Source organism: Roseburia sp. AF22-2LB, assembly GCF_003461125.1.
GTDB classification, from domain to species: Bacteria; Bacillota; Clostridia; order Lachnospirales; family Lachnospiraceae; genus Roseburia_C; species Roseburia_C amylophila.
The window spans coordinates 114,525-172,195 of sequence record NZ_QTWM01000005.1; the positions used below are offsets into that span (position 1 = coordinate 114,525).

57 protein-coding genes and 3 pseudogenes (2 of these 60 cut by a window edge) are annotated in these 57,671 nt (G+C 37.4%); 57 read left to right on the forward strand and 3 right to left on the reverse strand.

Annotated features, from left to right (window positions below):
* Together DWX96_RS09125 and DWX96_RS09130 are read left to right on the forward strand one after the other, a co-directional pair.
* Positions 1-979, forward strand: the 3' portion of a protein-coding gene (locus tag DWX96_RS09125; RefSeq protein WP_118057294.1) for a PTS transporter subunit IIC. The gene continues 83 nt to the left of window position 1, outside the view; the window shows 979 of its 1,062 coding nt (coding positions 84-1,062); its start codon lies off the left edge, out of view; it ends in the stop codon at positions 977-979.
* A 228-nt stretch (positions 980-1,207) separates the two neighbouring features.
* Positions 1,208-1,894: a GTP pyrophosphokinase gene (locus tag DWX96_RS09130; protein WP_118057295.1), complete on the forward strand. Its 687-nt coding sequence runs from the start codon at positions 1,208-1,210 to the stop codon at positions 1,892-1,894.
* 143 nt (positions 1,895-2,037) lie between these two features.
* Here DWX96_RS09130 and DWX96_RS09135 read toward each other — a convergent pair whose 3' ends face one another.
* Positions 2,038-2,622: a hypothetical protein gene (locus DWX96_RS09135; RefSeq protein ID WP_022243716.1), complete on the reverse strand. Its 585-nt coding sequence runs from the start codon at positions 2,620-2,622 to the stop codon at positions 2,038-2,040.
* A 166-nt stretch (positions 2,623-2,788) separates the two neighbouring features.
* Between DWX96_RS09135 and ispE the strand changes: the two genes are divergently transcribed.
* The 7 genes from ispE (at position 2,789) to DWX96_RS09170 (ending at position 10,232) form a co-directional block, all read left to right on the forward strand.
* Positions 2,789-3,658, forward strand: coding sequence for a 4-(cytidine 5'-diphospho)-2-C-methyl-D-erythritol kinase (gene ispE, locus DWX96_RS09140; protein ID WP_022243715.1), 870 nt, complete (start codon positions 2,789-2,791; stop codon positions 3,656-3,658).
* A gap of 39 nt (positions 3,659-3,697) precedes the next feature.
* Positions 3,698-4,381, forward strand: coding sequence for a GntR family transcriptional regulator (locus DWX96_RS09145; RefSeq protein WP_118057296.1), 684 nt, complete (start codon positions 3,698-3,700; stop codon positions 4,379-4,381).
* Positions 4,382-4,543: 162 nt separating this feature from the next.
* Positions 4,544-6,118 carry a spore germination protein gene (locus tag DWX96_RS09150; RefSeq protein ID WP_118057297.1) on the forward strand — a complete coding sequence of 525 codons (1,575 nt, stop codon included), beginning with the start codon at positions 4,544-4,546 and terminating at the stop codon, positions 6,116-6,118.
* A gap of 2 nt (positions 6,119-6,120) precedes the next feature.
* Positions 6,121-7,317 carry a GerAB/ArcD/ProY family transporter gene (locus tag DWX96_RS09155; protein ID WP_118057298.1) on the forward strand — a complete coding sequence of 399 codons (1,197 nt, stop codon included), beginning with the start codon at positions 6,121-6,123 and terminating at the stop codon, positions 7,315-7,317.
* 55 nt (positions 7,318-7,372) lie between these two features.
* Positions 7,373-8,512, forward strand: a complete 1,140-nt coding sequence (locus DWX96_RS09160) for a Ger(x)C family spore germination protein (RefSeq protein WP_158561837.1) — start codon at positions 7,373-7,375, stop codon at positions 8,510-8,512.
* Positions 8,513-9,103: 591 nt separating this feature from the next.
* Positions 9,104-9,745 (forward strand): stage II sporulation protein R, encoded by a 642-nt coding sequence (spoIIR, locus tag DWX96_RS09165; protein ID WP_158561838.1) that lies wholly within the window; start codon positions 9,104-9,106, stop codon positions 9,743-9,745.
* Positions 9,746-9,785: 40 nt separating this feature from the next.
* On the forward strand, positions 9,786-10,232 hold the full coding sequence (locus DWX96_RS09170; protein WP_118057301.1) for a DUF1934 domain-containing protein: 447 nt from the start codon (positions 9,786-9,788) through the stop codon (positions 10,230-10,232).
* 47 nt (positions 10,233-10,279) lie between these two features.
* Here the strand turns inward: DWX96_RS09170 and DWX96_RS09175 are convergent, their stop codons facing one another.
* Positions 10,280-10,690 (reverse strand): hypothetical protein, encoded by a 411-nt coding sequence (locus DWX96_RS09175; protein ID WP_117698024.1) that lies wholly within the window; start codon positions 10,688-10,690, stop codon positions 10,280-10,282.
* Positions 10,691-10,914: 224 nt separating this feature from the next.
* Between DWX96_RS09175 and tig the strand changes: the two genes are divergently transcribed.
* Entirely contained in the window at positions 10,915-12,108 is a 1,194-nt protein-coding gene (gene tig / locus DWX96_RS09180; RefSeq protein WP_158561839.1) for a trigger factor, read from the forward strand.
* Between the two features lie 39 nt (positions 12,109-12,147).
* Positions 12,148-13,539 (forward strand): asparagine--tRNA ligase, encoded by a 1,392-nt coding sequence (gene asnS / locus DWX96_RS09185; protein WP_117697991.1) that lies wholly within the window; start codon positions 12,148-12,150, stop codon positions 13,537-13,539.
* 125 nt (positions 13,540-13,664) lie between these two features.
* Here the strand turns inward: asnS and DWX96_RS09190 are convergent, their stop codons facing one another.
* Positions 13,665-16,109 carry a GH36-type glycosyl hydrolase domain-containing protein gene (locus DWX96_RS09190; RefSeq protein ID WP_117697992.1) on the reverse strand — a complete coding sequence of 815 codons (2,445 nt, stop codon included), beginning with the start codon at positions 16,107-16,109 and terminating at the stop codon, positions 13,665-13,667.
* Positions 16,110-16,493: 384 nt separating this feature from the next.
* Between DWX96_RS09190 and DWX96_RS09195 the strand changes: the two genes are divergently transcribed.
* The 46 genes and pseudogenes from DWX96_RS09195 to DWX96_RS09410 all read left to right on the forward strand — a co-directional run.
* The gene (locus DWX96_RS09195) at positions 16,494-17,534 is read left to right on the forward strand and encodes a LacI family DNA-binding transcriptional regulator (protein WP_117697993.1); all 1,041 of its coding nucleotides are present in this window, start codon (positions 16,494-16,496) and stop codon (positions 17,532-17,534) included.
* A 16-nt stretch (positions 17,535-17,550) separates the two neighbouring features.
* A complete protein-coding gene (locus DWX96_RS09200) occupies positions 17,551-18,984 on the forward strand; it encodes a hypothetical protein (protein WP_147337977.1) in 1,434 nt (477 codons plus the stop codon).
* A gap of 127 nt (positions 18,985-19,111) precedes the next feature.
* Complete coding sequence (locus DWX96_RS09205; RefSeq protein ID WP_117697995.1) at positions 19,112-20,071, forward strand: carbohydrate ABC transporter permease; 960 nt, start codon at positions 19,112-19,114, stop codon at positions 20,069-20,071.
* Positions 20,071-20,973, forward strand: coding sequence for a carbohydrate ABC transporter permease (locus DWX96_RS09210; RefSeq protein ID WP_242986114.1), 903 nt, complete (start codon positions 20,071-20,073; stop codon positions 20,971-20,973). Before DWX96_RS09205 ends, DWX96_RS09210 begins: the two co-directional genes overlap by 1 nt.
* 251 nt (positions 20,974-21,224) lie before the next feature.
* Positions 21,225-21,734 (forward strand): QueT transporter family protein, encoded by a 510-nt coding sequence (locus DWX96_RS09215; RefSeq protein ID WP_022243700.1) that lies wholly within the window; start codon positions 21,225-21,227, stop codon positions 21,732-21,734.
* Positions 21,735-21,856: 122 nt separating this feature from the next.
* Entirely contained in the window at positions 21,857-22,603 is a 747-nt protein-coding gene (locus DWX96_RS09220) for a helix-turn-helix domain-containing protein (RefSeq protein ID WP_118057304.1), read from the forward strand.
* A 401-nt stretch (positions 22,604-23,004) separates the two neighbouring features.
* The gene (locus DWX96_RS09225) at positions 23,005-23,892 is read left to right on the forward strand and encodes a DUF2156 domain-containing protein (protein ID WP_117697998.1); all 888 of its coding nucleotides are present in this window, start codon (positions 23,005-23,007) and stop codon (positions 23,890-23,892) included.
* Position 23,893: 1 nt separating this feature from the next.
* On the forward strand, positions 23,894-24,766 hold the full coding sequence (locus DWX96_RS09230) for a GNAT family N-acetyltransferase (RefSeq protein ID WP_117841743.1): 873 nt from the start codon (positions 23,894-23,896) through the stop codon (positions 24,764-24,766).
* Between the two features lie 94 nt (positions 24,767-24,860).
* Positions 24,861-25,634 (forward strand): ZIP family metal transporter, encoded by a 774-nt coding sequence (locus DWX96_RS09235; RefSeq protein ID WP_117841744.1) that lies wholly within the window; start codon positions 24,861-24,863, stop codon positions 25,632-25,634.
* Positions 25,635-25,655: 21 nt separating this feature from the next.
* Positions 25,656-25,871 carry a hypothetical protein gene (locus DWX96_RS09240; protein WP_147337978.1) on the forward strand — a complete coding sequence of 72 codons (216 nt, stop codon included), beginning with the start codon at positions 25,656-25,658 and terminating at the stop codon, positions 25,869-25,871.
* A gap of 27 nt (positions 25,872-25,898) precedes the next feature.
* Entirely contained in the window at positions 25,899-26,891 is a 993-nt protein-coding gene (locus DWX96_RS09245) for a helix-turn-helix transcriptional regulator (protein WP_118057306.1), read from the forward strand.
* 228 nt (positions 26,892-27,119) lie between these two features.
* Entirely contained in the window at positions 27,120-28,409 is a 1,290-nt protein-coding gene (locus tag DWX96_RS14600) for a hypothetical protein (RefSeq protein ID WP_242988771.1), read from the forward strand.
* A gap of 20 nt (positions 28,410-28,429) precedes the next feature.
* On the forward strand, positions 28,430-28,696 hold the full coding sequence (locus DWX96_RS09255) for a hypothetical protein (protein WP_118057307.1): 267 nt from the start codon (positions 28,430-28,432) through the stop codon (positions 28,694-28,696).
* Between the two features lie 118 nt (positions 28,697-28,814).
* Positions 28,815-29,084: a hypothetical protein gene (locus DWX96_RS09260; protein ID WP_118057308.1), complete on the forward strand. Its 270-nt coding sequence runs from the start codon at positions 28,815-28,817 to the stop codon at positions 29,082-29,084.
* A 26-nt stretch (positions 29,085-29,110) separates the two neighbouring features.
* Positions 29,111-29,590, forward strand: a complete 480-nt coding sequence (locus tag DWX96_RS09265) for a hypothetical protein (protein WP_242988772.1) — start codon at positions 29,111-29,113, stop codon at positions 29,588-29,590.
* Positions 29,591-29,621: 31 nt separating this feature from the next.
* A complete protein-coding gene (locus DWX96_RS09270) occupies positions 29,622-29,963 on the forward strand; it encodes an HIRAN domain-containing protein (RefSeq protein ID WP_118057309.1) in 342 nt (113 codons plus the stop codon).
* Positions 29,964-30,184: 221 nt separating this feature from the next.
* On the forward strand, positions 30,185-30,409 hold the full coding sequence (locus DWX96_RS09275; protein ID WP_118057310.1) for a helix-turn-helix domain-containing protein: 225 nt from the start codon (positions 30,185-30,187) through the stop codon (positions 30,407-30,409).
* Positions 30,396-31,280 (forward strand): DUF4007 family protein, encoded by an 885-nt coding sequence (locus DWX96_RS09280; RefSeq protein WP_158561840.1) that lies wholly within the window; start codon positions 30,396-30,398, stop codon positions 31,278-31,280. The genes DWX96_RS09275 and DWX96_RS09280 overlap by 14 nt, the downstream gene beginning before the upstream one ends.
* 3 nt (positions 31,281-31,283) lie before the next feature.
* Complete coding sequence (locus DWX96_RS09285) at positions 31,284-34,820, forward strand: hypothetical protein (RefSeq protein WP_118057312.1); 3,537 nt, start codon at positions 31,284-31,286, stop codon at positions 34,818-34,820.
* 15 nt (positions 34,821-34,835) lie between these two features.
* Positions 34,836-36,449, forward strand: a complete 1,614-nt coding sequence (locus DWX96_RS09290) for a phosphoadenosine phosphosulfate reductase domain-containing protein (protein ID WP_118057313.1) — start codon at positions 34,836-34,838, stop codon at positions 36,447-36,449.
* Positions 36,450-37,571 (forward strand): aminotransferase class V-fold PLP-dependent enzyme, encoded by a 1,122-nt coding sequence (locus DWX96_RS09295; RefSeq protein WP_118057314.1) that lies wholly within the window; start codon positions 36,450-36,452, stop codon positions 37,569-37,571.
* Between the two features lie 6 nt (positions 37,572-37,577).
* A complete protein-coding gene (locus tag DWX96_RS09300; RefSeq protein ID WP_118057315.1) occupies positions 37,578-37,766 on the forward strand; it encodes a DUF3343 domain-containing protein in 189 nt (62 codons plus the stop codon).
* Positions 37,767-37,779: 13 nt separating this feature from the next.
* Entirely contained in the window at positions 37,780-39,936 is a 2,157-nt protein-coding gene (locus DWX96_RS09305) for a DEAD/DEAH box helicase family protein (RefSeq protein ID WP_118057316.1), read from the forward strand.
* Positions 39,926-40,093, forward strand: a complete 168-nt coding sequence (locus tag DWX96_RS14280) for a hypothetical protein (RefSeq protein ID WP_158561841.1) — start codon at positions 39,926-39,928, stop codon at positions 40,091-40,093. Before DWX96_RS09305 ends, DWX96_RS14280 begins: the two co-directional genes overlap by 11 nt.
* Positions 40,090-41,202 (forward strand): AAA family ATPase, encoded by a 1,113-nt coding sequence (locus tag DWX96_RS09310; protein WP_118057317.1) that lies wholly within the window; start codon positions 40,090-40,092, stop codon positions 41,200-41,202. Before DWX96_RS14280 ends, DWX96_RS09310 begins: the two co-directional genes overlap by 4 nt.
* Positions 41,147-42,106, forward strand: coding sequence for a hypothetical protein (locus tag DWX96_RS09315; RefSeq protein WP_147337979.1), 960 nt, complete (start codon positions 41,147-41,149; stop codon positions 42,104-42,106). Before DWX96_RS09310 ends, DWX96_RS09315 begins: the two co-directional genes overlap by 56 nt.
* A gap of 1 nt (position 42,107) precedes the next feature.
* Positions 42,108-42,671, forward strand: coding sequence for a hypothetical protein (locus tag DWX96_RS09320; protein ID WP_118057319.1), 564 nt, complete (start codon positions 42,108-42,110; stop codon positions 42,669-42,671).
* Between the two features lie 13 nt (positions 42,672-42,684).
* Positions 42,685-43,494: a hypothetical protein gene (locus DWX96_RS09325; protein ID WP_118057320.1), complete on the forward strand. Its 810-nt coding sequence runs from the start codon at positions 42,685-42,687 to the stop codon at positions 43,492-43,494.
* Positions 43,495-43,515: 21 nt separating this feature from the next.
* Complete coding sequence (locus DWX96_RS09330; RefSeq protein ID WP_158561842.1) at positions 43,516-46,290, forward strand: hypothetical protein; 2,775 nt, start codon at positions 43,516-43,518, stop codon at positions 46,288-46,290.
* Between the two features lie 124 nt (positions 46,291-46,414).
* Positions 46,415-47,443 (forward strand): HNH endonuclease signature motif containing protein, encoded by a 1,029-nt coding sequence (locus tag DWX96_RS09335; RefSeq protein ID WP_118057322.1) that lies wholly within the window; start codon positions 46,415-46,417, stop codon positions 47,441-47,443.
* The gene (locus tag DWX96_RS09340) at positions 47,415-47,774 is read left to right on the forward strand and encodes a hypothetical protein (protein WP_118057323.1); all 360 of its coding nucleotides are present in this window, start codon (positions 47,415-47,417) and stop codon (positions 47,772-47,774) included. The genes DWX96_RS09335 and DWX96_RS09340 overlap by 29 nt, the downstream gene beginning before the upstream one ends.
* Positions 47,755-48,381 carry a class I SAM-dependent methyltransferase gene (locus DWX96_RS09345; RefSeq protein WP_118057324.1) on the forward strand — a complete coding sequence of 209 codons (627 nt, stop codon included), beginning with the start codon at positions 47,755-47,757 and terminating at the stop codon, positions 48,379-48,381. The genes DWX96_RS09340 and DWX96_RS09345 overlap by 20 nt, the downstream gene beginning before the upstream one ends.
* A gap of 265 nt (positions 48,382-48,646) precedes the next feature.
* Positions 48,647-48,887, forward strand: a pseudogene (locus DWX96_RS14885) (macro domain-containing protein); the annotation flags it as partial.
* A gap of 34 nt (positions 48,888-48,921) precedes the next feature.
* A complete protein-coding gene (locus tag DWX96_RS09355; RefSeq protein ID WP_118057325.1) occupies positions 48,922-49,725 on the forward strand; it encodes a DUF2971 domain-containing protein in 804 nt (267 codons plus the stop codon).
* Positions 49,726-51,498: an ATP-binding protein gene (locus DWX96_RS09360; protein WP_242988773.1), complete on the forward strand. Its 1,773-nt coding sequence runs from the start codon at positions 49,726-49,728 to the stop codon at positions 51,496-51,498.
* A 290-nt stretch (positions 51,499-51,788) separates the two neighbouring features.
* Positions 51,789-52,028 (forward strand): annotated as a pseudogene (locus DWX96_RS14965) (GNAT family N-acetyltransferase); the annotation flags it as partial.
* 6 nt (positions 52,029-52,034) lie between these two features.
* Positions 52,035-52,400 (forward strand): annotated as a pseudogene (locus DWX96_RS14970) (hypothetical protein); the annotation flags it as partial.
* Positions 52,401-52,733: 333 nt separating this feature from the next.
* On the forward strand, positions 52,734-54,485 hold the full coding sequence (locus DWX96_RS09370) for an ATP-binding protein (protein ID WP_158561843.1): 1,752 nt from the start codon (positions 52,734-52,736) through the stop codon (positions 54,483-54,485).
* 18 nt (positions 54,486-54,503) lie between these two features.
* Entirely contained in the window at positions 54,504-54,701 is a 198-nt protein-coding gene (locus DWX96_RS09375; RefSeq protein ID WP_118057328.1) for a hypothetical protein, read from the forward strand.
* Positions 54,702-55,240: 539 nt separating this feature from the next.
* The gene (locus tag DWX96_RS09380) at positions 55,241-55,579 is read left to right on the forward strand and encodes a helix-turn-helix domain-containing protein (protein ID WP_118057329.1); all 339 of its coding nucleotides are present in this window, start codon (positions 55,241-55,243) and stop codon (positions 55,577-55,579) included.
* Positions 55,580-55,748: 169 nt separating this feature from the next.
* Entirely contained in the window at positions 55,749-56,156 is a 408-nt protein-coding gene (locus DWX96_RS09385) for a recombinase family protein (protein WP_118057330.1), read from the forward strand.
* A gap of 62 nt (positions 56,157-56,218) precedes the next feature.
* Positions 56,219-56,371, forward strand: a complete 153-nt coding sequence (locus DWX96_RS09390; RefSeq protein WP_242988774.1) for a hypothetical protein — start codon at positions 56,219-56,221, stop codon at positions 56,369-56,371.
* Entirely contained in the window at positions 56,361-56,681 is a 321-nt protein-coding gene (locus DWX96_RS09395; protein WP_118057332.1) for a helix-turn-helix domain-containing protein, read from the forward strand. Before DWX96_RS09390 ends, DWX96_RS09395 begins: the two co-directional genes overlap by 11 nt.
* 10 nt (positions 56,682-56,691) lie before the next feature.
* Positions 56,692-57,063 (forward strand): recombinase family protein, encoded by a 372-nt coding sequence (locus tag DWX96_RS09400; RefSeq protein ID WP_118057333.1) that lies wholly within the window; start codon positions 56,692-56,694, stop codon positions 57,061-57,063.
* A 2-nt stretch (positions 57,064-57,065) separates the two neighbouring features.
* Positions 57,066-57,509 carry a type II toxin-antitoxin system PemK/MazF family toxin gene (locus tag DWX96_RS09405; RefSeq protein ID WP_242988775.1) on the forward strand — a complete coding sequence of 148 codons (444 nt, stop codon included), beginning with the start codon at positions 57,066-57,068 and terminating at the stop codon, positions 57,507-57,509.
* Positions 57,493-57,671 carry the 5' portion of a DUF6462 family protein gene (locus DWX96_RS09410; RefSeq protein WP_118057334.1) on the forward strand. 34 nt of this gene lie beyond the right edge of the window, so the window shows 179 of its 213 coding nt (coding positions 1-179); the start codon lies at positions 57,493-57,495; its stop codon lies off the right edge, out of view. Before DWX96_RS09405 ends, DWX96_RS09410 begins: the two co-directional genes overlap by 17 nt.

The window sequence follows — 57,671 nt, forward strand, 5'->3', positions numbered from 1 at the left end:
GGCACAAGGTCTTTTTGCTTCTCTTTTAATTGGAACAATTATCAGTACAATTGGTGAGCAGGCTGGCATCCAGCTTCTGGTGGACATCGGTGGATATGCCAAAGCAGCAACCGGCCCGGCAATGGCAATCTCCATTGGTTTTGCTTTGCAGTGTCCGCCACTGGTGCTTTTTTCACTGGCAGCCGTCGGTGTGGCCGCAAATACCCTGGGTGGAGCAGGCGGACCGCTGGCAGTATTGATTGTCACCATCTTTGCAGCCGAATTCGGTAAAGCAGTATCCAAAGAAACCAAAATTGATATTATCGTCACTCCGTTTGTAACCATTTTCATCGGAGCAGGCTTATCCATCTGGTGGGCACCGGCAATCGGAGCCGCAGCTAGTGCAGTAGGAAATGCCATTATGTGGGCAACTGAATTGCAGCCGTTCTTTATGGGAATTTTAGTCTCTGTAATTGTAGGTATCGCACTGACGCTGCCAATCAGCAGTGCTGCAATCTGTGCAGCTTTGGGACTGACCGGACTGGCAGGAGGAGCTGCAGTAGCAGGATGCTGTGCCAACATGATAGGTTTTGCAGTACTGAGCTTCCGGGAAAATAAATGGGGCGGACTTTTCGCACAGGGAATCGGAACTTCCATGTTACAGATGGGAAATATCGTGCGGAATCCAAGAATCTGGCTTCCGGCAATTTTAAGCTCCGCCATAACAGGTCCAATAGCAACCTGCGTCTTCCATCTTCAGATGAACGGTGCAGCCGTAGCATCCGGAATGGGAACCTGTGGACTGGTTGGTCAGATTGGTATTTATACCGGCTGGATTAATGATATTGCATCCGGCACCAAGGCAGCCATTACACCAATGGACTGGATTGGAATGCTGTTAGTATGCTTTATCTTACCGGGTGTTTTAACCTGGGCATTCGGTCTGTTCTTCCGTAAGATTGGCTGGATCAAAGAAAATGATTTGAAGCTCGATTTATAAGAATAATTTAAGAAAATATAGATAAAAGTTATACCATAAGAAAACAAAAACAATACTTCTTGTGCATAATTATTAAAAATTGATAAAAATTTAACTAATAACAAACATATTATACAAAGATGTGCTATACTAAAGTTAGATTATTATTGCATATATTATAACTTACGAGGAAAATTCCGGAAATATAAAAAGGTTATTTTCCGCAGTAGATGCATGGAGGAGTAGAAAATGGAATCACCAATTGAAGTGACAGAAGGTGTAGATGGTTGGAATACCATAATCTTTCTTTATAATTCTGCATTAAAAGAAGTTGGAACCAAGCTTGAAATATTAAATGATGAATTTCAGCATGTACATCAGTACAATCCGATAGAATATATAAAGCGGCGGATTAAGACGCCGGAGAGTATCGTAAAGAAGCTGAAACGATATGGTTACGAGAGTACCATTGATAATATGGTCAATTATGTAAATGACATTGCAGGAATCCGTATTGTATGTTCCTTTACCTCTGATATTTATCGTATGGCAGAGATGATTGGAAAACAGAATGACCTTACCGTGGTATCGGTAAAGGATTATATCAGGCATCCGAAGGAAAGCGGCTATAAGAGTTATCATATGTTGGTTACGGTGCCGATTTTTTTATCAGACCGCGTAGTGGATACAAAGGTTGAGATTCAGATACGGACCATTGCCATGGACTTCTGGGCGAGTCTTGAACATAAGATTTATTACAAATTCGAAGGAAATGCACCGGAATATATCAGTAAAGATTTACGGGAGTGTGCAGAAATTGTTTCTATGCTGGATGCAAAGATGTTATCCTTGAACGAAGCAATTCTAGAGGCAAAGGCAGCACAGGAAGCGGAGCTTTTGCGGGAAGAAAAAGATAGAGCGGATAAAGAAAAATAAAAGAAGCTGCCGGTTTGGCAGCTTCTTTTTTACGCGAGTAGCGAGAAAAATCGCATGCTTGCGTGCAGATTTGGCGAGCACCGCGATAACTCGAGAAACTCGCAAAGCGTGTTTCTCGTAGTTGCAAGTGGCTTAAAAATGATTTAATCGTCTTCACCATTCATCCAGCTATCGAATTTTTCTAATACTTTATCATAGGTCTGCTGGGAAATATCAGGAAGCTTTCCACCCCAGGCTTTGGTAGCCTGATCAAAGCCCTTTTTAAAAGCATCTGCTAATTCCTGGGCTTTGGACTTATCATTACCGGATAATGCTTTTGCAAAATCTAAAATACGGTCAGAGGTCTGGTTTACACCCCAGTATCCGTCTTCTGCAATATCAGCCTGTGCCTGAGCCTTTACATCAGCAGAAACGGTGAAGTTACCGCCTGCAAGGAAAGACCACATATCATCGGCTTTGCCAATGGCTGCGCCCTGTTTGCTCATCATCTGTTCTACAATTCCGCGAAGCTGTGAAATACGGCTGTCAGAATCAGCTTTCATCTTTGCAATGAGAGCAGAGTTCTGTGTCTTTTGGGAAGAACTGCTCTTGTCGCTGGAGCCTTTTTCATAGATAACACCGGTAGAGGTGTCATTCTTCGAAGATTCGGTCTTCTTAGAAGAAACTTTGGAATCTGTGGCAACAGTGGATGCAGCAGATACATAATTGTTAATAGAATTAATTGCCATAATCTTAACCCTCCTTGGTCAAATGCTTACTAAGTATCCATTCTTAGTCTTATTCATATATTTTATCGGTAAGAATGGGACAAAATATAAGAGGAAGAATTGACCTTTTTTAGAAAAAATGATAACATAAATTTGTATCATGTATACAAAATACAGGAGAAAAACAATGGACGAACTTGCAGTAAAAGCACTGGCAAAAATAAATCTTGGATTGGACGTATTACGTCGGAGAGAAGATGGGTATCATGAAGTAAAGATGGTTATGCAGACCATTCATTTATATGACCAGCTTCATCTTAAGAAAATAGAGTCTGGCATACATTTAGAGACAAATCTTGGATTTCTTCCGGTAGATGAAAGTAATCTGGCTTACCGGGCAGCGAGACTTATGAAAGAAAAATATCAGATTGAAGAAGGCATTGATATCCGGCTGAATAAGCGGATTCCTGTTGCTGCCGGGATGGCAGGTGGAAGCACGGATGCCGCAGGTGTGCTTTATGGAATCAATGAATTATTCAATCTTGGAATAAAGCGGAAAGAACTGATGGAGCTGGGCGTTCAGATTGGGGCTGACGTACCGTATTGCATCATGCGTGGTACAGCTTTGGCAGAAGGCATTGGAGAAAAATTAACTTCACTGCCACCGATGGTGAAGTGTCCGGTAGTGATTGCCAAACCGCAGGTCAGTGTATCTACTAAATATGTCTATGAGAATCTGAAGCTGGATGAGCATACACAGCATCCTGACATTGATGCCTTAATACAGAATATCCGCACAAAGGATTTGCCGGCAATTGCAGGTAGTATGGGAAATCTTTTAGAAACGGTTACTGCAAAAAAGTATCCGGAGATAGAGAAGATAAAAGAACTGATGCGGGAAAATGGTGCATTGAATGCCATGATGAGTGGAAGTGGCCCGACAGTATTTGGACTTTTTGATGAATTGGAAACGGCAAAAATGGCAGCAGCGATTGTACGTCAGAGCGGGCTCGCAAGGCAGGTCTTTGTAACAGATATTTATAATAATAGAAGATAAGAACATGCCCTTTATAAAAAAGGGTTGGAGGGTTAATATATGACAGATAATCTGGAATTAAATATGAATGCATATCTTCCTTTGCGAGATGTTGTATTTAATACACTTCGTGAGGCAATATTAAAAGGAGAATTAAAACCGGGTGAAAGACTGATGGAGCTGCAGCTGGCATCTAAGCTTGGAGTCAGCCGGACTCCGATTCGTGAGGCCATCCGGATGTTAGAGCAGGAGGGGCTTGCTGTAACCATACCGAGAAGAGGAGCCGAGGTTGCCCGCATGACAGAAAAGGACATGGAAGATGTGTTACAGATCCGGGCAGCTTTAGATGAACTGGCAGTGCAGCTTGCAACAGAACAGATTACAGATGAACAGTTTGATGCATTAGAACAGGCAAGACAGAATTTTGAAAATTCTTTAAAAAGTGATGATGTAAAAGAAATTGCACAGGCAGATGTGGCATTTCATGATGCAATTTATAATGCTACCGGAAATGCAAAACTGGTATCCATGCTGAACAATCTGCGGGAGCAGATGTATCGTTATCGTGTAGAATATTTAAAGGACGAGACGATTTATCCGAGATTATTAAAGGAACATAAGGATATTGCAGAGAGTCTTCGCAGGAAGGACAAGTTTCGTGCTTCAGAAACCATGCGGGAGCATGTGAAGAATCAGGCAGAAGCAGTCAAAGATATGATCCGTCAGCAGGAACAAGACCAATAGCATAAAGAAACAGGAATAAAAAAGCAAAATACGGAAACACTAAGGACAGACCGCACAGGGTCTGTCCTTTTTGCATATGCACAGGTGACTGGAAAATCGCATGCTTATATGCAGAGCTGGCGGACATCCGATACTATAAAAATTATGCCAAGGAGTTGATTTATGCAGCAGAAAGAAGAGAAAATCGCAGGGCACACTGCAAAGCATATCGCAGGACACACCGCAGAACATACAACAGAACGTAATGCAGAATACAATGATGAAATTACAACCAGTTTGCAGGAAAATGCTGCACGTTTTCAGAAGATATTTTCCGGGTGTGCGGATATTAAAATGCGAAACATGAAGATTGGACAGAAGCAGCAGATTGCGTGTATGGCAGCATACATAGAGGTAACCGGTGGTGGAGCAATTTTTGAGAAATCTCTCGTTGGCAGGCTTTTAAACGAATTGTGTCATTATAATGAAAAAGAAGTCTATGAGCGGCTGTCGCAGAATGCCCTTGGCTTATCGGATGTTACGCCCTTTGATACTTTTTCGGATGCAGCAGCAGGTCTTTTGACCGGAGATACCATTCTATTTATAGATGGCTATGATAAAGCGTTAAAGATTCCGGATAAGGGATACCCTTCTATGGGAATTTCAGAAGTAAATTCAGAAAAGGTAATCAGGGGCTCTAATGAAGGATTTACCGAGTCCGTAAAAGCGAATACGGCATTAGTACGTAAAAGGATTCGTTCTCCGAAAGTGAAGGTAAAAGAGAAAAAGATAGGGCTGCGCAGTAAGACCAATGTGGATTTGATGTATATGGAGGATTTGATTTATCCAGGAGTTTTAGAGGAGGTAGAAAAGCGGCTTGACGGATTTGAAATTGACGGAGTCTTAGACAGTGGAATCATTGAACAGCTTACAGAAGAAAAATGGTATTCTCCATTTCCGCAGTTTCAGACCACACAGCGGCCGGACCGGGCAGCTATGGCAATTTTAGAGGGAAGGGTAGTGCTGATTGCGGATAATTCACCAATTGCACTGATTCTGCCGACGGATTATAACTCCTTCATACAGACCAGTGATGACTATTACAACCGCTGGGAAATTGCATCATTGGGAAGAATTTTACGTTTTCTGGCTTCTTTTTTTGCCATGACATTACCGGGACTGTATCTTGCGGTCTGTAATTTTCATACACAGATACTGCCGACGAAATTGCTGTTATCCTTTGCAGCAGCAAGACAGGGAGTGCCGTTTCCCGGGGTGGTGGAGGTACTTTTGATGGAGTTATCCTTTGAACTGTTGCGGGAAGCAGGCGTGCGCCTTCCGGGAGCTATGGGGAATACCATAGGAATTGTCGGTGGGCTGATTATCGGACAGGCGGCGGTGGAAGCAAATCTGGTCAGTCCTATCGTGGTAATTGTGGTGGCATTTACAGCACTGTGTTCCTTTGCGGTACCCAATGAAGAATTTGCAACAGCATTTCGCATCTTGAAATTTTTCTTTATTGCCATGTGTGCGTGGCTGGGCTTTTTCGGCTTTTTGATGGCTTTACTTGCGGTACTCATTCATCTGTCGCATCTTCAGAGTTTTGGCATTCCATATCTGATGCCCTTTGTAGGCGCAGATGTAACGGATTATCAGGATGAGCGGGACAGTCTGCTGCGTCTGCCATTATATCAATTGCGGCACAGACCGGTTTTTGCGAGACGCCACAATCGTCTGCGGCTTAGGAGGAAAAAGTAATTATGTTTTCAGAAAATCAGAAAATATCAGAGAGGCAGATGGCAAGGCTCCTGATTTTTGATATGTGCGGAATCAGTACGTTGCTGCTTCCCGGACTGTTAGGAAAAATGCTTGGGACAGACGGCGTATTTGCCATATTGCTGGGAGCAGTGCCGGTGTATCTATTTACCTTTCTTCCAGAGCTGCTACAGGAAAAGCGGAAAAACAGTAATACCAGAAATGGCAGTAACACCAGCAATATCAGTAATATCGGGAAAAGTTATCCGGAGATTTTAAAGAAGCAAGGAAATGGTTTTATTCGCATTTTTGTACTGGTAGTCTATACAGTCGAGGGGATTCTGCTGGCGGGCTATGGCTTATTTCTTTTAAGTGACCTGATGGTGAGTGAATTGTTAAAGGATAGTTCATTTGTGCTGGCAGCAGTTTTACTAATGCTTTTATGTGGCTATGGAATCTGGCAGGGCATCGAAGGGCGTGCCCGGGTGTATGAAATCCTGTTCTGGTTTGTATTTCTTCCACTTATTTTAATGCTGCTTCTGGCAACAAAGGATGTCAATACGATTTACTGGACTCCGGTAATGGTACATTCCTGGGGAAACTTTGTTAAAGGGACAGCGGCAGTTGTGCTTCTGTATGGCACAATGGCATTTGTTTTGTTTTTACAGCCCTATCTTGCAGAAAATGTCCGTGTAGGACGAACATGCCGGAAAAGCCTTTGTGTTACAGTGATTTTTAATGCTGCAATCTATCTGATTACGCTTGGCATCTTTGGCAGTGGCATGCTGCCGAAAATGAAATATCCGGCAATTACATTAATGAGCATGATAAAACTGCCAGGCGGTTTCTTCGAACGGCAGGATGCCTTTATGGTAGCAATCTGGTTCTTTACAATTTACGCATTTATCAATACCGGAATGTTTTATGCCTCGGATTTGCTGAAAGCTGTATGGCAAAAGGAAGGGCGCCAAAAAGCGGATGGGAAAAATGAAGCGATTCCGGGAAAAGCCGATGCGAAAAGTATAGAAAAATTGATAATACCAAGTGTAATGGTTCTTACATTTGCAGTCACATTACTTTTTTACCGGCTACCGGAGTGGAAAATAATGTTTATATGGATTCAGGCAATTGCATTTCTTCCGTTGACGGTAATTCTTCCGCTGTGCATTGGAGAGATAAGTAAATGCCGGGAAAAGGGATAGTGAAAAGGGATAGTGAAAAAGGATAGTGGAAAAAATGGTGGAAAGGAGCAGCAGTATGAAAAATAGGATCGTGACAATTGTTTCCATGATATTTTTGGCAGTCTTATGCTTTGGCGGCTGTGGAAATACAGAGTTGGAAGAACGGAATTTTCCATTGGCAGCAGCAGTGACTTTGACAAAGGAGAACTATCAGATGGCATTTGGCTTTGAGCAGCTTAAGGATGTGGCAGATGAGAAAAGCGAAAAAGAGAATACATCGGTACTTCTGGCGGAAGGAAAAGACTGCATGGAGCTGTTTTTGCATGCAGATGGGGAAAATCCTGGAGAGATGGATTATAACCATTTAAAGGCATTGATTCTAAACCGGTCGCTTTTAGAGGATGAAAAGCGGCTGGGGGCATTTCTTGGGTATCTGGAAGAGGAAAATCTTTTTTCGAGGAATACGCTGCTTTTTGTTACGGAGGATGAACCGGATCAGGTGATGGAGATGGATACAGTTTTAAAAGAGCCGGTAGGAACTTATCTGAATGAAAGAATTGCCTCGGATGAACGTTTTAAGGACAGTGAGGCAGTTACCCTGGGCAGCCTGTTCCGGATATGGGAAAATGAGAACGAAAATCTGTGGATTCCCTATATTAACTGTGCAGAAGATAAAATGATACTGGAAAAATACTATCTGATGCAGGGCAGGATGGCAGCAGGCAAAGTGGACCGGGAAACGGGAGAACTGGCTTTGCTCTCAGAGCAGAAGATGAAAAGCTACAGCATTTCACTTGAAGATGCAGAAAGTGTAACACTTAGTAATTTATGCTGCAGCTATGCTTTTACGGAGCAGAATGGCCAGGTGACGGAAACCGTTACAATAAAGGCGGATGGAAAGTATCAGGGCAACAGGGAACTGCTGCAGAAAACAAAGCACAGGGATGAAAAATTGGAAGACCTTCATACAGACAGTCAGGATGAAAATGCACTGCTGGAAGTGGAAGCAGAAATAGAGCAGACTTTGGAAGAAAAGATGGATGCCATGACAGAAAAATTGCAACAGAATCAGAATGCAGATGGAACAAACAGTTATTATAAATTAGGGGCATATGCAAGGGATATTTATTTGCAGTTTCAGAAGGATTGGAGCGGTTACCGGAAAAACCTGACAGTGGAATATCATTGGGATGTCACGCTGGTGACATCTCCGTAGGATGCTGGACACCCGGTTACACTGGTAACATTGGAAACATCTTTGTAAGATGTCTGGTTCTGGTGATGCGGATGGCAGCCGATTATTTCTTAAGTTAATTTATTAATTTGACTTAGATTGGGCAAAAACAGAAAGATTACATTACTTTTTGCCCAAAATGAGTTGCAGAAGGAAGCATAGTCTTTGTTATTTACTTCTGATTGGGTAAAAAGACTTCATTTTTCTAGAATCTTACCCAAACCGAGAGAACTTCGGAGATAACAGCAGAGGAGATTGGGCAAAAAAGAGTCATTTTTCTTAAATTATACCCAAATCAACTTCACCAGCGACTTTTGAGAGAAAAGTCGCAAACTCAACCGTGTCCCCAAAAAGAAAAGTTACAAGCTCAGCCGCATCCCACCAAGAAAAATTTACAACCCCACCCCATTTCTACATAAAATTTTCTCCCCAAAAAAGTTATCAAAATGTATAGAAAAAATTTTTTCGGTTATATTCCAGATAGAAAGTCAGAATGGTATGGCTAAAGAAAGCGTAGCAAGGAAAAGCAGAAATAAGAAATCAGAAATCAGAAACATGAAAAGGAGTTTTACCATGAAAGAATATAACCGAAAAAAATTATATTTAAAAAGGGCGTTGTTCTATGGCATGCTGTTATTACTGTTGGTATTTACGGCAGGCAGTGCGAAAAAGGCTTATGAGGGGCGAAGAATGCAGGAGGACATTGCAGAAAAGATTCTGCGTTTCCATGTCAGGGCAAACAGTGATGGGGAAGCAGATCAGGCACTAAAACTTAAGGTGCGGGATGCGGTTGGAAAAGAAATGGGAGAACTTTTGCAGGATGCTAAGACAGCCGAAGAAAGCAGCCGGATTGCAAGAGAACATTTCCCGGAAATCATACATATTGCAAAAGAAGTCATCCGGCAGGAGGGTTATGATTATCCGGTAGAGGTGAAATTATCTTCCGTGGAATTCCCGGTAAAGACCTATGGCAGTTATACGTTCCCGGCGGGAACTTATCAGGCACTGGAAGTGATTATCGGAGCAGGCATGGGACATAACTGGTGGTGTGTTATGTATCCGAATATGTGCTTTGAAGGAAGTGTCTATGAGGTTGTGGATGGTAAATCAGAAAAGGTATTGAAGGATACCTTAAGTGAGACGGAATATCAGTCCCTGATGGAAGAGAAGAATTATAAGATTTCATGGAAATGGCTGGATTTCTGGGATAAATAGTGCTATACTGACCTGGATTTCTATAGAAGGAGCGGATTAGATGACAAAAGATGTAATTGTATCAATCAGCGGATTACAGATGCCGGCAGAAGGAGAAGCAGAGCCGGTTGAAGTGATTACAGTAGGGGATTATTACCAGAAAAACGGAAAACATTATGTGCTGTATGAAGAAGTAAATGAAGGTTTTGAAGGAAGCACAAAGAATATAATCAAGATGCAGGAAAACTGTATTGATATTACAAAAAAAGGAGTTTCCAATGTACACATGGTCTTTGAAAAGAACCGGAAAAATATGTCTTATTATGGAACGCCATTTGGAAATCTTCTGGTTGGAATTGATGCAAAGGATATTAAAGTGGAAGAGACAGAACATTGTATTGATGTGCAGATAGATTATGCATTGGAGGTAAACTATGAGCATCTGGCAGACTGTACCATTAAGATGAAGATTGCATCAAAAGAAAAAGGCGAATTCAGTCTTGCGTAGCTGGATGTATAAAAATAGAGCTGGGTGAAAACCCAGCTCAAGTTATTTTATTTACCAGCTTTTTCTTTTAACTTTGCCATAAAGCCTTTTTTCTTTTTGGCAGGCGCTTCAATAGGACCACGCATTCCTTTTACTGCAGTAATGTAAAGCCCGCTGACAGTAGCTTTTACTTCCTTCTTAACCGGAACAGAATCAAAAATCTGTCCGTCACAGATTAAAGTCATAACCTTTGGACCAACCTTTGCTTTGACGATTGGAAGTTTGGAACGGCGGAGCATTTTCGGGGTCTGGGCAATGACATTTGCCGGAAGACCGGAATCTTTAAGCCGCATCTTCTTCTTATCGATAATCAGCATGGAAATGGTCTGTGCTGCTGCTGCAATCTGGGCATCCTGTTCTTCTTTCTTTTTCTGAGCTCGTTTGCCCACAAAATAAAGAACAATCAGGGCAATAATCATAATAATCAGTATTGTTAATAATACAATCGCAAATTTTGGCACGATGAAAACCTCCTTAAGTAAAATCCAAATATGATTGTATCATTGATTGGCAGGATTGACAACCTGAAAAAGCGAAAAATTCTATGAAATGCTTTTATTTTCGGTGAAAATGTGGTATCTTTAGAAAGTATGACTGACTGGAAAAATCCAGCCTTTGAATGAAAGACAGAAGGGAAATAAACATGAAGAAGAAATTAGTAGCAGTATTGTTATGCCTGACACTGGCATTTTCAGTAACTGGCTGTGGAAAAGACAAGAAAAGTGAATCGGTAGAGAATACAGAGAGCACAGAAGTGGTATCCAGTGCGGCAATTGATTTTGACCCGCTTGATTATGTGGAACTGGGCGATTATATGGGATTATCAGTAGCTTTGACAGACGATTATTCCGTAAGTGATGATGATGTGAAGACTTTTATTGAGAATAGCGTAATTACCAACTATCCGTACTATGCAGATACGGATAAAACAGTGGTAGAGGATGGAGATGCTGTAAATATCGATTATGAAGGATTAAAAGATGGCGTGGCATTCAGTGGTGGAACTGCAACAGATACGGTCTTAGAGATTGGAAGCAATACGTTTATTGACGGCTTCGAAGAAGGACTGATTGGTGCAAAAGTAGGGGATAAAGTAACCTTGAATCTTACATTTCCGGAAAGCTATAAAAATACAGACCTGGCAGGACAGGCGGTTGTGTTTAATGTAACCATCAATAAAATTGTTGAGAAGCAGGATATTACTTATGACAATATGACAGATGAATATGTGGCATATGTCAATGCTAAGGCCAGCCTTGGCTATGATACGGTAGATGAGATGAAGGCAGATGCACGCAATTATCTGGAATCTTCTAAGGAATCCTCTAAGAAATCTGCAATCCGTTCTGCAGTAATGGACAAGTTAGGAGAGGTATGTACCGTAAAGGAACTTCCGGATGGACTTCTGGATGCCCGTATGGAAGAAGTAATGGCACAGTATGAATCCTATTACTGCAGCGATGGAAGCAGCCTTAAGGATTATGTGGAAAATACAGCAAATCAGGATTATGATGAATTTGTAAGCAATGTAACTGACGAAGTGACATCAGATCTTAAGACACAGATGATTTTAGAGGCAATTGCAGAAAAGGAAGGCATTGAGTTTGACCAGGATGGCTTTGACAGCTACGTTGGAAATCTTATGAGCAATTACAGCTACAGCGATGAATCCACATTATACAAATCATATGGATTGAGCGCAGACAGCGGAAAAGAATATTTAAAGAAAGTATATGTATGCAATCTGGCACTTCAGAAAGTAGTTGACAGTGCAACTGTTGAAGATGAGGCAGGAACAGAAAATGTTACAGATACTGAATTAAATACAGAAAACTAAAAAGGATTAGAAAATTTTTTATCTAAGGGGGATAGAAAAATGGAACTTGTTGACATCAGAGATTTATTTCACCATCAGGAAGATTATGTAGGTAAGAAGATTACCGTCGGAGGCTGGGTAAGAAGTAACCGTAATTCTAAAAACTTCGGATTTATCGTAGTAAATGACGGAACTTTCTTTGAGCCACTGCAGGTAGTATATGCAGACGGACTGGAGAATTTTCAGGAGCTTACCAAAATTAATGTTGGTGCAGCTATTGTTGTTACCGGAGTGCTGGAAGCTACACCGGAAGCAAAACAGCCATTTGAAATTCAGGCAGAGGAAATCGTAATTGAAGGCGCATCTGCACCGGATTATCCGTTACAGAAGAAACGTCACAGCTTCGAATATTTAAGAACTATTTCACATTTAAGACCACGTACCAATACCTTTGAGGCAGTATTCCGTGTACGTTCCCTGATTGCATATGCAATTCATAAGTTCTTCCAGGAGAGGGACTTTGTCTATGTACACACTCCGCTGATTACCGGAAGTGACTGTGAGGGTGCGGGAGAAATGTTCCAGGTTACTACCATGGACTTAAATAACATTCCACACAAGGAAGATGGAAGCATTGATTATACACAGGATTTCTTTGGAAAACCAACCAATCTTACCGTAAGTGGACAGTTAAACGGAGAGACCTTTGCACTGGCGTTCAAAAATATTTATACCTTTGGACCAACCTTCAGGGCAGAGAATTCCAATACTACAAGACATGCTGCAGAGTTCTGGATGATTGAGCCGGAAATTGCATTTGCAGATCTGGAAGATGACATGGTACTGGCAGAGAGTATGCTGAAATATATTATTTCCTATGTTATGGAACATGCACCGGAAGAAATGCAGTTCTTTAATTCCTTCGTAGACAAGGGACTGATTGAACGGCTGAATAATGTATTACATTCCGATTTCGCAAGAGTGACTTATACAGAAGCCATTGAACTTCTGGAGAAGAATAATGATAAATTTGATTATAAGGTATCCTGGGGCTGTGACCTTCAGACCGAGCATGAGCGTTTCTTAACAGAGCAGGTTTTCAAGAGACCGGTATTTGTAACAGATTATCCAAAGGAAATCAAAGCCTTCTATATGAAACTCAATGAGGATGGCAAGACAGTTGCAGCAGTTGACTGTCTGGTGCCAGGAATCGGAGAAATTATCGGAGGAAGCCAGAGAGAGGATGACTACGATAAATTATTAGAAAGAATCCATGAACTTGGATTAAAAGAGGAAGATTACAGCTTCTATCTTGATTTACGTAAATATGGTTCTGCAAGACATGCAGGCTTCGGACTTGGATTTGAAAGATGCGTTATGTATCTTACCGGTATGGCAAACATCCGTGATGTCATTCCGTTCCCAAGAACCGTTAATACCTGTGAATTGTAAGAGCAGCAGGTTATAAAAGAAGTATATAGAAGAAGGGCGTATGAAAAAACTTTCGTTTTTTCATACGCCCTTCTTTTGAATCATGGATTGATTTTATATAAGATAAATAAAGGGAGGTATTTTGTTTAACCCATAATTACTTCAACAGTAACTTCTTTCTTAGACGGATCAAATGGAATCATATTGCCATCAGCAATAACACCATCTACAGTAAGAACCTTGACACCTTTCTGTACGCCATTTGGATTCTTTACCTGAATGTGATAAGTTACACCACGGAAATCACGTTTTGCGGTAAAACCGGATAAAGTAGATGGAATACATGGGTCAATTACAAGACCATCATAATCCGGACGGATACCTAAGATATACTGGGATACATCAAGGAAAGTCCATGCAGCAGTACCGGTAAGCCAGCTGTTCTTTGCTTCACCGAAGTTTGGTGCATCTTTTCCGGCAATCATCTGAGAGTACACATATGGCTCAGTGCGGTGGATTTCGCTGATATCTTCGATATAAGCAGGACAGGTTCTGGTGTATACCTGCCATGCACGGTCGCCACGTCCAACGACTGTTTCTGCAATGGAAATCCATGGATTGTTGTGACAGAAGATACCTGCATTTTCTTTGTATCCAGGTGGATAGGAAGAAATTTCACCGAGCTCTACATGGTATTTGTGATAAGGTGGCTGCAGCAGTACAATACCGTATTTGGTATCTAAGTATTTTTCAACAGACTGCATTGCCTGAAGACAATTGCCTTCTTTCAGTCCGATTTCTGCCATAACACAGAATCCCTGCGGCTCGATAAAGATTTTACCATCGTCACATTCTTTGGAACCGATTTTCTGTTTGTAGTGGTCGTAAGCTCTTAAGAACCATTCGCCATCCCAGCCGGCATCGAGAACGGTTTTTTCCATGGAAGCAATTGCTTCTTCCGCTTCTTTGGCTTCTTCTTCCAGACCTCTGTGTTTGCAGATTTCTACATAATCTTTACCATATTTTACAAACATGCCTGCGATAAATACAGACTCTGCATTTGGTCCCTCAGATGGTCCGAAGGTCTGGAAGGATTCACCCGGCTCTTCTGAGAAGCAGTTTAAGTTCAGACAGTCATTCCAGTCAGCACGTCCAATCAGAGGAAGTCCATGTGGTCCTAAGTGTGTTCTGGTATAGTTGAAGGAACGTCTTAAATGTTCCATAAAATCGGTTGCTTTGCTTTCGTCATTATCATAAGGAGTGATTTCATCTAAAATGGAGTAATCTCCGGTCTCCTTGATATAAGCAGCAGTACCGGCAATGAGCCATAACGGGTCATCATTGAATCCGCTTCCGATATCAGCATTTCCTTTTTTGGTAAGTGGCTGATACTGATGGTAAGCACTTCCATCCTCAAACTGGGTAGATGCGATATCTAAAATACGCTGTCTTGCACGGTCCGGAATCAGATGAACAAATCCTAAAAGATCCTGACAGGAATCACGGAAGCCCATGCCTCGTCCAATTCCGGATTCGAAATAGGAAGCGGAACGTGACATATTAAAGGTAACCATACACTGATATTGATGCCAGATGTTTACCATACGGTCTAACTTCTCTTCGGAAGAAGATACGGTAAAGTGGTTTAAAAGGTTATTCCAGTATTCTTTTAATTCTGCTAAAGCAGCGTCAGCTTTTTCTGTGGTATCAAAACGTTTTAATAATTCTTCTGCCGGTTTTCTGTTGATGCATCCGTTTTCAGCAGGACCATCCCATTTCTCGGCAACCGGATTCTCTACATAACCCAGTACAAAAACAAAGGATTTTGATTCGCCCGGTGCAAGAGAAACCTTGATATGGTGGGAACCAATCGGAGACCAGCCGCTTGCTACAGAGTTCTTAGAGGTTCCGTTTATGACAACTTCCGGCGCGGAATTTTCGCCATAAGCACCAAGGAAAGATTCACGGTCGGTATCGAATCCGGCAAGCTGGGTATTTACAGCATATACCGCATAATGATTACGGCGTTCGCGGTATTCTGTCTTATGATAAAGGGCAGAGCCGTGAATTTCCACTTCACCAGTACTGAAGTTACGCTGGAAGTTTGTCATATCATCCATGGCATTCCAAAGACAGAATTCTACATAAGAGAATACGGAAATTTCTTTGTGTTCGCTGCCGTGGTTGGTCAGTGTCAGTTTGTTAATCTCACAGGTATTTCCCATAGGAACAAACATGGTCAGCTCTGCGGATAACTGATTTTTGCTTCCCTCAAAAACAGAGTAGCCTAATCCATGCCGGCACTGATAGGAATCTAATTCAGTCTTGGCTGGCATCCATCCCGGATTCCAGATGGTGTCACCGTCTTTGATATAGTAATAATGTCCATTGCTGTCATAAGGAATATTGTTGTAACGATATCTTGTAAGACGAAGGAGCTTGGCATCTTTATAGAAACTGTATCCTCCGCAGGTGTTAGAAACCAGTGAAAAGAAATCTTCACATCCTAAATAGTTGATCCATGGAAGTGGAGTCTTTGGGGAAGTGATGACATATTCTTTCGCTGCATCATCGAAATGTCCAAATTTCATAATTAAATAACCTCCTTAAATACAATAAGTCCGAAAACGATTAAGAGAGGTATTTCTTTAGGTTGAGTATAATATAAGAATCAGGAAAAAGCAACAGAAATATTGAAGAAAGTATGCATTTTAGGAGAAAAGAGCGAAAATGACAGCTTTTTGTCATATGAATCGAAAACACAGAGTGATAACGATTAAGTAAAGAGAAAGAAAAAAATCGACTTAATATAGAAGAAAGAAAACAAGATTAGTAAAAAATGCACAAAACTGACGACTTAAAACTGGATAACTGTTACAAATATACAAAAAATGGTTGCATTTCACTCTGGATATGTTATGATAAAGCTACGAAAACGATTAAGAAAAGCAACTCGAAACAGTGAGGTGCAAAAGATGGTATCTTTAAAAGACATTGCGAAAGAATGTGGTGTATCAACTGCAACAGTTAGCAAAGCACTGAATGGACAACATGATATTGGAGAAGAAACAAAAGCAAGAGTAAGAGAGACAGCAGAGCGGATGGGGTATTTTCCAAATGCAGCTGCCAGAGCATTAAAGACCAACCGTTCCTACAACGTAGGAGTCCTGTTTCAGGAAGAAGCAGGAAGTGGTCTGACACATGAATATTTTTCAGGTGTGCTAAATGGAATTAAGGTGCAGGTTGAGAAGATGGGATATGATGTAACATTTATCAACAACAGTTACGGAGTAAAGAAAACCTCATTTTTTGAACATTGCAGATACCGGAACTTTGAAGGAATCGTTATCGTGTGTGCTGATTTTGCCAGCCAGGGAGTGCTTGAATTAATGAACAGTGCATTCCCGGTAGTGACCATTGATTATACACATTACAATTGCACAGCAGTTTGTTCCAATAATGTAAAAGGAATGGAAGAGCTGCTGAAGTATATATATAAGAAGGGTCACCGAAAAATTGCTTACATACATGGACAGAAAAACTCGAATGTAACAAGAGAAAGACTTACAAGCTTTTACCGGACGATGGAAGAACTTCATATTAAGGTAAATGAAGATTACATTCGGGAAGCTGCTTATCTGGAAACAAAGGGAGCGGCGGAGCAGACAGAAATTTTACTTGATATGGATGACCCGCCAACCTGTATTCTTTATCCGGATGACACCTCTTTAATCGGAGGGAAAAACGTGATTATGGAACGTGGGATGCATATCCCGGAAGATGTTTCTATTGCAGGATATGACGGAACAAGAATTTCCCAGTTATCTCATCCGAGAATCACAACGATTCGTCAGGATACAGAAGAAATAGGAAGAGAAGCAGCACGGCGTCTGATTGATGCCATCGAGAAACCGAGAACTACTCTCATAGAGAGAGTCGTTATAGAGGGCACATTGATTACCGGCCAGTCGGTAGGAGAGCTGCCTGAAACAACATCCGAGGAGGATGAAAAATGAGAAGGAGGAGAACTCAATGAAAAAGAAACTTATCAGTACTTTATTATGCGTATCCATGGTAGCAGCTATGGTAGCTGGATGTGGATCAGGGGATGACACAAAGGATGCGAACAATGATGCATCCAACACAGAAGGAACAGCAGATGCAGATACGGACACAGACAGTGGTTCTGATTCTACAGAAGTAGAGAACACCATCACCGGTGATCCAAGTGCAGATGATGCATTCGTAGTATGGGGCTGGAACGATGACATCAAGAACATTTTGGATGGACCGTTTGCAGAGCAGTACCCAGACCTTGCAAAACGTATCGTATTCGTAAATGCAGGTGGATCTGATTATTATCAGACAAAGATTGATGAAATCTTAGATGATCCTGATAATGAATTGTATCCAGACCTGATGGGACTTGAGGTTGACTACGTTTTGAAATATGTAAACAGTGACTGGCTGACCTCAGTTGGTGACTGTGGAATTACAGCAGATGATTATGCAAATCAGTATCAGTACAATCTGGATCTTGGAACTGTATCCGGCGAAGATTCTTCTGATGCAAACAATGTAAAAGCATTATTCTGGCAGGCTACTCCTGGATGTTTCCAGTTAAGAGCAGACCTTTGTGAGAAATATCTTGGAACAACTGATGTAAATGAATTAAGCACAATGTTCTCTACATGGGATGGTGTTCTTGATGCAGCAAGAAAAGTAAATGATGCATCTAATGGAAAATGTAAACTGTTCTCCGGTTATGATGAGTGCTTCCGTGTACTTTCTAACTCAAGAGCAACCGGCTGGTATGGCGATGACGATGTTATTTCTGTTGATGATAACATGACACAGTATATGGAACTTGCTAAGACAATGGTAGACGAAGGATTAACCTATGAAACAGACCAGTGGTCAACAGACTGGTATGCAAACATGGAAGGTGACGGCGAGACATCTAATGCAGCAGTTGCTTACTGTGGATGCCCATGGTTCACATACTGGAGCTTAAAAGATACCTGGAAAGGTAACACAATCCTTGTAAATGCTCCGGAACAGTTCTACTGGGGTGGTACAGGACTTGCAGCAACAGCTAACTGTGCAGACAAGGAAATGGCTGGAACAATTATCAAAGCATTTACCTGTGACACAGACTTCATGGTATCTATCAATGCAAAGAACAGTGATTTCGTAAACAACAAAGAAGCTGTTAAGAAGATTTCTGAAGCAGGCGCAACATGTGACTACTTATATGAAGCAGCTGGTCAGGATATCATGGCATTCTACTTACCAATGGCTGATTCCATCAGTGCTAAGAATGCAACAGCAGAAGATCAGAACATCAACTCTGCTTGGTCTACTCAGGTGAAAGAGTATGCAGCAGGAAACAAGGATAAAGATACTGCAATCTCAGATTTCAAATCCGCAGTACATGACTCCTATTCATACTTAAAAGCTGAATAATCAGTAAAAGAACAATAACTATGCTGCCCTTTCCGGCATGGGAAGGGCAGCATTTATAAACAAAACTATTGGAGAGTTATTTTAAAATATAGGGAAATGGAAGATGGATTGAGAGGAGTTGGCAAAGATGGACAAAAAGAAAAAACGTAAACATATTGAATATGGCAGATATGGATACTTCTTTATCGCCCCATTCTTCATTGCATATTGTCTGTTTCAGTTATGGCCGTTATTTAATACATTTTACTATAGTACATTAAGCTACTATAAGAGAAACGGTAGAGAATTTATTGAATTTTGCGGATTAGACAATTTCAAAAATATTCTCGGACTGACAGCCGGTGAAAAAGGATATGCATTGATTTATTTGAAAAATACACTGACAATGTGGGTATGTAACTTTATTCCACAGATTTTAGTTTCATTGTTACTGGCAGTATGGCTGACTGATAACATTGTAAAATTAAAAGCTCAGGGCGCATACAAAATTATTATTTACTTACCTAGTATTATCACAGCAGCGTCTGTATCTGTTTTATTCAATGCAATGTTTTCCCAGTATGGACCAATTACACAGACTTTACGTGATATGGGAATCATTTCACAGAAATTTAACTTTATGACAAGCGTCGGCGGAACGCGGGGATTAATATCATTTATCCTCTTCTGGATGTGGTATGGAAATACAACCCTGTTGCTGATATCAGGAGTTTTGGGAATTGACCCAAGTCTTTATGAAGCGGCTGATATCGATGGAGCAACCGGATGGAAGAAATTCCGTTATTTAACACTTCCATTATTAAAACCGATTATGTTATACGTATTGATTACTTCCGCAATCGGTGGTTTACAGATGTACGATATCCCGGCATTATTCAATGTCAGTAAGTCAGGACTTATCGGACAGCCGGATGATTCATCCACAACAATGGCAATGTACATCATGAGATTATATCAGAGTGATGTAGGTAAGGCAGCAGCAGTATCTGTATTCCTGTTTATTCTGACCTTGATTATTAGTCTTATCTTCTTCGGAACGATGACGGATCGGAGCGAGAAGAAACATAAGAAAGGAGGGAATCGATAATGGCAAGTTTTGATATGGCAATGAGCGGACAGACATCCCAGCCAAAACAGAAAAGTTATTCGAAAGTATTACATACAAAAAGAGCAATCCGAGGTTTGATTTGTATCCTCTTCTGTCTCCTTAGTTTACTGCCATTCCTTTTAATGGTTATGAATGCGACCAGAACTTCTGGAGATATTCAGGCAGGTGTATCCTTGATTCCTTCCTCCCACCTGATGGAGAACTGGAACATGCTTCTTCAGAAGCAGAATGGTATGAGATTAACATTAGGAAGAGCAATGATTAACTCCTTATGTATCACAGTACCAGGTACCTTCCTTGCAGTATATTGTTCCTGTATGACAGCTTATGGAATTCATGTATATAACTTCAAAGCAAAGAAGTTTGCATGGGCGTTCATCATGGCAATCATGATGGTGCCGAACCAGATTACAATCATTGGTTTCTACCGTTTTATGTTAAAACTGAATCTGGTAGATACTTATATCCCATTGATTATTCCTTGTATCGCAGCACCGGCAGTTGTATTCTTCATGAAACAGTATATGGAAAGTACCTTATCCATTGAAATGATTGAAGCTGCACGAATTGACGGAGCAAGAGAATTCCGGATTTTCAATACCATTATCATGCCGATTATGAAACCGGCAGTAGCAACACAGGCAATCTTCCAGTTTATTGCACAGTGGAATAACCTCTTTACCCCAACCATCATGTTAACAACTGATGAGAAGAAAACACTTCCATTGTTTGTACAGATGCTGACATCTGATCAGTTCCGTGTAGATTACGGTGTTGTATATGTAGGCCTTACCGTAACGGTACTTCCATTAATTATTGCTTACCTTATCCTTTCAAAGTATATTGTAGCAGGTGTAGCACTTGGTGGTGTAAAGGGCTAATAAAAATACAAGTAATTCTTTTTTTCCATTTCCTCATACAAAATATAATTAAGCGCAAAGAGAGGTTGCCGAAAGGCAGCCTCTCTTTGTGGTCTCTTTGTGGGTGAATACAATCGCTTGCAATTAGACGAGTTCTGTGATACACTTTCAAACGTTGCAAGTACCCCGTAAAACCAAGGTCTTAGGGGAAGAAGAAACCGAGTGTTCGAGACCTTCCACTCGTAAAACAAAACTAGAGGAGACAAAAGAATATGAGAAACAAAAAAGTATTATTTATTGTGCAGGCTGCGTTAATTGCAGCAATCTATGTGGCACTGACTTATCTTAGCAGTATTGCAGGACTGGCATCCGGTACGATTCAGGTGCGTATTTCAGAAGCATTATGTATTCTGCCAGTATTTACGACTGCAGCAATTCCGGGATTATGGCTGGGATGTTTTCTGGCAAATATGCTGACAGGCGGGATTCCGGTGGATGTTGTGTGCGGAAGCATTGCAACTTTGATTGGAGCGTTTGGAACTTATGCATTAAGAAAGCATAAATTCGCATGTACATGGCCGCCGGTTATTGCAAATATGGTGATTGTACCTTTTGTATTACGCTATGGTTATGGCTTTATTACAGAATATAAAGGCGTTGACTGGTCGATTCCATTTAATGCACTTACTGTCGGAATCGGAGAAGTTATCACTTGTGTGATTTTAGGCAGTGTATTACTCCGGGTACTGAATAAGTACCGCAATGTAATCTTTCATGAATAATAATAAAATAATACTTGCAATTTAAAATGCCATAAAATATAATGGTTTTAGACCAAAGAGGGTATATTCGAAAGAATATGCCCTCTTTTTACATCTGAAAAATACTTAAAGAGGGTGATTGATTGAAAACATTAGAGACAAATGACTGGATGATTTTAAATAGTATTATTTATAAGATTTATACGACGGAAGATGCAGATATTATGCGGGAGCAGTTTTTAGAGCAGATGAAGATGGTGCTGGATTTTGACAGTGCAGATTTTTTTCTCGCAGACAGCCAGGAGAGCAGGCATCTGGTAAGACCGGTCACTTATAATTGTGATGATGAATCCTCGATGTATGATGAAATGAATTCGAATCGCGGAATTGTATATAGCGGAAAGAGTCTGGTGTACCGGGAAACAGATATGATATCGGATGAAAAAAGGGTACAGACAGAATATTATCAGAAGGTGTACCGGCCAAATAACTGGCATTATGCAATCCAGATGATATTGGGAAGAAATAAAGAATTTTTAGGCGTTGTCACTTTTTACCGGACAATCGGAAAAGATAATTTCCAGTATGATGACATTTTTATTCTGGACATGTTGAAAGACCATCTGGCATTCCGGTTATATAAGGACGGACAGCAAAAGGATGAAAGGGCAGAGAAACTAACGATAACAGAAGTAACAGAGAAATATGAACTGACAAAGCGGGAGCATACGATACTGCAGCTTCTGATGCAGGGAAAGGATAATCATACCATCTGTGAAGAATTGTCCATAAGCGTAAATACATTAAAGAAGCATATCTTAAATATCTATCGGAAGCTGGGTATCAGAAATCGTGTTCAGATGTTTAAAATGATTAAAGAAAAAGAGTGATTTTTCTATATCGAAAATCTGATGGATATTTTTGCATTGCCGGAAGAGGAAGCAGAAAATTTATTGCAGGGTGGTAAAGAACAGTAAAATATATATTGGAATAGCATGATTTAAGGAGAAGGTTCGCTATTGTCATAACCGATGGAAGGAGACAATAGGGAATCTTTTTTTTACTTTACAGGAAATTGTTTTCCTGTAAAGTAAAAAACGCTCCGCGAGGATGCACACTGCGGCGTATAAGGTAGATGTCGCAAGCGACCGCCGCAGGCACGAGAAAGTGCCAAGGCACATTCTTTGTTCCGATAAACTTGAAAATATGTTTCAAGTAGTTTATGGCAGGAGCAGAATTTGACAATCTGGGGTATAATAATTGAAGAAGAAAAGAGAATGAGGAAGATGATATGATAGAATTTAGACCAATAACCATAGATGACAGAGACTGGATGAGTGAAAAGCTTAGGGAAGATAACAGACAGGGCTGCGAATACAGCTTTGCAAATAACTTTATCTGGTCTGTGATATATAAAGTGGAAGTGGCAGAAGTCTGCGGCTGCTGCGTGATAAAATTCGATGCAGAAGGGGAAGACTGTTATGCATTCCCAATTGGAGCCGGAGATAAGAAGGCAGCAATTATGCAGCTCCTTACACATGCAAAAGAAGATAACAGCAAGCTCTATATTGAAAGTATTGAGGAGGCAGACCGGGAGTTTTTAGAAACGTATTTTTCCGGTATTTTTCAGATCGAAGAAAACAGGGACAGCTTTGATTATATTTATACAGTGGACAAGCTGACCAGTCTGGCAGGAAAGAAGCTTCATGGCAAACGAAATCACATTGCAAGATTTAAAGATGACGAGGATTGGAGTTATGAGCCAATGACAGCGGAAAATAAGCAGGAATGCTATGATATGAATCTTAAGTGGTGCGACCGGAGAGCCTGCAAGTGGAATGAGGATATGAGTGATGAGCAGTGTGCCCTGAATCAGGCAATGAAATATTTTGATGAGTTGCATTTAGAAGGTGGCATATTGCGTAAGGCTGGAGAAATCGTAGCATTTACCATAGGAGAACGATTAAATTCCGATACTTATGTAGTGCATTTTGAAAAAGCATTTCCGGAAATACAGGGTGCTTATCCAATGATTAACCAGCAGTTTGTAATGCATAATTGTCAGGAGTATAGTTATGTAAACCGAGAAGATGATGCCGGGGATGAAGGACTGCGAAAGGCAAAATTATCCTATTATCCTGATATTTTGCTGAAAAATTATACTGCACGGGAGATTTAAGATGGAAATACGGTTTGCAACAAAAGAGATGATTCCACAGATAAAAGAGATTTGGCATCGGTGCTTCGGGGATGAAGAGGACTATATGGAATTCTATTTCACGCACCGGTTTACGGAAGAAAATATGCTGGTGTGTATGGAAGATAAGAAGCCTGTGGCAATGACAACATTTCTTAAGGCGTATCTTGTGACCGGGGAAGGTGAGATACCGGTACATTATGCTTATGCAGTAGCAACCCTGCCGGAATACCGGGACAGGGGCTATGCAAAAATACTGTTAGAAAAAGGAAAACAGCATTTTCAGACACCGATTGTCTTAGAACCAGCCAGCGAAAGCCTCATATACTATTATGAGAAGCTGGGCTTCCGTATGGCATTTTGCGTAGCAGAGCGAACCATTCTTCCGGACGAAATTGCAGAAGCAAAAGGGGAAGAAAAAGGGCAGCAGGAATACTGGCTGCTTACAGTGACACCGGATGAGTATGTGCAGCTTCGGGATGCTTATTTTATGGGAAATGGTTATATCCGCTGGGATAAGGATGCAATCACTTATGCGTTGCTGGAAAATGACTATGCAGATGGTTATGCTTATAAAGTGCAGCACCATGGCAGAGAGGATCTTTTATTATTCCGGGAAGAGGAAAATGTAATCGAAGTATTGGAAACAACTTTATCAGAGCAGGATTTGCTGGCGGTATTAAAGCGTCTTCGGATAAAAGTTCCGGTCAGAGTCAGAAAATCTTTGGCGGCAGTTGAAAGAGAAGAACGAGTCGGAAATGGTAAAAAAAAACCGGGCTATCAGAAAAAAGATTTTGGCATGATAACCGGATGTGATGAGGCGGAGAATGGGTACTTGAATCTTACGCTGGAGTAGAAACTTTATGAGATAAATTCTATATGAGAGAAGAATTTTATGAGAAGATAATGAAATGCTACTTTAGAATAGCAAATGTGAAAGGAGGTTTTATATGATTGGAGTATATATCTGGATTCCGTTTGTAGGAACATTTTTAGGGGCGGCCTGTGTGCTGTTTATGACTGGGGAGTTGAAGCCGCTGGTGCAGAAATCCCTGCTGGGATTTGCGTCCGGAGTCATGGTGGCGGCGTCGGTATGGTCACTATTGATTCCGTCTTTGGAAATGTCAGAAGAAATGGGAAGGTTGTCATTTATTCCGGCAGCAGTTGGATTTGCCCTTGGAATTGCATTTTTGCTGATTTTGGATAGGCTTATTCCGCATTTACATTTAAACAGTGATGAGCCGGAGGGAATTAAAGCACACCTAAAAAAAACAACCATGCTGGTACTAGCAGTTACCTTACATAATATTCCGGAAGGGATGGCAGTGGGTGTAGTATTCGCAGGATTTCTGATGGGCAGCGGAAATATTACTTTGACAGGAGCACTTGCCCTGGCAATCGGTATTGCCATTCAGAATTTTCCGGAGGGTGCAATTATATCCTTGCCACTTCGCAGTGAAGGAACCGGAAAAGGAAAAGCATTTCTTTATGGTGCACTGTCTGGCATTGTAGAACCAATAGCTGCAATTATAACCATTGCAGCAGCATCCATAGTGATTCCGATTCTGCCGTATCTGTTATCGTTTGCAGCGGGCGCCATGATTTATGTGGTAATCGAGGAACTGCTGCCGGAGGCATCCACAGGCAGCCATTCGAATATTGCAACCATATGGTTTTCAGTAGGATTTCTGCTGATGATGATACTGGATGTGGCACTGGGATAGGGAATGCGTGAAGGTACTAGTTTGGCAGAAAACAGAAGTATGAAAAGCTTGAAGTTAGATAGTTTTATTACAGAACTGAATAAGAAACAAAATAACAAAGAAATAAAGAGAATAAAGTTGGATAGTTGTGAGGGCGATTATTCAGGAATAGCTGCAATCGGTAAGTTTATTGGATTTTTCGTATTACTATTTGGTGTGTTATGGTTATCTATGGTATTATATAGAAGAAGCTTTTAGTTTTATTGGGGAGTTTGGAGGTACAATATGCCTAAATCATCAAATCAGAAATTGAAACTGATATATCTTATGAAAATTCTTCTGGAGCGGACAGATGAAACACACAGTATTACTATGCCAGAGATTATTGATGCACTTGCAGCATATGACATAAGTGCTGAGCGAAAGAGTTTATATAATGATATTGAAAATCTTAGAGTGTATGGTCTGGATGTTATAGGAATGCAGGAAGACAGGACATATTCATATCATATAGGTAACAGGCAGTTTGAATTGGCAGAGTTAAAATTATTAGTTGATTCTGTACAGTCGGCAAAATTTATTACTGCTAAGAAGTCAAATGAGCTTATTAAAAAGATAGAAGGACTTGCTAGTAAGTATGAAGCATCTCAGTTACACAGACAGGTATTTGTAGCTGGTCGTGTAAAGACAATGAATGAAAGTATTTATTATAATGTTGACAGGATACATACAGCAATAGCAGAGAATTCAAGGATAACATTTCAATATTTCCAATGGAATGTTGATAAGAAAATGGAGCTGCGTCATGAGGGGGCACCTTATGAGGTTAGTCCATGGTCTTTATCATGGGATGATGAAAACTACTATCTTATTGCATATGATAGCAATGATGAGATAATAAAGCATTTTCGTGTAGATAAAATGATTTCTATCAAGTTAAATGGCAAAGTAAGAGAAGGAAGACAGGCGTTTAAATCCTTTGATATGGCTGCATATGCCAGAAAAACATTTGGCATGTATGGAGGAAAAGAGGAATGGATACGAATTGAATGCGATAATTCTTTTGCAGGTGTGATGATAGACCGTTTTGGCAAAGATGTATCCATGATCAGACTGGACGATAAACGTTTCGCAATCAATGTGGAAATTGCTGTTAGCAGACAATTTTTAGCATGGATCATAGGGCTTGGTGAGGGTGTAACACTTACAGGACCAGATAATGTTGTTGAAATGATGAATGCTGAAATAGACAGATTGATAGAACAATATAAAAAATAAGAACAAAGATTCGATATGCAAGGTGTGTTTATGGGACACCTTAGTTTTTATAATAAGAATCAGATAAGAGATAAGCTCTTACTGGTTCTTGTTTTTTTGAAACAGGCAAGGTTATGGTATTAGATTAGAAAAAAGTATTACATTTTAAGGATTGTATGGGATATTGCATTATGTGTGAATATTATGAGGTATGTAGAAATGATAGGACATTTAGAATAGGAGGTGCCTATGGAAACGGATTCTTTATATTACATAATGGATTATAGTGGTCACTATTATAGAACCAATAAAGCAGATCAGTTGGTAGCTGTGGCGGGGGAACAGGACGCAACAGTATTTACATTTGCACAGGCAAACAGCCGAATATGTGTGGGCAAGAAAGCAGCATTTTATTGTATGGTTCCGATTGAAGAAAATGTGGAAGATATGAGCCGGGAAGTATCTGGCAGTGATGAAATAAGTGACAATTTCAGTGCATTACCGGTAGAAGAGCAGGAAGAAAATAATGATGAATATGTTTCACCAGTAAAAGAACTAACATATGATGAGGTAATGGAACCGATTGAGAAAAATGTTGCATCATATGACCTATCAGAAATGGACTGGGCAGAATATCTTACACATTTTACATACCTGGTAGAAGGCCTAAAGGATTATAGGGATGAATTGTCAAAAAAACATTCAGATATAGAACAGAAGATATGCGATATTCTTCATTATATTGAATTATGTGAAACAGATGATAATGAAGCAACTGATTTGATTGAGCTGTTAAGAGTGTGCAGGGAAAACAGAAGAGATATCAAGGATGAACTGCAAAGAATTGAATATTTTCAAAATAGTTTTGGGACGAATACAAATGTCACTAAGGCAAAGCAGGCATTAAAAAGTATCAAGGGTCTGGAAAAAAGAAAGTATAAACCTAGAAAATACGAAGAATTGTTTGAAAACTGTATACTTAAAGACAGACGGTTACAAAAAGATGATATACATGGAACAGTTCATATTAGCTCAGATACAAAGCAAAGATATAGTATTGAACCTACATTTGATGAAAAGGATGGCGAAGTAACAATGGTAGAAGAAAGAAGTTATACTCCGTTGGATGAAAAAGAGAATGACTGGGTTTCATTTGCAAGGCAGCAGGCAGAATTTTATAGAAATGCCGGGCAATATATAATAAATCTTCAGATAGATATCAAAGAGCTAGATACTGAGATTGAAAATATCCTTTTGGAAATAGAAGATGCTAATTGTAATGTGACTCAGGGGTATAAAGTATTTAAGAGACTTAAGGAGCTGAGGCTTGAGAAAAAAGCAAAAATAAAAGAACTTAACTGCCTGTATGCATTGACAGACTACATTGATTGTGAATCCCTGGCTGATACCTGTGAAGATAATCTGGCGGAAATTGAAGACATAATGGAAGTCCCGGAACATAGTGAAGTAACCAAAATGCAGCTTGTAGATGAAGGTCAGGAAGAGAATATGCATATAGTAGAAGATATGGTTGGCTGAAAATAAGGAGGATAATTACCATGATAAATAAGACAATATTAAGAGAAATTCATAGAGAAAATAAATCTATAAATAGGAATTTACAGCGATTGGCAAATATAGGATTGATAGGTCTGCTTGGAAAAAGTGTTGAGGCGGCAAAGAAAACAGATGATCTCGTTGGAAAGACACTGGCAAAGACGGGATTGATACTAGTGGTAGTGTCAGAGATAGTACTTATGATTGCGGATATTATTGATTACAGAGAAGAGAAAATAGAACAGCAACTTGAAGAAGATGATGAATAAGCATGCAAAAGAACAAAGATTCGATATACAAGTGATGATTATAGGACAGCATAAGTAGTACTATGTAATCAGAAAAAACAAATAACCTTGATAATTCTTGATTACAGGAGGTATGGCAATGAAAAATTGGATGGATTTAAATGGCGATGGCAAAATAGATGGTGCAGAAATGATGTTTACAGGAGAAATGCTTTGCACCAGCAGGGAAGAACATGAAGCATTATTTGGAGATGCCGGAGACTTCGGGGATGACGCAAAGGAGGACTTTGAGATTGATGCAATGGCAGCAGGACTTGATGTTGATGAATTAGAACTTATGGATCCTGATGACAGGGCAGAGGCATTGGAAGATGCAGGGTTAGACCCGGATGATTATGATTTTGACTGAGTTTTTTGCAAGGGAGGCTGATTTGTATGAGAAAAAATTCATTTGGACAAGGACTGGCAATATTTTTTGTGATAATAGGTGTTCTGTTTGTAATAGGTTCAATAGGTGAAGCAAGTGAGCCTAAGTGCATTAAGGCAGGATGTGATAATAAGCAGGCAAGTGGAAGTAGTTATTGTTATCTGCATAAACCATATACTGGAAGCAGTACATCACATAGCAGTTCATCATATAGCAATAAATCATCCAGCAGTACTTCTAAGAGTAGTACAAGTAGCTCTGGTTCAAGCAGTAGTTACAATAGTAAATCAAATTCAACAAATAATTCATCATATAGTAGCGGCACAAAGAAAAGCACAACGACAAAGAAGAGTACATATGACTCTTATGATGATGGCTATGATGATATCTATATGGATGGCGATTATGACTATGATAGATATGACAGAGACAGCGATTATGCAGATGGTGTAGATGATGCAATGGATGAGTACGGAGAAGATTGGTAAAGCCGATAAGATGTGTGGAGAGGAGACCACTATGGAAGAACTTTATTTTACAATAGCAGGTTGCAGCCGTTATTTTGGCAGTGATTTTATGGAAAAAGGAATGAAAGTCAAACTTGAGAAAGAGCCGGATAATGAGTACGACAAGGAAGCAATACAGGTAAAGATAAAAGGACTTGGAAAGATAGGATATGTGGCTAACAGCCCTTTTACTGTAAAGGGTGAATCTATGAGTGCAGGCAGGCTGTATGATAAGATTGGAGATAAGGCGAAGGGAAAGGTAGTATTTGTAGTTGATGGCGGGGTTGTGTGTAGAATAATTAACACTGACAAAGAGCAAAATTTGGTGATAGAAAAAGAACAAAATAGCGATTGAGTAGTAAGGTAATAGGTTGGTTAGAATAGCCAACCTATTGCTATAATATTTGAAATGGTCAAATGAAAAACTAAATTCCAGTTCTAATATTTGAAATATAGAAATTTATAAAAATAAAATCAATCTTTATATATCTAAAGATTATGCTGGCGGAATTAGTGTAAACATGATATAATGTAGATCAAGTATATAATCTGCGATTAAGATGAAAGGTGTTAATTATGGCAGTATCATATAATGGTCTATGGAAAATTTTAATTGATAAAAAACTACAAAAAAAAGATCTTACGGAGCAGTTAAATATTAGTTCTACAACTATCGCAAAGATGGGAAAGGGCGAAAAGGTGTCTATGGATGTCTTGGAACGAATTTGTAGATATTTGAATTGCGATTTAGGAGATATTGCAAGTTTTGAGATAGAGGAGAATGACAATGGTTGTAAATAAGCATGGCAGTTTTTATATGAGAAGTGGATGGGGAACAAAAATCATTCAGGCAGTAGAGCAAGATGCCATGATTTTTACTCCTAGTAGTGAACAAGAGGCAATTGATAATATTGGGTTAGGTCGAGTAATGATAAAAGCTCTTAGATATTGGTCTGATGCTATGGGGTTAACTCACGAGGAAAAGGAACAGGGAGGTATACGTCTTGTTCCAGAAGCAATTTATACGAGTATTCTTCAGCATGACTTGTATTTTCAGAGGCAAGGTTCTCTTCTTTTGATGCATAGAAATTTAGCTCTTAACGAAGAGAATGCAACTGCCTGGTACTGGATGTTTAACGAATGGAAACAAAATGTTATCACAAAGGAAGCATTTGTAGAAGGTTTTCACTCCTATTTGTCAGTAAATGGAATGAAAGTCAAAAAAGCGGCAGTAGAGAAAGAATTTAATTGTTTGAAGAATACATATGTAAGTGATGCTAAGTTCGATAAAAATAGCATTATGGATGAAGATACATATCCTTTTTTGGCTCCATTACAGATTATCAGGGAGACTGAAAAAAATACATATGAAAAAAGAAGTCTAACAGGCAGAGAAGTTCCGTTAGAAATACTTATTTATGCCATAGCGATGGATAATTTAGCTGATAGTCAGCAAGGAAAACAGATTAACATCGACAAGTTAATGGAAGATAAACGACAGATTGGAAAGTACTTTGGAATGAAGTATTCAAAACTGCTTGAGTTACTTGTAGAAGCAGAAAATAAGAAATATATCAATCTAAATAATAACTTTGGAAATCGTTTTATTGAGTTTAATGGTTATAATTACGCTGGATTGGTAGAAAAATATTATGTTGATAAGGAACGATAAATAATGAATTATACAAGTTTAGTTACAAAGAAAAAGCAATATAAGTACTCTGCCAATATCTGCTTTGACATGAAGGACGACGAAAAATTAGCAGGTTTTATTCCGAATGTTACGACTACAGAAATACTGAAAGAATACTTACTTGGAATTATAAATCGAAATGCAGATGTTCATTCAAGAATACTTTATGGTTCATATGGAACAGGAAAATCACACTTACTTACTGTATTAAGTGACTTGTTAGGACATGTAAATACAGATGGAAAGGGTATTGTGGAATTTCTGAAAGCTATATCAAAGTATGATAAAGCTCTCGCTTCGGAAATTAATAGATTTGTAAAAGAGGAACAGCCATATCTTGTAGTTCCAATATATGCAAATTTTGGTGATTTTGATAAATGTATCACATATTCGTTAAAGAAAGAATTAGAAAGAAACCAAATAGACATTTGTTTTAAAAGCTATTTCGATGATGCGTTAAAGTTGATTAACAAGTGGAGAAATGGTCAAGAGTCAAAAACAAGATTAGAAGAAATTTACAAGGTTAATAAAATTGATGAAGTGGAACTTTTGAATGGTTTGGAGAATTATGATACCAAGTCAGAAAAAGAATTTAATATAGTGTTCAGAGCAATGACGTATGGTGCAGAGTTTGTAAGTGAAGCCGGTAACTTGATTGACAATATTACGTTGGCTAATACTATTATTGCAGACAATTATCGAGGCATTATTTTTGTCTTTGATGAATTTGGACGTTATATTGAGGATACAGGAGAGAATATAAAAGTTAAGGACGTACAGGATTTAGCAGAGTTCTGTGACCACTCGGATTTCGACGATTATCTTATTCTTGTATCACATAAGCAGTTGTCACTATATACAGACAAAATGAAAAAATCTGTGAGTGATGAGTGGAAGAAGATAGAAGGACGCTTTAAATCGACATCAATTAATATAAAGTATGATCAATGCTTGTCATTAATTCCTCATATAATTCCTAAAAAGAAGGAATGGAACGAGTTTAAACGTAAGTTTAGAGTGCAACTTAATGAGTTATATACGCAAGCGTATGATTTTAAGGGATTTCTATTACCGCCTGAAGATGAAGGAATAAATCCGTTTGAGGGTGGATATCCGCTGCATCCGATTACTTTGTATGCTTTGGATAGGTTGTCAAAGAAAGTTGCACAGAATGAGAGAACATTTTTTACTTATTTAGCTAGTGATGAAGATTATTCATTATTTTATCTGCTTGAGAAAATGAATTTGAATGAATTTCATTTCATTGGTCTGGATGCAATTTATGACTATTTTGAAGAAAATATATATTCTTATAGAGGTGGTGAAGCTAGAGAAATCTATAAGAAATATCAGGTGGCTATTAATAAACTTGGACTAGGTGTAGAAAGGACTGTCCAAATTCGTGTCCTTAAGGCAATGGCTGTTATTTACATTATTAATGATGCGGGAACGCTTGCTTCAGATGAAGAGACTTTGGTTAATGTTATTGATGCTGATAAAGAGATAGTGAGAGCGGCTATAAATGATCTTGAGAAACAGAAGATTATTAAGTATATGAGACAGTATGGCTACTTTGATTTCCTGGATAGTAGTATTTATGACTTTGATTCAATGATTGAGGAAAGAGTTTCATCAGTAACTGATGAAACAGCAGTATCTGTCCTCAATGAGGAATTTGCAGAATTTGTAATATACCCATATGACTACAATTGGCATTTCCACATGAATCGTATATTTTTACCAATTTTTGCTTTGAAAGGGGATTTAACAAAGAAAACCTTACTAAGATTTCTTCCTAAATACTACGATGGAATGATTGCATTTGTCTTGGATAAAAAGTTTGAAATCTCCGATTACCTAGTAAAGGAAGGATTACCAGAAAGAACAATACTGGTGATTAATCAGAATGAAGAATCTATTCTTAATGAAGTAAAGAGATATGTTGCAATTAAATATTATTATTCTATACGTGAAGAATTAAAAAAGGATGATCCGACAGTAGAGAAAGAACTTGAATTATATCTTAGTGAACAGAAGAGTATTCTTCGAGATGTTATTTCTGGATGGCGAAATATTGAAGCAGATGGAATTGCAGTAGTTTCCAACGGATGCGAACATGTTGTAAAGAGTGGAAAAGACGTGTCGGATATTGCGTCTGAGATAATGATGAATAGTTTCCCTAGAACTATTATTGTGAACAATGATTTGATAAATAAAAATACAGTATCGGGTGCGATTAGGTTGGCTAGAACGAAGGCACTGTCTTACATTATGAATAATAAAGAAGATATGCTTGAAGAGTGCAACTTGATGTCTCCTGAGCATTCGGTTATTCGTTCGGTATTATCAAAAAATGGTTTATATGATGGTGAAGACAATATAGGGAATCTAAATACATTGCCAACAGGAGAAGTGTCGGGTGAATATGTATATAGAGAAGTTCAAAAATATATTCACAAGTGTATAAAAGGACAGACAGGTGTAAAGGAACTGTATGAGACATTAAAGAAAGCACCATATGGTTTACGAGATGGATATCTCTCGATTTTGCTTGCGTTTTGCTTGCGAGACTATGAGAACATTTCTATTTATTTTCATGGTTCGGAACACGATTACTGTGAAGAAGAATTATTAAAAGCTCTGGAAAGTCCTGAAGATTATAGTTTGTATATTTGTAATTGGAGCGACTCAGAACGTGAATATATTGAGTGCTTGGAAAAAATATTCGCTCGATTTGTTGATGAAAAGGCAAAGAATAGATTAAAAGAGCTATATGAAGCTATGAATAAGCATTTTGTTTCAATTTCTAAAGCTGCTCGTACTACAAATAAATATGTTTCTGATAAAGCCAAAATATATAGAGAGATTATGAGCATTACTCATAAAGATTATAATAAATTTTTCTTTGAAACTTTATTACAGTTGGATGATGATTTGGCTGAATTACAAATGTTAGTTCAAAAAATAGTATTTGAGCTAGAAGGAGTTACAAAACTTCAGATTCAGACAGTCGAAAAAGCAGTGAGAAGCATTTTGGAAATTGACTCTGACATTTCAATTACTGCTGAATTGAATAGATTATATGAATCTGATTGGAAAGAAAAAAGATTCAAGTCATTTGACTATCAGACAAGTATGATGCTTGACTATTTGGCCAATATGAATTTGTCTACAAATGATGAGGAAATCATACAAGAGTTAGGCAAAGTAGTTACTGGATTTGAAATTGAATATTGGAATGATTCTAAGATTGAAGATTTCTACGAAGCATTTTCAAAGATGGTAACTCAATTAAATAATTATCAAGTGCAAGATAATGTTGGTGCTGATGAAATTAAGGTAACTATTAGTACTGGAAATGAAGAAGAAAAAATCACACAGTTCAATAAAGGAGAATTGTCAGGTACAAGTCAGCTTATGTTTAATAAGATTAAATCCACAATTGATAACTTTGGCGAGTCACTTAGTTATGATGAGAAGATGCAAGTGCTTGCAAAGATTTTTTCGGAAATTATGTAGAAATGGAGATATTTGATGATCTACTGGTGTGAGAAATGTAACGAACCTATTTTTGATAAGAAATTGCATGAATTAACATGTAAAGGAAAATTGAAAAAACTATCTGAAGGTTCAATTTGTAACCCTGTTTTTATTCAAGAAAGAAAGCTATTGAGTAAGATTGTGGGTGAAGATTTGACAGATAAAAAAGTGTGGTATTTCGGCTCCAGTAGATATCTATATGATGGAGAAATTCAGAGAATACCATACATAGAGTGGTATAAAAACAAAGAGCATTTGAAATATGCTGAGGAGTTAAGAGACAATATTGAAGTAGAAAGAGATTATGCTCCTTATATGGGCGTGGTAAAGGCTAATGAAGCGTATATTAAAGGTCTTGTATATGAGGCAGAAAAATATATCTCAGACATTTATACAAAGTATTCATCAGGAGAATATGCTGAAAACAAATATATTCCTACAGTGTCATTTTCAGGAGGAAAGGACTCAACTGTTGTAAGCAGGCTTGTGAGAGACGCATTACAAGATAATTCAGTTATTCACTTTTTTGGAGATACAACATTGGAATTTAGAGAAACGTATGAATATGTACAACATAAATTTCGAATAGAAAACCCACAAGTTCCGATGATACCAAGTGAAACAGAAAATGATTTCTTTAAACTTTGTAAAGTGTTTGGCCCCCCAAGTCAACATGAGAGATGGTGCTGTACAATATTCAAAACAAGTAACTTGAATAAGGAGTTGGAAAATTTACCTGGTAACAGCTTGTCATTTTTGGGTATTAGGCATAGCGAGTCTGCTGCGAGAAAAGGATACGAGAGAACACAAGAACATTCTAAAATATCGACGCAGGTAAATGCAATGCCGATAATAGAATGGACTGATTACGATGTCTGGCTTTATATATTATATAAAAATATTCTGATTAATGAATGCTATGAGTATGGGTATAAGCGAGTTGGATGCTGGTGTTGTCCAAATAATTCAGATTGGTCGATGATGTTGACTGAAATTTATCATCCAGATGATATGCAGCGATGGAAGGATATGGTTCTTGATTTTGCAAAACGAGCAAATAAAACAGATCCTGAAGAATACTATGAGGAAGGTAAATGGAAAGTTAGAAGAGGTGCCAGTGGACTAAAAGTTAAGAATGTTACAATTATGGACACCGCATGCAATTTATCGGATAAGGCAAGAAATATTATTATTGAGAAAAAAATTAATAAAGATGTGATTGAATTATTTAAGCCACTCGGAGATTTAAAAATAATTGAAAAAAAGGATGCAACTTATATTTCGGTTTATGATACAGATAAGTCTGGGGAATATAGGAAATGTTTTGAATTAATTATCACATTCGGGACAAATGTAGTGAAAGTATTACCGGAGGAACGTATAGATGTTACGAACTTGGTGAACAGAATTAAGTGTCAGCTAAGAAAATATCAATTCTGTATACGTTGCTCTGCCTGCGATTCGGTTTGTCCGTATGGAGCTATAGATACAATACATGGACAATACAAAATTGATGAAACTAAGTGTAAACATTGCAAAAAGTGTATTGCAAAATTTTATAATGGATGTATTATTTGCGATAAGGTTGCAGGAAAGAAGGAATCATAAGTGATTTATTTAGATAATGCTGCGACAACTAAATATAAACCAGATGAAGTTTATGATGCATTCAACTACTATGTAAGAGAGATTGGTGTGAGTCCTGGGAGAGGTAGCTATCAATTGGGCATAGAAGCATCAAGAATGCTATATCAAACAAGAAAACTGGTTGGAAGATATTTTGGAATAACAGAACCCAATGTCGTGTTTACGAAGAATTCAACAGAAGCAATCAATTTATTCTTTAGAGGTATTTTGAAACAGGGAGCTCATGTTGTAATTACCTGCTATGAACATAATGCTGTGTTGAGACCTCTTCATAAGATGAAAGAAGAAGGCATTATTGATTATTCAGTGATTGATAGAAATGATCTTCTGCTATCACCAGAGGAAATATTTAAAAAGTATGTGAGAAAGAATACGACTTTGTTTGAGATGACTCTAGCAAGTAACTTGACTGGAAGAATTGTATTTAATAGAGAATTGCTTAAGTTTATGAAGGCGAAAGGTATAAAAACATTTGTAGATTCTTCTCAAGGCGCTGGAAAAATAACAATCAATATGGTCGAAGATTCGGTGGACTATCTTGCTTTTACTGGACATAAGGACTTGCTAGCTTTGCCAGGGGTTGGAGGACTGGTATGTTTGGAGAAACCAACATGGAAACCTCTTATTCAAGGTGGAACTGGCGTCCTGGGAGATGAGTACATCAATCCGGATGTTTTTCCAGAGGGCTACGAAGCGGGAACACTTAATATGCCAGCAATTTGGTCTTTAAACGCAGCAATTAAATGGTTAAACGAAAACCGAGAGGTTGTAAAGGCAGAAGAACTTAAGTTACAGCAAAAATTACTGACTGAGTTACAGCGATTAAGTAATGTTACTGTATATGATGCAGATTTTGAAAGATTAGGCGTTGTTGGGATTAATATTGATGGGATGAAATCAAATGAAGTCGTACAGGCATTTGATAAATATGGAATATGCACGCGAGGAGGAATCCATTGTGCGATATTAGCACATGAGGCGCTACATACAAAAGAAATAGGAATTGTGAGAATGAGCCTTGGATGGAAAAATTCTTTGAAAGATGTAGAAGCTGTAATTGATGCAGTTAAGAAGGTAGGTTGATTATTAATGTACATAGTATTTTATAGTACAAGTCATGTATTTGAAGCGGAGGAAAGGTTAAAAGAACAAGGAATAGAGTGTTCTGTTGTTCCGACGCCTGTAACTGATAAGGCTTATTGCGGTGTATGTATTGAAACTCAAAATACAGATGCCGAACAGTATGTTTTAGAGTTAGAACACGATTTGATTCAGTAAAGAAGGTGATTAAATGGCACTGACAGATCTTTCATTAAAGAGAGAGTATCGGTCATATAAAAATAATGTAGTCAAAGAGTTTTATATACCAGTTTTAAAGGAAGCAATATTGTATAGGAGAGCAGTTGGCTTTTTTACTTCAGAAGCATTGGTTGAGATTTCAAAAGGAATCTCTGGTTTAATTGAAAATGAAGGCCATATACAATTGATAGTATCTCCAATTCTAAATAAAGAAGATATAGAGGCTATTGAACAGGGATACAGTAGCAGGGAAATAGTTGAAAAATCATTACTTAGAGAGATGAAAGATCCTCAGGATGCTAATGATAAAGAGCGACTTGCTTGGATTTCTTATTTAATTAGTATAAGTAGACTTGACATAAAGGTGGCGTTTACAAAGAAACTAAGCAGTAAAGCGATGTTTCATGAAAAAATGGGAATCGTTTCAGATATGTATGATTCGCATATTGCATTTACCGGATCAATGAATGAAACGGTTAATGCCTTCTTTAATAATTATGAATCATTTGATGTATATTGTTCATGGAATGAATATGAGAAGGAACGAGTTCAAGATAAGATAGATGCTTTTGAAAAAATATGGAACAACACAGAAAATAATCTTGATGTTATAGATTTTCCGAAGGCTGCAAGAGAAAAGCTCTTGAAATATAAAGTTGAAAAAATAGATTCACAGTTAGATAAGAATTTAGCTGATGCATACAGATGTGAAAGAAATGAAGTAAAGTTCGGAATTAATGAGGATATTGAACTTTACGATTACCAAAAAGAGGCGATTTTAGAGTGGGAAAACCAGGGATATCGAGGAATATTCGATATGGCTACAGGTACAGGAAAGACGTTTACAGGATTAGGCGCAGCAACATGGCTTTTAAAGAATAATAAACGTCTTGCTGTTATAATAGTATGCCCTTATCAGCATCTAGTAGAGCAGTGGGTTGAAGACATAGAAAGATTTGGGTTTAGGCCAGTAATTGCGTTTTCTTCATCGCCACAAAAAAAATGGAAAGAAAGATTAAAGGATGAAGTAATTGATTTTAACTTGGAAATAGAAGATACTTTTTGCCTGGTTACAACAAATGCAACATATACATCAAAGCATGTTCAGGAACAGATTGGAAAAATAGAGGGAGACATACTAATAGTAGTAGATGAAGCACATAATTTTGGTGCGATGAGACTAAGTAGATATTTACGCGATGATATCAAGTATCGTTTAGCACTTTCGGCTACGCTGGAAAGACATGGCGATGAGGAAGGAACTCAAGCACTATACAGTTACTTTGGTAATAAATGCATTGAATATGACTTAAAGAGAGCCATAGATGAAGATAAACTTACAAAGTATTATTATCACCCGATCATAGTAAGCCTCTCTGATGATGAGTTGGAGAAATATCGAGAGCTTTCAGCTAAGATATCAAAAGCTTGTAAGTTTAATGAGGATGGAAGGGCTGAACTTAGTGAAGCGGCAAAAACACTTTTGATTCAGAGATCCAGAATTGTTGCTGGAGCAATAGAAAAGATTGCGGTACTGAAAGAATTAATGAAAGATTATGTGAATGACAATCAGATATTAGTTTATTGTGGAGCAACAAAACCATATAATCCTGCACTAGATGAATCAGAATCTGACGATGAAGGGGAACGACAAATCGTTATGATTTCTAAAATGTTAGGATTAGAATTAGGCATGGCAGTAAGGCATTTTACATCTAACGAAAGCGCAAAGGAAAGAGAAGAGATAAAAGCACAATTTGCTGAAACAAATCCGTATCAGGCACTTATCGCAATTAAGTGTTTGGATGAAGGTGTAAATATTCCGAGTATCAAAACTGCTTTTATATTAGCAAGTAGTACTAATCCAAAGGAATATATTCAGAGACGAGGTAGAGTACTTAGAAAATATCCGGGAAAGGATTATGCTGTAATATATGATTTTGTTACTTTACCAAGACCGTTAAACGAAGTGGATGCATATGAGGATAATAAATCCGAAATATCGCTTGCAAGACGTGAAATTGCAAGAATGAAGGAGTTTGGGTATATTTCACAGAATCCGCAGGAAACGGACAAGCTGATAAAAGAAATTACAGTAGCATATGGTTTGGATATGATCAAGAATCAGGAGGTAGATTATGAACTTTGAAACTGACGACATGGATATGAACCAGAGTATTTTAAAGACAATGAAGAAGATTGTTGAAAAAATGGAAAAAGAAGATGCACGTACAAAAAAGATTGGTGATGATATGATGCCAAACGAAATCAAAAAAAAGCTGGAAGGGATGGTTAATGCGGAATGAAAATTGAAAGTATTACATTACATAACTTCAGACAGTATATTGGAACGCAGACAATCGAATTTTCTACAGATGAAAATAAGAGAGTTACCGTCTTAGTAGGTGATAACACATCAGGAAAGACAACTTTGATACGAGCATTTGAATGGTGCTTATATCGTAAAAATGGATTTGATAATCCAATATTGCTAAATGATGAAGTGGCAAAGCAAATGGAAGAGTCTGAAACTCAAGATGTCATTGTCACAATTATTTTGCGAAATAGAGAACAGACGGATGATGGTTTTTGCGATGTTAGATATAAGATAACTCGAACACAAAAATATATATGTGTAAAAAAAGATTACGATTCCACTGGAAATATAACTAATAATATATCAGAATCAGGACAAATGAAGGGAACTATAGAAAGATTGGGAAGTGATGGCCAAACAATTTCTTCTGTTGATCCTGGATTAGTAAGAACAGTTATTGATGGTATCTTGCCGGAAGACTTATCTCCATATTTCTTCGTAACAGGAGAGCGATTAGGTGCAATTACAGATAATGCAGATTTGAAAAGTTCAGTACGAGGATTAATGGGCATTGATATATTAGAAAATTCGAGACGTCATCTTAGAAAGATTGTAAATGATTATAATGGATCGCTTAAAAAATCTGGAAATGTTGATGTTGAAAATGCGCAAAGCACGAAGGAAACAAAACAGAAGCAACTAGAAGCGATAGATAAAGAAATAGATGATTTAAAAGATGCCATTTCATTTTATGATAATCAAAAGATGGAATGTGCGGCTAATATAAAAAAGAACCAGGCGGCAATTGATGATCAAAAGAGAAGAGAACAATTAGAAAGACTTCTGATGGACCTTGAAAGGGATACTAATTCTGCAAAAGTAAATGTTGTAAGCGCGTTTAATTCACCTAATGCCTATGCATTTTTCTTGAGACCATTAAAGGGAAAAGTGGTTGAATTGATGGAAAAACATTCTAACGATGTTGAGACAGTACCTAATATGACGCAGGCATCTATTGACTATATAATTAATAAAGGTGTGTGTGTGCGGTACGCAGATATCTGTTGGTTCAGCAGCACATCAATGTTTATTAGCTGAACGTAAGAAAATGCCACCGGAAAATATTGGTTCTTTAGCAAGGCGATTTAAGGGAGATACTACAAGATTCACAGAATCGTCGGATGGCTACTTCTTAGCTGTTGATAGTCAATATAAAAGTTATAGAATGTCAAGAAAACAGTTGGGCTATCGAAGAGAAGAAAAGCAAGAACTTGATAAAAATATTGGTCAAAATGATGTTGATGTAAAAAAATTAAATGAAGAGTATAATGCTGCCGTAAGAATGCTAGAACAGAAAAATAGCGAACTTAGAAGAAAATATGAGTTACAAGGTTCGATTAAAAAAGAGATATCAAATTGTGATAAAACAATTACCCAATACCTAAAGAATGACAAGACTAATTCGAGATTGAGAAGATATCTTGCTTATGCTCAAGCATTATATTCTGAATTTAATGAAGAATACATGATGAAAGAATCGACAGTCAGATCCCAGCTTGAGTTAAAGGTAAATTCTGTTTTCAATCGAGTTTATCATGGCACTAGAACTATTATGATTAACGGAAAGTATCAGGTTCAATATTTAGAAAAACTTGATGAATCCGATGGCTTAAAAGCTGTTAAGAACCTTTCGTTTATTTCGGGATTAATAGAATTAGCGAAAGAAGATATGGAATCAAGTGATTTAGTGGAGGTGACAGAGTTTCCACTTGTAATTGATGCTCCGTTTTCTAATATTGACGGAACACATATAAAAAATATTTGTACGATTATTCCGGAAACTGCAGATCAGGTTATCATAGCAGTTATGAAAGAACATTGGGAATCTGCCCGTGCTGAAATGGAACAGTATTTAGGTAAGAGCTATATGATTTGTAAAGATATTGATGTTGCAGGCAAAGAAAAAGAGACAGCAACTCATGTCAAGATGTTGGAGGGATAATATGTTTGATAAAGATTATAAAGTAACAGGTATTTATGCAACATATTGGAAGGATTTGTGCAAAAGACAGATTCGAAAAGATGAAAATCCGGAAGATTATAAAAAAGACAATTTCAAAATATTTAATACATATATGGATTGTTATAAAACTGCAATAGCATTGGGAATTAGATATGGACGTTTAGGAACTCTTAATGATCCTGATAATAAAGATGAAGCTGGTATGCTGACGGGTATCATGAACAAAAATCACGATAAATTAGTGTACTTGTATCAGGTGGCTATGCTGTTAGAAAAAGAAAGAACTCTATCTGAAGAAGAACGTATTGAAAATGCGTTTCAGTTAGAGGAATTTGACGACGAAGGAAATGAAATCCCTGAGAATGTGGCAAGAATCAAGGAAAATTTACAATTGTTTGAAAAATATTTCTTTGGTGGATTAGAAATTTTGCATGAAGAATTTGTTGAAAAGTGTACAACCGAAGATGACTATTTAGAGAGAATTCATTCGTTTACGAAAGATTATCTCGAGGAAATCCAGAGTTTAGAAGAAGTAGACGAATAGAGAAGGTGATACGATGTGGCGCTATTATTTGGATGATAAAAAAATTGAAGAGACAATTTCAAATAGGATGAGATATCAAGATTCTGAAAAAGTAGCGTCTCAACTATTAAAAAGCCTAGGCTATGAACAAGAAATAATGGTAAGAACCAATTTTGACGATTTGATTTTTACATCGGGTTCTATGGATGAAACTTTCTCATCTAATGAAATACAATTAGCTGAAAATGTAGGGAATGTATTTTCATCTAGATGTAAAGATATGTTCGATTTTTATCTAATTGATATTGATGAGGAACATTATACAGATGAAACGTATATAGGTGCTATTATAAAAATTATAAACAAGGCATTTAAAGGGAATAATTTCATTATATTTCAGAATGAGAACAAATTAATGTTTGCTAGTCGGTATATAAGTCGATTTCCTGGTAGAGATTATCATTTTACTTATTGGATCTCGGATATTTCTAGGATAAAAGATTTCTCTTCTTATAGTGTGTGTAAGAAGAATTCGAGATATTCGTATACAGTTTATATGTCCATTGTTGTTCAGCTGTCAATATTTAGACATCGTTGGTGGAGTGATGTTAAAGAGGAAGCAGAAGAACTTAATTTTAATTTCATAAAGCTGACTAGAGAATTATCCTACATTGTATCAAGGCAGTTTGATTCTTTCGAATTGCTTGATAAGGCGATGCAGGCATCTGAATTTATCAAAACAGATGCGAAAATGCAGGAATATGCAGAAGAGATTGATAATGAAGAGGATGATAGACTTAACGAAGACTCAGATATTCTTTATGAATTACTGAGAGAATACTAAATACACAGAATGGAGAAGGCTATGGGCGATATGTTAGTCGAGGAAAATACAGGTATCCGAGAACAATTTCATATGAAGATTAATATGCTTTCACCGGAGCGTGTATATGAACTTTCATCAGGGGAAGTAAAAACATCGGAAACATTAAATTATAAAGATAATCATCCGGCAAGCGATGGGCTATTTTCTGAAAGAATATTTGGACCAATGAAAGATTGGGAGTGTCGCTGCGGAAAATATAATAAGAAATATTTTGCTGGAGTAATATGTGATAGTTGTGGGGTAGAAGTTACTACTTCTAATGTAAGGCGAGAAAGATTTGGCCATATTGAGCTTGATTGTAATGTTGTTTTGCCACAATATTTCTATGGAGAACCATCTATATTAGCTACCGTATTAGATTTGCCTCAGAAGTATGTTGAGCAAATTGTTTTAATGGATCTTCCTGTAGATGCAGAAGAATATTGGTCGTATGAGAATAAAATGAAGGCGTTGGTAGAACAAAAAGAACCAACATTTACTTTTTATCGGGGAACAGAAGCAATTAAGCATATCCTACGAAATATAGATTTAAATGAAGAACTGAATAAAATAAATGAGATTTTAGAGATTAGTTACGGTTATTTAGCACAACCTTATTTGCATAGAAAAGAAGTTATTGAATGCTTTATCAAGTCAGGTAACATGCCGGAGTGGATGATTACATCTAGAATTTTAGTTCTACCAGCAGGGTTAAGACCGATTGTTGAATTTAATGGAAAAAAATACTCATCAGATCTAAATGGCAGATATAAAGTTATAATTGACAGAAATAGACTTTTACATAGATTTCTCGATATGTCTGCTCCTGAAGTGGTATTGCGTTCACAAAAACGTATGGTGCAAGTGGCTGTCGATGCTTTATTTGATTCCAAGTTGGAAAAAGAAGATTATGAAAAAGTATTAACTGAATCATTGATTAATAGAAGACAATGTAAGATAAATCGTTATGTAGATTATTCTGCTTCAGGTCAAATCATTGTAGATAGTAGAATTAAAATTGGTTATTTAGGAGTGCCTGAATTTGTGGTGAAAGAATTATTTAAGCCATTTATAGCAGCTCAGATGGTTAATAATTCATATGGAAAGGTAACGAACATAAAAGGTGCTTTTAAATATTTAGATAAATATAAGGATGAAGGTTTTGAAGCAAAAAAGGATAAAGAAAAAACCATAAATGATGCGGTTTTAGATGCATTAAATGATCTTGAGAAGACATTTGTTGTATTGGTAACAACGCCAAGTTCATTTATTACTGCACTTAATATTTGTATAACGAGTAATAGTTGCTTTACAGTAAATCCAGCAATATATCGAATGTGGGGGCTGGAGTACGAATATACAAAAAACATAAAAGTGTTTGCACAACTATCTGATGATGCATCCGAGGAATCACTAAAAAAATTTGGTATAAGAAATCAAGTATTATCGGATTTTACTGACGATATACAATTAAAACCAAGTGAATTTACAATTCGATGGCTGGTTCAGATGTCTAAAATTGTTGCAGATAACAATAGAATGGTAATCAGTCAGGGAGAGGCATATTGTGCCTATGAAAATAAGTGCTTATCATTAAATGAAAAAATTACGATACATTGCCATACCACAAATGGATTTGATTATAAAGAAGAAACTTCTTTGGGACGAATAATCATTAATGAAATTTTGCCGCAGAATATGGGGATTGTAAATAGAGCTAGTTTTAAAAATAAATATTACTTAGAACATAACTACGAATTTGATGAAATAAAAGTTAAAGTTTTGCTTCGACAAATATATGATAAGTTCGGAGCAGATACCTATATTAATGTGATAACTAAACTAGAGAGTGCAGCAGATAAATATAGTAATGTAATCCCAATGGGAACAGAATCAAGAATAATTGGGGATAGCAGAACAAAGAACTCTGATTACTTGAAAGATGAGTTGCAGACAATAAAACAAAAGTGCAGAGATTTGTGTTTTTCGGAAAAGGCATCTGATGCTATTGAAATGAAAACTAAATATCAAGACTGGCGAATGACTTCTTATGTAAGAAAGTATTTGCAAAATAGAACTATTTCACAGGATATATACGATTTTGCAGATATTCTGATAGCTAAGGGGGAACAAATTACGGATAAAGTATATGATATTCTTGATGATAAAAATATCAATGCAATATCTGTGTATGATGGGGATATTTCTTCAAAAGGAGAGTATCCTAAAAAAGCATATGGAAAGTCTATAAATGGGAATCCATTTAAGATTGGTGTAATGGCGCTTATTTATTTTATTGATAAAGTAGATTATGATTCTGCGAATGATGTTGTGCGACTATTACTAAATGATATTGTTGAAGAGGATGATGTATTATTAAAAGTTATAAAGGATGCACCAAGAGAAGGTTTTATTGGAAGTGCTATTACTAAAGCATGTCAAGAGGATGGTGTGATTAAAATGTCTTTGTTAGTAACATCAGAGCAAGTACAGCTAAAAACATATTTGATTTTCAAGTTATTAGAAACAGATGAAGAACAAATATCTTTAAGACTGTTGGAATTATTGGTAAGAGCTTGTGTTGAGAGTGATATTGAAACAGCAGACGGAAGACAGGTGATTTTACATTCTGAGGATAATAACTTGCAAATGTTTGGCGAATATGCTTTAAAAACAGTTTACATACCATTGAATAGTGAAAGCATCATTGAAGAATATGGAGCAGTTAATATAATTAAAGAAGAGAAGCATGTTAAATGTGGAAATTCGTGTTAGTGGCGATGGTGACGAATATTTTCCAATTGTGATGAATTTTCGCTTGAGGAAGAAAAGCTGATGGATGATGAACTGTACGATTTTGATAATTTTGAGTAGTGAATATCTATTGTGAGGAAAAAGAATGGCAGGATTTGATTTAAAGGAAGGGGAATATATAAAATGTATAATGTCCGACGATGATATGTGGTCAGCATTGAGTTGTGTATTTTCTGCTAAATCCAGAAACGATACAAGCTATAAATATGGTTTCCTGAAAGCACTATTAGATAATTTATATAATGTTGATGAGAATTTAAAACTTACATTTGATCAAGTATTTAGTAAGTTCGGAGAGATATACTGGAATTTGATTTTAAAACATGGTTTAAAGCAAAAGGCATCAACCAATGATAATCGTCAATCATATCTGGAGCAAGTATTGTATTGTGCTGCGAATAAGTACAACATTGTGGAAACTATACCCTATGAATCATTAACGGTGGATATGATGATAGATATATCTCATCAGGTTAAAATGAAATGTAAAAAGTATGTCGTTGGAGCACTTTTTGAAGATACAAAAAGAATGTTTTACTCTTTTTCAAAAAAGGAAGAGTATATTCAGTTCAATCCAATAATGTATGAGTTTGTATGCAAACATAAGGTTGTCATTGAAAAATTAAATTATTATGAATGGGCTAGATTTCTAGAACGTGTTAATGAGGAGAAAGATACAGTTCGCTTATTAGATAAAATTGATGAAAGTGCTAAGCGTAATAATTTAATATACTACAGGAACCTGTTATTTAATGAGTTTGAGATGCATAATTGTTTTTATTGTGGAAAACTTCTTAAGCCTGACAAGATTGATGTGGATCACTTTATACCATGGTCATTTATCAAAGATGATATGCTGTGGAATCTCGTCTTATCGTGCCCTCATTGTAATCGCCAGAAAAATGATAAACTTCCAGAAGAGACATTCCTTTATGCTTTGCAAGAACGGAATAAAAAAATAATCGTTGAGAGACAAGTGTCAGATTTAGTTAATTACAAGGAACGTGTTCTTACATATGCTTATAAATGGGCAGCTGTTAATGGATATAATAAGGTGTGGAATCCGAACAATGGAGGAGTACAGTATGAGCAAAGAAAAACACCAACAACGTAAATGGGTAAGAGAAGAAGTTATCATTCTTGTGACAGAATACTTTAAAACCAAAAATTTATCTACGGAAGATATTGATGAATCTTATCATAGGATTAGTGATTTTCTAAGGAAAAGAGAAGAGGCGGAGACTGGATTACCCGTTTCAGATACGTTTAGGAATTACGCAGGAATTAGGATGCAATCTGCAAGAATATGTTGCTTGGATCCAGCCACAAATTTAAGTGGAATGCAGGGTACGAAATTGCAAAAAGAAATAGTATCAGAATTCTTAGAAAATCCAGAAGTAATGTATAGAGAGGCTGATAGAATATATGAAAAATACAACAGCTGAAACTATGCTGTATTATGCAAAAAATGCGGATAGATATGTGGATGAAACAATAAATTGCGACTTTACAGATATTGAAAAAAAGTTCTGTAAGTATGTTAAACCAGGTGGTCATATTTTAGATGTGGGCTGCGGCTCTGGAAGAGATGCAAAATATTTTATCAATAAAGGATATCAAGTCACTGCATTCGATGGCTCAGAAGAAATTAGCAAAAGAGCTTCTCGGTATTTAGGTATGCCGGTTGAGACGGCTCTAATTCAAGAGTATTCTTTTCATGAGCAATATGATGGTATATGGTGTTGTGCTTCACTTTTGCATTTAGCATTATCTGAAATACAGATATTTTTATTAAAGGCAGAGAAGTTTTTAAATAAAAATGGAATTGTCTATGTTTCTTTTAAATATGGAACATGTCAGGAAATTAGGAATGGTAGATACTATACGGACATGACAGAGGAATCCTTGGAGAAGATGATAAGCAAACTACATCAGTTGGAAGTTTCTGAGATGTTTCGGTCAAGCGATGTGCTGAGAGATAGAAAACAACAGTGGCTTAATGCTATTTTAAAAAAAGTTGATGATAAGTATCCAACAAAGAATTTAGAATAAGACAGATTGATTCAAGTAGAAGATTAGAACTTTAAACTGCATGATCATAGAATACCGAATGCAGATGAAAAGAGTAGCATTTGCAAAAAGCTGTTTGCAATAGTACAAGCGGTTGCTCCAAAAACAGAATATGAAGAGTTTTGCAATATTGTGTATAAGCGAGAAGCAGGCTATGAGGAGCATATTTCGCGAGATATTCAGAATGGTGTTACTATTGAAAAACTGAATATGAAAAAGCATAAAAATCTCCAAAGGAAAAGGCTGATATTTTAATTCTATGAAGCTGGCAATGGATAATGGAATAAGGTCTATTGAATTTCCTTCCATATCAACGGGAGCATATGGTTTTCCGGCTGAGTTAGTAGGCAGCAAAGATTGCAGTACATACAGTAAATAGATTCCGGCAGGCTAATCCGGGCAGCTTTGATTTGGTGGAATGGGTACTGTTTGATACTCATACTGAATCGGTTTATGAAACTGAGGTTGATAAGATATATAAGCAATAGATAATTTATAATTTGATGTTTTGGAGGATGACTATTGAAAATAGATGAGTATTTACAACTTCTTTTTGATGGCAAAATGGGTGAGGCTAAAGCTGTTAGGTTTTCTACTATTCCAGATAGATTAGTAAAATTTATATGGCTTGATGGCTCAGAATCTGATCATAAGAAATTTCTTTCATTAGGAAGAAATGAGATATGGTTTGCACAAAAAGATTATTTGAATGATCCATACGAGTATAAGGGGATGCTGCTTGATAGAAATAAGCTACTTAATGCAGGATATAGCAATGATATCATAGATTATTATCAGCAATTATTCGATTTTAGTGATTATGGTATAACATGTCTGTCAGCTAATAGTATTGATTATTTACCAATGTGGGCTTATTATACAAATAACCATAAGGGATTTTGTGTCGAATACGAAGTAATCAAAAAGGATTGCATACATGAAGTATTATATGAGCCAGAAAGGATCAAAGTAGCGTTATTAATATTTCAATATAGAGATGCTATCAAGAAAGCCATTATTTTAGGGCAAAGGGAACAAGCAGAGTTCTATTCAACCTTATTTTTACAGAACTTATTTATCAAAGCAAAGTCGTGGGAATATGAGAAGGAATATCGCATAGTTTATCCTTTAGATAACGATATAGGAATTAATATACCAGTAAGCAATTTAGGACTTAGAACAAGTCGAATTGTTGCCGGTATAAATTGTTCTAAAAATGATATTGTTAGATTGAATGAGATTTCTAATGAGCTTGGATTGGGTAATGTTTACAAAAGTAGAGTACATTCTGAAAAATATACATTAGATTATATTAGGTGGCGTTGATTGGAAGTTAATGAGCATATGAAGTCTTACAGTATAAATTTGAAGGAAGGTGAGCAGGTGAAATTTTTTGGCTATGATAAAAATGTGAATAATGTTGAATACTATGAGATATTAGAGGATTTAATGGAGCGCTGGGAGCATGAAATTGTAGAATTCAAAGAGGCAAAAGGTGGCTATGATACAGATAAAATTGGACGGTACTTTTCGGCAATTAGCAATGAAGCGAATCTTAGAAATCAGCAGTATGGCTGGCTTGTGTTTGGCGTAAGTGAAAAGGATAAGGTTAAACATGTTGTAGGAACTGCTTATAAGAAAGGTGACAAAAGTCTTCTTGAAAAATTCAAATATGAAATTGCAAGAGACACAACCAATGGTATGACATTCTACGATATTATTGAGTTGTTGCCAGTTGTAAATGGAAAAGAACTGCGTGTGTTGATGTTTAAGATACCCGCTGCAGCAACAGGTATCCCAACAGATTGGAAGACCAATTACTATGAAAGATCTGGAGAAAGTCTTGTACCTCTAAAGCAGTATAAGATTGATGCAATCAGATCGCAAGAAAGAAAAGACTGGTCTAAACAGATTATAGAAGGTGCAACTATCGACAATCTGGACCAAGGTGCGATTCAGTTAGCTCGTGAAAAGTACAAGGAGAAGATGGCACAAGAACCAATTTCTAAAGAAGTTGACGGCATGTCAGATGAACAGTTTTTGACGAAGATGAAGCTGTTAATAGGTGGCAAGGTTACAAATGCTGCAATGCTTTTGCTGGGAAATTCTGATTTTGACTATTTATTCACAGCCGCTCCAAGTATTATGTGGCGTCTCTATGGTGTGGATGGAACAGACAAGGATTATGCAATTTTTAAGATTCCGTTTATCAATGTTGTTGATAAGGTATTTGCAAAGGTAAGAAATCTGACATATCGGTATATGCCAAATCAAATGACGTTATTTCCTATGGAAACAGAACAGTATGATAGTTGGTTGATGAGAGAGCTTTTAAATAACAGTATTGCTCATTCAAATTATCAATTAGGCGGTAGAATTTATGTAAACGAATTTGATGACAAAATTAAGATTACTAATCCGGGAGATTTTATTCCTCAGAAAATAGAGAATGTTTTGGAAGTTAGTTATAATCCGCCATTTTATCGTAATCAGCTATTAGCAGAGGCAATGGTAGCTTTTCATATGATTGATACGGCAACGCTTGGAATTAGACGGGCTTATAACATTCAGAAAGCAAAGTATTTTCCAATGCCAGATTATGATTTTTCATCAGGAGTTCAAGTGGAAGTAACAGTTTATGGCAAGACCTTGGATGATAATTATATGCATATTTTGTATGATCATCCAGAATTAAATTTACAAGATGCATTTTTGCTTGATAGAGTCCAAAAAGGTGTTCAAATTGAGAAGAAGGATGCTGATAGGTTACGAGCATTAAAACTTGTAGAGGGAAGACTTGGAAGCCTATATTTGTCAGCATCAGTTGCAAAAAGTATTGAGGATCAAGCAGGTTATATTAAAAATAAAGGCTTGGATGATCAGTATTATAAGACATTGATTATTGAGTATCTAAAACAATATTCAAAAGCAAATAGAAAAGAAATTAACAAATTGTTATGGGACAAGTTACCAGATTCATTGTCTGATGACCAAAAGAAACATAAGGTTCACAACTTATTAACTGCCTTAAAAAATAAGAATATTATTGAAAAGGATGGAGAAAACCAGCGTAAAGCTAACTGGATATTAAAAGATTAATCGGTTTAGGATTGGTTTAGTTTACTGTGCTTAAACCGATTATTAAACCAATCAATACTTCAAATTACTATAAAATAGGGATTATGATTGGTTTAATATGGTCAAATTCAACCGATTTCAACCGATAATTTAACCGATTGAATCCGTAATATATACTTTTACTATTTGAAAGCAGAGAAATAGAGCAGGAAGTAAGCTCGGTACAGATTATGAATTATTTGCATAAGCATTAGTAATGCAGACTGACATTAAGAAAAAAGGTTACAGCATAAGCAAGGAGAATAAAAAAGATGGAATTTATTAAAGAGACAAATAGAATTTATGCGACAAACGAGGAAGGTATGGTTGTAGCTGAGATTACATATTCTGAGACAGGGGAAGGTGTATGCACTATTGAACATGTAGAAGTTGATGAAGCCTTAAGAGGACAGGGAATTGCAGGAAAATTAGTTGAAGCGGCAGTTGCTGAAATTAAAGTTCAGAATAAAAAAGTTGCAACTACTTGTCCTTATGTACAGAAATTGATAGATACCTATGTAGAAATTGAACCATTGTTTGAAGAGCAGGTTGATTTTGAGACTTTTAGTAAGTCAGATTTTCGTGTCGTAAAGGTTAAGGAGTGTATTGCGGTAAAGAAAAGTAAGAAGTTATTACAGTTTACATTGGATGATGGAACGGGTACAGATCGTACAATTCTTTCGGGTATTCATATGTTCTATGAACCAGAGGAACTTGTTGGCAAGACGTTGGTTGCTATTACAAATCTTCCACCAAGAGCAATGATGGGAATAGAATCTTGCGGAATGCTTTTATCAGCAGTATATAATGATGTAAATGGCGAAGAGAAGCTCCACTTAGTTATGGTTGATGATCAGATTCCAGCGGGTGCTAAATTATACTAATAAGTATCTGTGCGAATGGATACGAATAAAAATGAATAGATACAACTTGACATTACAGAAAATATGAGATATGATTTAACATAAGAATCGGACAAGATGGAAAGTCTCATGGTATATGCTGTGGGAATAAAAGATATCAGGACGGTGTACGTAAATTGAATATTTGAAAAGTATTGTGTTCATTTATAGGGATAGTTTATAGTTCTATAGATTTGCTTTACTTTCATATAAATTCCGTTGGTATATTGTATAATGATATAAATGAGACCTTTCATCGTAACTGATGCAAGGTTTTTTTCTATGTCCGAAAATACAATCAAGGAGGGCATTTATATGTCAACAGAAATAATGAGCGAAAAATTCGCAAACGAAGCAGGTACAGATTTAATTGATGTATCGCATATGTATGAATCACTACGTTACAATGATTATTCTGTAGAAAACGGATTAGGAGAAATCGTTGATAATGCAGTCGAGGCTGGTGCGAGAGAAATTAGAATTGATTTTGAAAAACAAGCAGTAAAGATTGGAAAGAGACAAGCTGAGGAAATTGTAAGTATTGCGGTAGCAGATAATGGCATAGGAATGAACGAGCATATATTATCACAGTGCTTGAAGTTAGGATGCTCTATGAGAGATCATAGAAATGGAAGGTTGGGTATAGGTAAATTTGGAGTTGGCATGACGTTGGGAGGAATATCTCTTTCCAGAAAAATAGAAGTGTATTCCAGGGATGAAGAAACAGATGAATTCTTCTATACATACATTGATCTTGATGAGATAAAGGCAGGAAAAACCACTATATCTACACCAATCCCAAAAGAGATACCAGATAAATACAAAGAGTTCTTTGAGGAAAATACGGGAACACTGGTAATCCTTTCTAATTGTGATCGTATGGATGGAACGGGAAGAAGAATTGATCCAAATGAATTTAATGGTCTCATTGCTAACTATCTGGGAAGGACTTATAGAAAGTTCATCGAAACTGGTTTGAAAATTTATTTAGATAACAGAATTGTTTACTTGCATGATCCATTGTATATGGCAGGCCCCACACAGTTTGATACAAAGGAATCTCAGGATCCAAAAGCACAGTTGTATAGCGAGTATGCATTTGATTGGGATGTACCGGGAAAGCCGGGTGAAAAGGCAACAATTCGTATTAAGCTATCATTGTTACCTCTGGAATGGAGAGCAAACATTGGAGATGGAGGTAATATTGATGCAAAAAGGAGAAAGATAGACCAGAATGAGGGTGTTTCAATATTAAGAGCTAATAGAGAGGTCCTTTATGATAAGATTCCATACCTGATTGGACAGAAAAGGGGACAATTCTCTTATCAGGATAATGATAGATGGTGGGGATGCGAAATCTCATTTCCTCCGGAGCTAGATGAGTGTTTTCAGGTTAGATATATCAAAAGAGGGGCAGAGCCAATTGGAGCACTTAAAGATAGGTTGAAATCAGAGCTGACGGGGGCAATTATATCTCTCAGAAAGCGTATTAAAGAAGATCGTTCGGCTGAGAAAGCAAAGCAAAATCAAGCTAAAAATCATTTTGATAATGTAGCTGAGATTATGACGGATTTAGATGATGTTCTTCCAATGAATCAGACGAGAAATAACATGACTCAGGAGGAAGAGGCTGATAGAATTGAAAAGATTTTGGATGAAACAGCAGGAAGTACAGGAGAAACAGAAGCTTCAAGAGAAGCACGTAAGCAAGCAATTAATAATAATATGTATTCGATTCTTACGGTTGCATATCCCGCATCGGTTCTTTTTGAAACAGAAACATTACTAGGAGATAAAATGGTAATCAAATTAAATACAAATCATCCATATTATCAAAAAGTGATTGAACCATTGTGCGGAGAAGTTCTTAAGGCGGATTCGGCTGATGATTCGGTAGATAAAACCAAGGCAAGAGATGCTATTATGCTTTTGATTTTAAGTTATGTGAAGGCAAGAGCAGCAATGAAAGATACAGAAAATAATAGATTATTGTTTGATAATTTAGAATCCCAGTGGGGAGCAATTCTTTCCGCAGTATCAAGTAAGATTGATGCTGCGGAGATGTAAGGAGGGATTCTATTGTATATGGAAGATGTTACTTTACAGGATAAAATATATACTCATGGAGGTACCGAAAATGGCTTTTTTATTGGGACTCCTGGTGTTAGAGATGGAAAAGCTGTTCTGATATACGGAAGACATGGGCATCTTGATTACATTGATATAGATGCGCTTGGCAGTCAAGTAAGAGAATGTCTGGATAGATATATGACAAATAAATAGAATATTATATACTTGGACGAGCTAGTTCTTAGATATATATTGTAAGAAAACAAAGCCGGAGTAGTACACATGCATTTGACAATGCGTGAGTTCTACTTCGGCTTTTTGTAGTTTGAAAGTTTCAAAAATAGAAAAAATAATACTTGCAAGAACAAAACATATGTTCTATAATTTGATTATGCTATCTTAGCAGGAGAATAACAGTTGCCTTACGTCGCAAGAGGAGGTGCAAGTGTGGAAGATGAGTACATTCACGTTGCCTGTCCTTGCTGTAAGAACAAGCGATTGTTTGATTTATTGCGAGGATCGAAGGGCATCGTCTCAATAAAATGTCCCTTATGCAAGGTTGTTGTGGCAGTTTCCCTCCATGATGGTCGAGCATCAAGTAATAAAAAATTATAGAAGAGAATCGTACAGAGCAAATCGGAGCATAGGATTCTATAGCTACCAACGCCTGACGAAGATATGTTTGTAATGCAGGTTACAAGTATATTTTCGTTGGGCGTTTTTTAATGAAAAAAGGAAGGAGGTGAGACCAGATGGCTGGAAAGGCTAAAGATTATGATAGAGGAACACGTATAGCTGATAGGCGAAAAGAATTGGGATTAACTCAGGATGAATTAGCAGACCGTATAGGAATTGGCCGACAGGCGTTATCTGCTATTGAAAATGGTGGTGAATTTAAGGTTCAAACTTTAGAGCGTCTGGTCTCATCTTTGGATGTGTCAGAACAGTATATTATGCATGGAAAAACTGAGAATACAAAAGTTTCATTAATATCGGAATCAATTAATGTTCTTTCAAATATGAGTGAACTTCAAATTCAACAGTGTCTGGCGATGATGAGAGCTTTAAAAAATGTTCAAATAACTGATTAAATTATGTTTTGTTCAAATTAATGTCGTGTTTACACGACATAACTGTCGCCTGTACACGGTCGGCAATTAGAGTGGGGCAAGTTACAATATAAATGTGCTAAGGAACAGCACACCACGAGAGTGGAGGCGCCAAAACTCTCCAATACGAAGACGTAAAGGAGACAGCAAAATGAATAAGAGAAACTTTAATGTAGTAGGAAACAATGAAACAGAGAATCAGGAGCTTGCTAAGGGAATTGCATTTGCAAAGTCCCGCAGAGCAGAAATTAATGTAGTTCAGATGGTCGAGCATATGCGTGATCAGGCATTGCCAAATGGAGTAATCATCAATGATGTGTATTGTGACCGCTCAATGACAAGAGACTATGACAGAGAAGCACTGAATGCTTTCTTTGCAACACTTAAAGAGGAAGATTTTGAGGTTGTAGTAGTCAGAAGCTTGAATGAGATCACAGACGATATTTATGATTTGGAAGAATTTGTAAAGAGCATCACAGATATGGGCATATGGCTCTATTCTCTTGCAGTCGGTCCGGTGCCAATTACTGTATCTCATGCAGAGGACTTTGGATGCTAACGGAGTCCTTTGGTAGAGCGACAACAGGAAATCATTCCGGTCGGGATAGAAAAGTCCCGGCTGTGAAGGATTGTAGATTTACACAGACTGCATTTGAAACGGTTGTACATGATTCGAGTGGGAAGTGGATTGGACAGTATGAGACAGAAGATGCAGCAGTTGAGATGATCAGAGAAATGGCACAAGGCATTGGAGGACACGATAATGAAGTGTGAAGGCTATAAAATCGGACCGGTGATTCGTGACATTCGTAAGGACAAGGGGCTTCTTATTGAAGAGGTTGCCAGCAAAACCGGAATAAGTGTTTCGACACTTGGACAAGTAGAGCAAGGCGGAAGAAATTTAAGCATGAAAAATTTGTACAAGCTTATGGATCTGTACGAAACAGATGCCAATACCTTGCTGGCGATAGAAACCACACCGGATTCGTTAGAATCAAAACTTAACAGATTACCTGTGGATAAGCAGAAGTATCTGAAGGATACATTCAACTATATGATAGAGCAGGCATTGAAGTCTGCATAGGAGGCGTAATATGAGAAGACAGATAAAAAAGATTGACTGCATAGAGTTTCTTTCTGTGCAGGCACCATTGGAAAAAGTAAATATGCTTGAGGATAAGCAGAGCAGATATATACATGATCATGTAAGGAAGAGCGGATATGCTATTGTAGGAAAGATAAGACGCAACGGATTTTCACAGAGAGATGTTAATCGCCAGTGGATGCAAATTGCTAATATGATTCGTAAAAAACGAATTGATGGCGTAATTGTTGCTAATATGGCAGCAGTATCTAGCAGTATGGCAGATGCTTATTACAAGGTTGGTTTAATTATTGAAGCTGGTGGCATTGTAGTCACTGTCGATGAGGGCAGATTAGATATGCATATTAAGGAGGTGGCTTAGTCATGAGAATGAACAGAGATAACCATAAGAAAAGATATGGAAAGTATAAAAAGTTTGATGTGGTATATGCAGACTTTGGCAGAAATCCTCATGGAATACAGGGAGGAATCAGACCGGGAGTGATTATTTCGTGTGATGCAAGCAATCACGACGGAGCACCGCAGGTTTCGGTAGTGCCATTAAGTACAAAGCTAAAGGATATACCGGTGCATGTAATTCTTAATCCAAAAGATGTGAGTGGATTTGGAATAAGTGCAATGTCGGATTTTATGCCTGAAGATGCACAAACAATATCTAAGAGCTGCATTAGAGCTAAGAGCGGTTCTGTTATAGAGGATTCTGGCATAAGAGAAGAAATAGACAGAGCGTTGATAAGACAGTTTGATCTGTTACCTGTAGCTCGTAAGATGGTAATGGAGGAATTGGCAAATGGACAGCAGAACTAAAAAGACAAATAATAAAAGATTTGTCAGATACTCGGAAGGTGCAGAAATGTATTCAATGAGTACATCCAAGTTTATGCAACTGGCAAAAGATGCAAAAGCCTGTTATAAGGTAAATCAGCTTGTACTTGTGAACTTAGATATCATTGACGAATATCTGGAGAC

Coding starts and splice junctions, on each gene's coding strand:
- DWX96_RS09130 (WP_118057295.1), top strand. CDS start 1,208: ATGGAATCACCAATTGAAGTGACAGAAGGTGTAGATGGTTGGAATACC.
- DWX96_RS09135 (WP_022243716.1), bottom strand. CDS start 2,622: ATGGCAATTAATTCTATTAACAATTATGTATCTGCTGCATCCACTGTT.
- ispE (WP_022243715.1), top strand. CDS start 2,789: ATGGACGAACTTGCAGTAAAAGCACTGGCAAAAATAAATCTTGGATTG.
- DWX96_RS09145 (WP_118057296.1), top strand. CDS start 3,698: ATGACAGATAATCTGGAATTAAATATGAATGCATATCTTCCTTTGCGA.
- DWX96_RS09150 (WP_118057297.1), top strand. CDS start 4,544: ATGCAGCAGAAAGAAGAGAAAATCGCAGGGCACACTGCAAAGCATATC.
- DWX96_RS09155 (WP_118057298.1), top strand. CDS start 6,121: ATGTTTTCAGAAAATCAGAAAATATCAGAGAGGCAGATGGCAAGGCTC.
- DWX96_RS09160 (WP_158561837.1), top strand. CDS start 7,373: ATGAAAAATAGGATCGTGACAATTGTTTCCATGATATTTTTGGCAGTC.
- spoIIR (WP_158561838.1), top strand. CDS start 9,104: ATGAAAGAATATAACCGAAAAAAATTATATTTAAAAAGGGCGTTGTTC.
- DWX96_RS09170 (WP_118057301.1), top strand. CDS start 9,786: ATGACAAAAGATGTAATTGTATCAATCAGCGGATTACAGATGCCGGCA.
- DWX96_RS09175 (WP_117698024.1), bottom strand. CDS start 10,690: ATGATTATTGCCCTGATTGTTCTTTATTTTGTGGGCAAACGAGCTCAG.
- tig (WP_158561839.1), top strand. CDS start 10,915: ATGAAGAAGAAATTAGTAGCAGTATTGTTATGCCTGACACTGGCATTT.
- asnS (WP_117697991.1), top strand. CDS start 12,148: ATGGAACTTGTTGACATCAGAGATTTATTTCACCATCAGGAAGATTAT.
- DWX96_RS09190 (WP_117697992.1), bottom strand. CDS start 16,109: ATGAAATTTGGACATTTCGATGATGCAGCGAAAGAATATGTCATCACT.
- DWX96_RS09195 (WP_117697993.1), top strand. CDS start 16,494: ATGGTATCTTTAAAAGACATTGCGAAAGAATGTGGTGTATCAACTGCA.
- DWX96_RS09200 (WP_147337977.1), top strand. CDS start 17,551: ATGAAAAAGAAACTTATCAGTACTTTATTATGCGTATCCATGGTAGCA.
- DWX96_RS09205 (WP_117697995.1), top strand. CDS start 19,112: ATGGACAAAAAGAAAAAACGTAAACATATTGAATATGGCAGATATGGA.
- DWX96_RS09210 (WP_242986114.1), top strand. CDS start 20,071: ATGGCAAGTTTTGATATGGCAATGAGCGGACAGACATCCCAGCCAAAA.
- DWX96_RS09215 (WP_022243700.1), top strand. CDS start 21,225: ATGAGAAACAAAAAAGTATTATTTATTGTGCAGGCTGCGTTAATTGCA.
- DWX96_RS09225 (WP_117697998.1), top strand. CDS start 23,005: ATGATAGAATTTAGACCAATAACCATAGATGACAGAGACTGGATGAGT.
- DWX96_RS09230 (WP_117841743.1), top strand. CDS start 23,894: ATGGAAATACGGTTTGCAACAAAAGAGATGATTCCACAGATAAAAGAG.
- DWX96_RS09235 (WP_117841744.1), top strand. CDS start 24,861: ATGATTGGAGTATATATCTGGATTCCGTTTGTAGGAACATTTTTAGGG.
- DWX96_RS09245 (WP_118057306.1), top strand. CDS start 25,899: ATGCCTAAATCATCAAATCAGAAATTGAAACTGATATATCTTATGAAA.
- DWX96_RS14600 (WP_242988771.1), top strand. CDS start 27,120: ATGGAAACGGATTCTTTATATTACATAATGGATTATAGTGGTCACTAT.
- DWX96_RS09255 (WP_118057307.1), top strand. CDS start 28,430: ATGATAAATAAGACAATATTAAGAGAAATTCATAGAGAAAATAAATCT.
- DWX96_RS09260 (WP_118057308.1), top strand. CDS start 28,815: ATGAAAAATTGGATGGATTTAAATGGCGATGGCAAAATAGATGGTGCA.
- DWX96_RS09265 (WP_242988772.1), top strand. CDS start 29,111: ATGAGAAAAAATTCATTTGGACAAGGACTGGCAATATTTTTTGTGATA.
- DWX96_RS09270 (WP_118057309.1), top strand. CDS start 29,622: ATGGAAGAACTTTATTTTACAATAGCAGGTTGCAGCCGTTATTTTGGC.
- DWX96_RS09275 (WP_118057310.1), top strand. CDS start 30,185: ATGGCAGTATCATATAATGGTCTATGGAAAATTTTAATTGATAAAAAA.
- DWX96_RS09280 (WP_158561840.1), top strand. CDS start 30,396: ATGGTTGTAAATAAGCATGGCAGTTTTTATATGAGAAGTGGATGGGGA.
- DWX96_RS09285 (WP_118057312.1), top strand. CDS start 31,284: ATGAATTATACAAGTTTAGTTACAAAGAAAAAGCAATATAAGTACTCT.
- DWX96_RS09290 (WP_118057313.1), top strand. CDS start 34,836: ATGATCTACTGGTGTGAGAAATGTAACGAACCTATTTTTGATAAGAAA.
- DWX96_RS09300 (WP_118057315.1), top strand. CDS start 37,578: ATGTACATAGTATTTTATAGTACAAGTCATGTATTTGAAGCGGAGGAA.
- DWX96_RS09305 (WP_118057316.1), top strand. CDS start 37,780: ATGGCACTGACAGATCTTTCATTAAAGAGAGAGTATCGGTCATATAAA.
- DWX96_RS14280 (WP_158561841.1), top strand. CDS start 39,926: ATGAACTTTGAAACTGACGACATGGATATGAACCAGAGTATTTTAAAG.
- DWX96_RS09310 (WP_118057317.1), top strand. CDS start 40,090: ATGAAAATTGAAAGTATTACATTACATAACTTCAGACAGTATATTGGA.
- DWX96_RS09320 (WP_118057319.1), top strand. CDS start 42,108: ATGTTTGATAAAGATTATAAAGTAACAGGTATTTATGCAACATATTGG.
- DWX96_RS09325 (WP_118057320.1), top strand. CDS start 42,685: ATGTGGCGCTATTATTTGGATGATAAAAAAATTGAAGAGACAATTTCA.
- DWX96_RS09330 (WP_158561842.1), top strand. CDS start 43,516: ATGGGCGATATGTTAGTCGAGGAAAATACAGGTATCCGAGAACAATTT.
- DWX96_RS09335 (WP_118057322.1), top strand. CDS start 46,415: ATGGCAGGATTTGATTTAAAGGAAGGGGAATATATAAAATGTATAATG.
- DWX96_RS09340 (WP_118057323.1), top strand. CDS start 47,415: ATGAGCAAAGAAAAACACCAACAACGTAAATGGGTAAGAGAAGAAGTT.
- DWX96_RS09345 (WP_118057324.1), top strand. CDS start 47,755: ATGAAAAATACAACAGCTGAAACTATGCTGTATTATGCAAAAAATGCG.
- DWX96_RS09370 (WP_158561843.1), top strand. CDS start 52,734: ATGTCAACAGAAATAATGAGCGAAAAATTCGCAAACGAAGCAGGTACA.
- DWX96_RS09375 (WP_118057328.1), top strand. CDS start 54,504: ATGGAAGATGTTACTTTACAGGATAAAATATATACTCATGGAGGTACC.
- DWX96_RS09380 (WP_118057329.1), top strand. CDS start 55,241: ATGGCTGGAAAGGCTAAAGATTATGATAGAGGAACACGTATAGCTGAT.
- DWX96_RS09385 (WP_118057330.1), top strand. CDS start 55,749: ATGAATAAGAGAAACTTTAATGTAGTAGGAAACAATGAAACAGAGAAT.
- DWX96_RS09395 (WP_118057332.1), top strand. CDS start 56,361: ATGAAGTGTGAAGGCTATAAAATCGGACCGGTGATTCGTGACATTCGT.
- DWX96_RS09400 (WP_118057333.1), top strand. CDS start 56,692: ATGAGAAGACAGATAAAAAAGATTGACTGCATAGAGTTTCTTTCTGTG.
- DWX96_RS09405 (WP_242988775.1), top strand. CDS start 57,066: ATGAGAATGAACAGAGATAACCATAAGAAAAGATATGGAAAGTATAAA.